The organism is Pseudoxanthomonas daejeonensis (assembly GCF_010093205.1).
GTDB classification, from domain to species: Bacteria; Pseudomonadota; Gammaproteobacteria; order Xanthomonadales; family Xanthomonadaceae; genus Pseudoxanthomonas; species Pseudoxanthomonas daejeonensis.
Map to the genome: position 1 here is coordinate 115,343 of NZ_PDWN01000002.1, position 57,671 is coordinate 173,013.

Below are 57,671 nucleotides of genomic sequence, written 5' to 3' on the forward strand. Positions count from 1 at the left end.
TTCGATCACGTTGATCGCGATCGAGGCACCGCCTGCGAAGCTGCCGCCACCGCCCCCGCCGACCGCCGCCGAACGGATGTGGGCCGCACCGCCGCTCTCGATTTCCAGCGTGCCGTCCAGGGTCAGGCTGGCACCGCTGACTTCGGCCTGGCGCTTGGCCAGGATGATGTTGTTGGCGTTGGCCACGCCGATGGCGACGCTGCCGGCGCCGCTGACCGCACCGCCCAGGCTCCAGATGGTGCGGTCGCCCTCGGCCGCCGACACCTTCAACGAACCGGCATCGATGCTGCCGCCTTCCACGGCCGCGCGTTCGGTGCCCTCGAGGATGTTGCTGGTCGACGAGCCGTTCACCGCGACGTTGCCGGCGCCGCCGCCGGCCACCGCGATCGCATAGATGTCCTGGTCCGCGCCGGCCAGCAGCGAGACGTCGCCGAAACCGGAAATGGTGTTGGCCGCGTCGTTCTGGATGAGAGCGCTGCGGTCGGCACCGATCCGGTTGACCGAGACCGCGCCGCCCACCGCATTGCCGCCGCCGCCTTTGATCGACCCGGTGAGCGAGGCGATCATCAGGCCGTTGCCGGCGCTGGCGTCGAGCTTCAGTTCGCCGTCGGCCTTGGTGGTGCTGATGTCGCTGTCCTCGACCAGCACGGTATCGCTGCCGTCGATGTTGTTGACCACGATCGAGCCGCCCACGCCATTGCCGCTGCCGCCGGTCGCGTCGACCGCGAAGCCCCAGATCTCGCCGTCGAGCGAGGACGCCAGGGTCGCGTCGCCGGTCAGGTTGACCGTGCTGCCGCTGACCTTGGCCGAGCGTTCGGCGTCGATCAGGTTGATCGCGACCGCACCGCCGACCGCGCTGGCGCCGCCGCTGGCGGACAGGTTGAAGGCCAGCGACCAGATCTGCGCGCCCAGGCCGGGCTGGCTCGCGGTCACCGACAGGTTGCGCGCGTCCAAAGTCGCATCGGTCAGCGCTGCGGTGGTGGTGTCGGCGATGCGGTTGAAGGTGCCGGCGCCGCCGATCGCCAGGTCGCTCAGCGACACGCTGCCCGACAGGGCTGCGGTGATGACGTGGCTCTGCTGCGCCGCGCCGATGGTGGCGTCGCCGCCCAGGTCGTAAGTACCGCCCTTGACCTCGGCGCGGGTGCCCTGCTCCATGTCGTTGATGCTGAACGCACCACCGACGGACTTGGCGCCGGCGCTGCCGGTGATGTTGCCGGCCAGCGAGTAGGCGCCGCCGCCCTTGGTGGCGGTAACGTCGAGGTTGTCGGCTTCCAGCGCCTTGCTGCGCCCGGTCATGTCGACCGTGGCGGTAACCGTGCCACGGGCGATGATCGCGGTGATCGACCCGGACGTGGCCGAGTCGCCGTTGCCGATCGCGCCCGACACCGCGGCGGCCAGCGCCTCGGTGCTGTTGAGCGCGTGCACGTCGAGGTCGCCGTCCAGGGTGACGTCGGTGTTGGCGACCGAAGCGGTGTAGTCGCTGCCGGTGTAGATGCCGCCGGCCGACACGCCCACGGCCTTGCCGTTGGACAGCGACAGGCTGCCGGCGATGCCCAGGATCGCCTCGCCGGCGGGGACGCCGTCGAACAGGCTGTGATTGGTGCTGGTGTCGTCGTCGCCGCCGAACAGGCTGTCGTCGGTGGACTGCTCCACCTCGATGCCGGCCACCGTGCTGCTGCCGTCCAGGTCCAGGCCGCTGCTGGACAGGGCCGAGGTGGACGCGCTGTCGAACTGCGCATCCAGCGCGCTGAAGCCGCTGACGCTCTTGGCCAGGACCTCGACGTCGCCGCCCTCGAGCACCGAATGGTCGTTGTCGTCGCTCTTGTCGACCTTGGCGCTGACCTCGTTGTCGACGATCAGCACGAACATCGACCCGGATCCGGCGGTGCTGTCGCTGCCGACCGATACCGCGCCGGCGATCGCACCGGCCAGCACGCGCGTGGCGCTGAACGCGCCGACGCCGAACTGGTCGAAGCCGTGCGCCTCGCTGCCCAGCCACTCGGCCTGGAGCTTGTTGCCCAGGTAGCCGATCACCAGCGAACCGCCGGCGCTGGTGCCGCTGCCCGAGGTGCCGGCAAAGGAACCGCCGCCCAGCAGGACGCGGGCGCGGTCGTAGGCGGAGACCTCGATCGTCTGGGTGCTGCCGGCGTCGTCGCGCTGGTTGACCTCGCTGTCGACCACCGCCGCGCGCGTCGTGTTGGTGATGGCGCCGCCGGACGCGGAGATCGCCACCGCGGTGTTGTTGGTGCCACCGGTGGAGACCGCCAGGCCCAGGCCCATCGCGATCTGGTCGCCGGCACTGGCCGCCTGCACGACCAGCGAATCGCTGTTGTTGAAGGTGACGCCGTCGACCAGCGCCTCGGTCTCGTTGAACAGGTGGTTGTAGGCGATCGCGCCGGCCACGGCCGAGCTGCGGTCCGACTTCGGACCTGAGGCCAGGGTCAGCGCGCCGGCGCCGGCGCCGCTGAACTGGTTGGTCTGGTTGAGCGCGAGCACGGTGACATCGCTGCCCGTGCCCGCGGTGCGCGGATCGAGGGTGATGCCGCTGACGATGGCGCGCGTGTTCTGGCCGGCGACGTTGATCGAGGCCGAGCCTGCACCGGCGATCTGGTTTTCGGGCTTTTGCGCATCCTTGCCGCCTTCCAGCTGGCCGGCCACCTTGTCGGGCGTCGCGGTCAGCGCATCCTTGATCTTGGTGCCGTAGTCGACCGCGGTGGCCAAGCCGTCATACAGGCCCGCCTGGCCGAGCGCGTACTTGCCCAGCACCTTCAGCCCCTCTTCGCTGAGGATGCTCATCGGCCCCTTGTCGCCGCCGCCATCCTCTTCGGTGGCTTCGTCCTGCTTCTGCTGCTCCTGCTCGCTGCGCGCCAGCGCGCCGGCGATGCCAAACGCGCCGTTCTGGCCGGTGCTCTTCGCATCGACCAGCATCTCGTCGACGTTCCAGTTGGCGTTGCCGCCGTTGGCGCCATCGCCCAGCGACTCTGGGCGCCAGAGATTGATGCCATCGTCATCGCGGCCGTTGTTGTCGCCGACCAGCGCTTCCACGTCGCTGGTCAGCACGTTGACTGCCGCGCCAATACCGATACTGGTCTCCTGCGAGACCGCCAGCGCGCCGGCTGCGCTCCACAGGCCGATATCGTGCTGGGCCGACACGCCGACCTGGCCGGCAGTGACCGCGGTGCTCTGGTGGATCGATGCATTGACGTTCGCATCGACCACGCCGACCACCACCGCGCCGTTGCCGGCCGCGCTGGTGCCCTTGCCTGCCGAGGGGCTGATGCCGATGAACAGTTCGTCCTGGTGCGCGGAGACGTCGACCTTCTCCGACTCCACCGTGCCGTTGGCGCCGATGCCGGCCACGCTGCGGTTGGTCGCGACCTGCACGTTGATGCCGCCACCGACCGCCTTGCCGTCGTCGCCATCGGCGCCGACGGTGAACAGCGTCCACCACAGGTTGCCGGCGATCGACAGCTGCTCGACCAGGGTGTCGGCCTGCACCGCCAGCGACGCATCCCAGTCCCACTGCAGGTTGCGCAGCTCCTCGCGAGCCTCTTCCGGATCGCCCTGGTCGTCGTAGAACGGCGCCAGGCCAAGCAGCGGCTTGCTGCTCCAGGCGCTGCCGTCGCTGGCGGTGCTGGTCAGGCTGACGTTGTCGCCGACCCAGGCGGTGGCATCCAGCGCGTGGTAGCTGACCGCGAACGAGCCGGCCATGCCCAGGTCCTGGGCCTCGCTGGTCGAATTGGCGTAAGAGGTGGAGATGCTGCCCGGGATCTCCGGCAGGCCGCCGGCGATCGTCTTCAGGTTGCCGAAGATGTCCGACACCGAGCTCCAGCGGGTGATGTCGCCCAGGTCGAGCAGCTGCTCGTTGCGCGCGCCGACGCCAATGCGCGCGGCGCTCAGGCTGCTGCCGTCGCCGACGATCGCGCGGGTCTGCTGGTTGATCTGGTCGTAGGCCGCGGCGACGCTGATCGAAGTCTTGGAGCCGTCGTCCTTCTCCGCATCGGCATTAACCGTGCTGTCGGCACTGTTGTGCATCGAGGACTGGCGCTGCATCGCCTGCAGGCTCAGGTTGCCGGCGATGTCGATGTCCGGGGCGGTGTTGCCGCTGCCGATGATCGCTTCGGCCTGGTGGTCGGAGATGCCGATCGCCAGCGCCGAGGCCAGGCGGAACTTGCTCTCGGTCGGGGGCTTTTCCTTCTCCGCGCTGGGCTTCATGCCGAACAGCGACTTGACCTTGTTGGTCAGCGCGTCGGTGACGCCCTTGACCTGCGAGCTGCCCATCACCTGCTTCTTGAGGTGGTTGAGCGCGTTCTTGCCCACCTGCACGGCGGCGCTGTTGCTCTGGCTGTGGACCAGGTTGGTCGCCGACACGGCCAGGTCGGTCGCACCGGACAGGTTCGCGTCGAACACCGCGCGGGTCTTGCTGTTGAACAGGGTCAGCGCGATCGCCGGGCCGCCGGTGGCGCCATCGCCGATCGCCTTGAAGTCGGCGCTGTTGGACAGGTTCTGCTCGGTCAGCGCGGCCACGGCCACGTTCCCGTCCACGTCCAGCTCGGCGCCCTTGGCGACCAGCGCTTCGGTGGTGATGTCGCTGTGGGCCATGCTGAAGGCGATGCCCATCGTGGTGAGCGTGTTGCCGGCGGCATCGTGGTTGTTGACCGAGGTGGCCATGACGTCGAGCGTGTCGTTGCTCAGCGCGCGGATGCCCAGGTTGCCGCCGGCATTCAGTTCGGCGCCGCTCTGCACGTCGACCTTGGTCGTACCGTCGATCCGCCCGTAGGCCAGGCCGAAGTTGAACGGCATTTTCTTGTTGACGATCGGCAGCGAGAACGTCGAGGCCTGCACCAGGCGGGTGCTGTCGGCCTGCAGGTCCAGGTTGCGCGAGGCATCGAGCACGGCGGTCGAGCTGACCGTGACATCGGCGTTGGCGCGCGCGATCAGCACCGACACGTACGGCAGCAGGACGGTCAATTCGCTGAAGGTGTTCGGATCCAGGCCGAGCAGGTCCAGGTCGGTGACGCGCTGGTAGTCGACCGACTCCTGCAGGGTTTCGAACAGCTGGGTCCAGGCCGCTTCCTCGCCGATCGAACCCACCAGGTTGCTGACGTCCGACGCCAGGTCGCCGGTGTTGAGCAGGCTGTTGAGGATGCCCGCCGACACATGCGCATCGCTGGCCGCGCGCAGGGTGATGTCGCGGCCGGTGATGCTGCCGTCGACCTTGATCGAACTGGTCGCCTCGGCGAAGCCGGCCATCTGCCGGTCGAAGGCGAACGCCTGCACGCTGACGTCGCCCGCCTCGCCGGTACCGGCACCGGTGTGGCCGGCATCCAGCGCCGCACCGGCGGCGATGACCACTTCCGCCTTGCCCAGCTTGGCCTGCAACAACGGGCTGGCCTGGGTCTTGAGGCTGTCGGCCAGGTCCTCGATGGTCTGGGTGTCGCCGGCATCGCCATTGCAGAAGCTGCAGCTGACGTCGCTGTAGGCGTTGAAGGTGATGTCGCCGGCGCTGCCGTTGCCGCTGGCGCTGGTCACCACGGCGGAGGTTTCCAGCAGCTTGATCGTCGGCGCTTCCAGGGTCACGTCGCCGCCGTCCAGGCCGGCGGTCGCGGCGCGCGTGTCGATGCGGCCGCTGCCCTTCAGCTCGATGCCCTTCGCGGCGGCCACTTGCACCACCGCTCCGGAGTTGTCCTCCATCAGCGCGCGCAACCCGCCACTGATCTCCACCGTGTTGTCGGCGACGATCCTGAGCGTGCCGTCCTTGCGCACCGCGGCACTGACGTCGAGGCTGCCGTCGGTGTTGACCGCCGCGTCGAACACCTTGGCGCCCGCGTTCACCGCACCGGTGGCGGCGACCACGGCCGAAGCGGCGAACAGGTCGACCCGTCCGGCGCTGTTGATGACGCCGTTGACGGTCGCGCCGGCGCTGCCGCCGTCGTACTTGCCGGCCAGCAGGTCCAGCACCAGCTGGTTGTTGTCCACCGTATCGGTGCCGTTGGCGACCTTCAGCAGGTCCTGCATCTTGCTGCTGCTGGGCGTGGTCACCAGCAGGCTGCCGACGTTGATCACGCCGCTGCCGCCGACCACGAAGCCGTGCGAGCTGGCGAAGAAGATGTTGCCGCCGATCTTGCCGCTGGACTCGAGCAGGCCGTTGAGCGTGCCGTTGATCGTCGGCGCGCTGTTGTGGACCAGGTTGACCAGGTTGCTGGCGCCACCGGGCACGTACAGGTTGACCGTGTTGCCGGTGTCGACCTCGAAGTGGCCGAACGAGTTGAAGCCGGTGTTGCCGCGGACCGTGGTGGTCTTGATGTCGGTGACGTTGGGGTTGCCGCCGCGCGGGGTGATCGTGGTGGCGGTGTCGGTGACGCCCGGACTGCGCTCGGTCAGGGTGATGTTGTTGGCGGCCAGGGCCGCGGCGGGCAGCGCCCCCCAGGTCGCCAGCAGGGCCATCGTCAGGCGGTTCGGCTTCAGCGCGTGCGCGGGGGTGTTCGCGCGGTTGCCTTGGCGGGACGTCCGGGAGGGGCCGTTGCTGTTCATGGCATCAATTCCTGTGAGCCGGGCCTAGGCGCCCGACGGTGACGGCACGGCCGATCCGGGCCGTTCGGCAAAACAGAGGGGGTTGGATCAGCAGCTGCGGGCGCGATGGACCGCCAGCGGCCATCGCACCGCCATGCCCTCCGCCTCCCCGGCGGAGGGCACGACGACGGCCAGCCAGGCATGCGCCGGGCCGGCCGTACGGGATGTCGTCAGTGGTGATGCCGCGCATTCCCCTGCGCGGCAGCCCGACGCGAGGCGCCGGCCGGTGCGATGCTGCTGTCCCATGGTTCCCCCTGGAGCGGAACGGACCGAAATGGACCGTCCGCTATTCCACAAACCGCGAAACGCGTCGCAAAACTATCACGGCGCCGGTTTTGGCCCGGCGCGTCCCCAGGGTCGACCTAAAAGCAAAGACCCAAGCAGCTTCAATGACTTGGAGCGCTTTCACAGGAGACCGTCCCGGGATCGATCGCAAGCCCGCGGGCCGCGCCGGCACAGAACCGACGAGCGGTCATTTAATAGCGACGAGCGGTGCCAAGGGCGTCTCAAGCCTGCCCGGCATCGAACCCGCCCCGGGATCACGCAGCAACCGCTGGCGGGCCGCCGCCGCGTCCCCGGGCGCCAGTTCGGCCATGAAGGCCACCTGCCCGGCCACCAGCGACGCCACCGGCATGCCGTCGCGGTAGAGGACACGCGCGCCGGCGATCCGCGGCACCTTGTCGCCGGCGACCACGGTCCCGGCCAGGTTCAGCGGGTCCAGCGCGCTCACGCAGACCAGGGTGCCGTCCTCGGGCTTCTGCCGGGCCTTGCGCAGCAGGCCGATGGCTTCGGGCAGGGCGAACTGCTCGCCGGAAAGACCGGCGATGAAGCGTCCGCCGCGCACCTCGCCGCGCGCCTCCAACCTCCGGTACACGCGCAGCAGTTCGCGCCAGGGGGGCAGCCAGGCGGCTTCGCGTTCGAGCACCCGCCAGCTGACCACGCCATAGCGGCGCAGCAGGACGCGGGCAACATGCTCGACCGCCTCAGGATCCGGTTTCGGTGCGCGCACGACGCGCGCCGGGGAAGCGACGGGAACTGCAGCTTCCGTCTCGGGCGCCACGCGTCGCACCAGCGCCCAGCGGCCGGCATCCTCGATGCCGAGCATCATCGCGCGGCGGCGACCGTGGCCGGGCGTGGGCCGCTTGGAGGCCGGCACCAGCAACGCGCGCAGGCCGGCAAAACTGTCGCAATGCGCGCGCCCGCGGGCGACCAGCTCGGCCAGCGCATCTTCCAGCTCGGTCTGCAGCAGCCGCGTACCGCCCACGATCTCGTCGAAGAACGACGCACCGTGCATCGCGAGGAAATCGGCGACCTTCTGCGCGCGCGACGAGAGCACCGCGTCCTCGGCCTGCGCCTTGCCTGGGGGCGCGCGAACCAGCGCGGTCCAGTGCGGCACGCTGCGGCGCGGCAGCAGCAGGATCGGCGTGGACCGCAGCGAGGGATTGCCGCGCATCGCGCCGGCCTCCGGGTCGGTCGCGCGCAGTCGGGTCCACAGGGTACGGCCGGCGGTGCACAGGTCGTCGAGCCAGGCGATCGAATAGTCGCGCACGCGCGCCGGCAACACGTCGCCTTCCCAGGCCGCGGCGGGTGCTTCGTAACCTTCCAGCTGCGCCAGCACGCCCGCCAGCGCCTCCGGGCCGCTGACCTGCGTGTCCTTCGACACGCGCTGCCAGTCGAACAGGAAGCGCATGAAATCGCGCGGCGCCACCGGCTCGATCTCGCGACGCAAGCGCTTGAGCGTGTAGCGATGGATGCGGGCCAGCAGGTGACGCTCGCACCATTCCTCGCCGACGGCATGCGGCGAGAAGCGGCCCTGCATCGCGTAACCCTGCGACTGCAGTTTCAGCATCGCCATGTCGACCGCCAGCGGGGCGATGCCCAGGCTGTCGGCCAGCGTGGCCGCCGCCACCGGACCCAGGCCGGTCAGGCGCGAACGCAGCAGCGCGACCGCCGCGTCCTCGGCGCTCCAGGCGACGCGCGCGAACTCCTCCGGTACCGCGATCCCCGGCTGCTGCAACGCCGAGGGATGCAGCGCCAGCAACTGCGGCAGGCGCTCGGCCGCGACCCACCACTGCCTGCCGGCGGCGACTATCCGGGTGGCGCGCGCGTCGCGCAGCAGCTTCTCCAACCAGGGCTCCCACGTGGACTCGCCGGCCACTTCCGCCGCGGTGACGAAGCCCAACCCGGTCAGCACCTCGTGCATCTCGTCGGCGTTGCGCGCCTGCGGCCAGGCTTCGCGGCGCACCTGTTCGACCGCATCGCCGTCGAGCCGCCCGAGGTCGGTCGCCGCCTGCGGATCGGCGTAGCGGCGCGTCTGCACGGCCTGGGTGCGTCGCTCCTCCAGCGGTGCGTCGTCGAGGAAAGCATAGGGACGTGCGTTGAGCGCCTCGGCCGCCAGCGGCGACGGCGCGGCCAGGTCACGCGCCTGCACCGTGATCGCACCCGATTCCAGGCCGCGCAGCAGCTCGAGCCAGCCCTCGGTGTCCATCGCCTCGTGCAGGCAATCGTCCAGCGTCTGCGCGACCAGCGGATGGTCGGGCACTTCGCGCTCGCCGACGATGTTCTCCAGGCAGGCCACCTGGTCGGGGAACACCGTGGCCAGCAGGTCCTCGGATTTCATCCGCTGCAATTGCGGCGGCACCTTCTTGCCGCCGACGAAACGCGGCAGGGCCAGCGCGGTGGTCGCGTTCCAGCGCCAGCGCACCGGGAACAGCGGCGCATCCAGCAAAGCCTGCACCAGCACGTCCTGCGCCGACGAGGAATGCAGGTACTTGGCCACCTCGATCAGCGGGAAGCTGTGGCTGGTCGACAGCGACAGCACGATCGCGTCCTCGGTCGCCGCGGCCTGCAGTTCGAAGTTGAACTGGCGGCAGAAGCGCTTGCGCAGGGCCAGGCCCCAGGCGCGGTTGAGGCGGCTGCCGTAGGGGCTGTGGATGACCAGGTGGGTCGAGCCGGTCTCGTCGAAGAAGCGCTCGAACACGATGGTCTGCTGGGTCGGCATCGCCCCCAGCGCGATCGCGGTCGAACCGAGGTAGTCGACCAGCTGGCGCGCGGCGGACTCGTCCAAACCCGCCTCGTCGCACAGCCAGGCCAGCGCGGTATCCGCGCCATCGATGGTGAAGCGCTCTCCGGCTTCGCCACCGCCTGCTGCATCTGCATCGGCCGCGCCATCGACGATGGCCGCTTCGGCCGGCACGCGCACCACCTGGGCGTCAGGCATGCGCGTGGCGATCTCTTCGCGCAGCCGCGACACGCCCTGCGACAGCTCGTCGGTGCGGCCCGGCGCCTCGCCCAGCCAGAACGGAATGCTGGGCGGCATGCCCTGCGCATCCTCCACCCGCACCCGGCCCGCCTCCACGCGCAGGATCCGGTAACTGGCATTGCCCAGCTGGAAGATGTCGCCGGCCATGCTCTCGATCGCGAAATCCTCGTTGACCGAGCCGATGAACGTGGACGACGGCTCCAGCACCACCGCGTAGTCGCCGGTGTCGGGGATGGTGCCGCCGGACATGGTCGCGACCAGGCGCGCGCCCTGGCGCCCGCGCAGGCGGCGATTGACCGCGTCGCGGTGCAGCCAGCCGGCACGCGGGCCGCGCCGGTCGCTGAAGCCGTCGGCGAGCATCTTCACGACCTCGTCGAACCTCGCCCGCTCCAGCCGCGCGTACGGCCAGGCGCGCAGGCACCAGTCGTACAGCGCATCCTCGTCCCATTCGGTCGCGGCGACCTCGGCCACGATCTGCTGGGCCAGCACGTCCAGCGGCGCCGGCGGAATGCGCAACGCGTCCAGCTCACCGCGGCGCACGCAATCGAGCAAGGCCGCGCATTCGACCAGCTCGTCGCGGGTCTGCGGGAACAGCCGCGCCTTCGGCACGCCGCCGACGTGGTGGCCCGAGCGCCCGGCGCGCTGCAGGAACGCGGCGATCGAGCGCGGCGAGCCGAGCTGGCAGACCAGGTCCACGTCGCCGATGTCCAGACCCAGCTCCAGCGAAGCAGTGGCGACCAGCACCTGCAGCTGGCCGGCCTTGAGCTTCTGCTCGGCCTCCAGGCGCAGCTCCTTGGACAGGCTGCCGTGGTGGGTGCCGACGTTCTCGCGCCCGAGCAGTTCGCCCAGGTTGAACGCGGCGCGCTCGGCCATGCGCCGCGTGTTGACGAATACCAGCGTGGTCCGGTGCGCGCGCACCCGTTCGACCAGCTGCGCGTAGACCTGCTCCCACTGCTCGTTGGACATCACCGCCGACAGCGGCGTGGGCGGCAGTTCCAGCGCGAGGTCGCGCTGCTTGGCGTAGCCGATGTCGACCACGGCGCAGTCGGGCACGTCATGCGTGGCGGTGCCGCCGAGCACCGCCTGGCTGCCGGCCAGGGGATCGGGACCGGGCCAGCCGGGCAGCGCGTCGCGCGTGGGATAGACGTTCGCGCCGCCGACCAGGAAGCGCGCGACTTCCTCCACCGGCTTCTGCGTGGCCGACAGCCCGATGCGCACCAGCGGCCGCCCGCACAGCGCTTCCAGCCGTTCCAGCGACAGCGACAGGTGGCTGCCGCGCTTGTCGTCGGCCAGTGCGTGGATCTCGTCGACGATCACGCTGCGCACCGTGGCGAGCATCGCCCGGCCCGAGGCCGAGCCAAGCAGCACGTACAGCGATTCGGGCGTGGTGACGAGGATGTGCGGTGGCTTCTTGCGCACCTGCGCACGCTCGGCCTGCGGCGTGTCGCCGGTGCGCACGGCGGCACGGATCTCCACGTCGGGCAGGCCCAGCTCCAGCAGCGCGTCGCGGATCCCGGCCAGCGGCGCCTCCAGGTTCAGGCGGATGTCGTTGGACAGCGCCTTCAGCGGCGACACATAGAGGACGCTGGTGCGGTCGGCCAGTTCGCCACCCCCGTCCAGGCCCTCGCGCACCAGTGCGTCGATCGCGGCCAGGAACGCGGTCAGGGTCTTGCCCGAACCGGTGGGCGCGGCGACCAGGGTGTTGCGTCCGGCCATGATCGCCGGCCACGCCGCAGCCTGTGCCGCGGTCGGCCCGGGAAATGCCCCGTCGAACCAGCGGGCGACGGCGGGATGGAAGGCGTCGAGGGTCATGTCGGGGATCGCGGCGGGAGCCGCAGCGTGGCGCCGGGGCGTCGCAGCAGGTGAGACGGTGCCGGGGCGCTTTATCGGACCGCGTCGTCGAACCAGGGGGAAATCGAATATGCGCCCGCCCCGGTCGTGCTTCAACCGCGTGCACGCCGCGAAGCCGAACCGGTTCAGTGAAGGCGTGAACGCACGCAAGTCGATGGCACGGATCGAACCGGGCGCGATGCATGCCCGGCGATCACCCGTGCATGGCCGTCGAAGATGAGGCGGGAAAGATGGTGGGCCGTGACGGATTCGAACCGTCGACCAGCGGATTAAAAGTCCGATGCTCTACCGACTGAGCTAACGGCCCACGCGCGCCGGCGCTCGGCCGGGCGGGCATTTTACCTGATCGCGCCGCAGCTGGGTCCGGTCCGTGGCGCCTGCGTGGAGCCGGGCTTTGCCCGGCTGCATCGCGCACGATGGAGGCGCCGGGTCACGATCGCGGGGCATGTCCCGCTCTACGAGGCGTCCATCGAGGCCCTTCGCACGCCGGCCACGGACCCTCGGACTGCGACGCAGCTCAGCCAGCGCCGTCGACGTAGAGCGTGGGGTCGGTCACGCCAGCGGCGTCGAAGCCGGCGGCACGCAGCCGGCAGGCGTCGCAGTGGCCGCAGGCGCGCCCCCCGGCATCGGCGCGATAGCACGACACGGTCTGGGAAAAGTCCACGCCCAGGCGCAGGCCTTCGCGCACGATTTCGTCCTTGCCCATGCGGATCAGCGGCGCATGCACGCGGATCCCGGCGCCTTCCACGCCCGCCTTGGTGGCGAGGTTGGCCAGGCGCTCGAAGGCTTCGACGAATTCCGGCCGGCAGTCCGGATAGCCCGAGTAATCGACCGCATTGACCCCGCAGAAGATGTCGGCCGCACCCAGCACCTCGGCCCAGCCCAGCGCCACCGAAAGCATGATCGTGTTGCGCGCCGGCACGTAGGTGACCGGGATGCCCTCGCCGCCCGCGTCGGGCACCTCGATGTCATCGGTCAGGGCCGAGCCGCCGATCGCACGCAGGTCCACGGTCACGGTCTTGTGCGCCACCGCACCCAGCGCACGCGCGACCCGGTCCGCGGCATCCAGTTCGGAGGTGTGGCGCTGGCCGTAGCGCACGCTGAGTGCATGCACGGCATAGCCCTGTTCCCTGGCCATGGCCAGGACGACGGCCGAATCCATGCCACCGGAGACGAGGACGACGGCGTTCTTCATGGGCGGGGCAGCTGCGTGGATTGGGGGCGCCATTGTAGGTCGCCGTGCGGGAGTTTCAGGCATGGCACCGCTCGGTTGCGCGACCGGTCATCTGCTCTTTGTAGGAGCGGGCATGACCGCGACACCGACGCCTCATGGCGCGGGCGACACCCTCATGGTTCCGACGGCCTCGCGTCGCGGTCATGCCCGCTCCTACAAAAAGCGACAGTCCGCTTCGCGAAAGGCGGCTGGTCTCGGACCGGATCTGTCGCGCGCGACCACCCCCTCGCTCAGCGCCCGGGCTCGTCGTTCCAGAGGAGCTTGTGCAGCTGCATCTGGAAACGCACCGGCAGGCGGTCGGCCACGATCCAGTCGGCCAGCGCGCGCGGCTCGAGCTCGCTCTTGCTCGGCGAGAACAGCACGTCGCAGCGTGCGGCCAGGCCGTGCTCGGCGACCATGTCCCGCGCCCATTCGTAGTCGGCGCGGCCGCACAGCACGAACTTGACCTGGTCGCGGGCGGTGAGCAGCGGGATGTTCTCCAGCCGGTTGCGCGCCATCTCGGCCGAACCGGGCGTCTTCAGGTCCACCACCCGCGACACGCGCGCGTCGACCCCTGCGATGTCGAGCGCGCCGGAGGTTTCCAGCGAGACGTCGTAGCCGGCATCGCACAGGCGCTGCAGCAGGTCCAGGCAGCGCTTCTGAGCCAGCGGCTCGCCGCCGGTCACGCAGACGTGGCGCACGCCCTGGCGGGCAACCTCGGCGAGGATGTCTTCGATCTCCCACCACTGCCCGCCATGGAAGGCGTAGGCGGTGTCGCAGTACTGGCAGCGCAACGGGCAGCCGGTGAGGCGCACGAACACGGTCGGCCATCCCGCGGCGTTGGCTTCGCCCTGCAGCGACAGGAAGATTTCGGTGAGCTTGAGGCGGCTCTGCGGGACGAGAGTATCCATCGGCGGATCGTGGTTCTCAGGCGGACGGGCCGCGGGGGTGATGTAGGAGCGGGCATGACCGCGACACCGAGGGCATCGGAATCGCGATGGCGTCGCCTGTGTCGAAGACGTCGGTGTCGCGGTCATGCCCGCTCCTACACAACCGCGCGGGAGCGGACTTCCATTCCGCGATACAGGCGTCAGGATCCTGGTGACATCGCCTGTTCGAGGGCGTCGGTGTCGCGGCATGACCGCTCATGCGCACAGCCGCGCACGCGGGTCGCACGCAGGCGCGCTCAGCGCAGCTGGCCGATCTCGATCGAATGCAGGCGATCGCTGGCGATGCGCGCCGCATCGGTGCCCGGGTAGAGGTTGACGACCTGCTGCAGGGTGGCCCGGGCCTCGGGCACCTGGCCATCGCCGAACTGGGACAGGCCGCGCTTGAGCAGGGCGCCGGGCGCCTTGTCATGGGTCGGATAGCGGCTGATCAGCGCGTCGAACTGCTGGCCGGCCAGCTTGAAATTCTTGGTGGCGTAATAGCTCTCGCCCAGCCAGTACAGCGCGTTGGGCGCGTAGATGCCGGCGGGCCAGGCGTCGATGAAAGCCTGGAACAGCTGCGCCGACTCGTCGTAGCGACCGGCCTTGAGCGCATCGAAGGCCTGGTTGTAGGCGCCGCGCTCGTCGCCGGACTGGGCCAGCGAACCGGGATCGCCATGCACCCGCGGCGTGGCATCGGCCGGACCGGGCGTGACCGTCCGGGTCGGGGCGACGGCAGGCGCGGCGGCAGCAGGTGCGCCAGTGGCGGCGGGCGGCGGCAAGGCTCCGCCTTCGAGGCGGTTGAGGCGACCGTCCAGGTCCAGGTACTGGTCACGGTTGCGCTGTTGCAGCTGGCCGTTCTCGTTCTGGAGCTGCTCGACCGTCTCGCGCAACGACTGGACTTCCGTGCGCAGCTGGTCGAGCTGGTTCAGGAGGTCCTGGTTGGCCTGGGTGTTGTTGGCCTGCAGTTCCAGCCGGGCGACCCGGTCGGCCAGGCTCAGCTTCTGCGCGTAAGCGGGCGTGGCGGCCACGAGGGCCGCCACGACCAGCATCCGCAAGGGGTGCTTCAAGCGCATGGATCAGCGCGCGCTGTAGACGATCTCGACGCGACGGTTCTGCGCCCAGCAGGCCTCGGTCGACTCGGTGCAGACCGGACGCTCTTCGCCGTAGCTGACCACGGTCAGCTGGGTGGCCGAGGCACCGGCGCCCTGCAGCGCGGACGACACGGCGTTGCCGCGGCGCTCGCCCAGGCCCATGTTGTACTCGCGGCTGCCGCGCTCGTCGGTGTGGCCTTCCAGGTTCTGGCGCGACGACGGACGGTCACGCAGGTACTTGGCGTGGCAGGCGACGACGGCCTGGTACTCCGGCTTCACGGTGTACTGGTCGAAATCGAAGTGGATGACGCGCTGGCGCAGGCAAGCATCGGTGTCCAGGTCTTCCGGACCATAGACGCCGTCGTCGGTGGCGACCGGCGCGGTCGGGGTGGTCGGGGTGGTGTCGGCGACGGGCGCTTCCTTGACCTTCTTGGAGCAGCCGGCCAGGGCGGCCACGGACAGCAGCGAAACCAGCAGGACACGGGTGGAGGTGTTCATATCATTCCTTGGGATGCACTAGGGTGGTGGTAGGACAAACGCAACCGCGTAATCTTACAACTGATTTTTAACGAGCGCTGCGGTAGGGGGACCAGGCCGGCTCGCGCACGTCGCCATCGGCCAGGACCAGGCGCTGGCGCACCCGGCCATCGGCGGAAACGGCGTAAAGCACCCCGCGTCCGCCTTCGCGCGCGGCATACAGGAGCATGCTGGCGTTGGGGGCGAAGCTGGGGGATTCGTCGAGGGAGCCGGTGGAAATGGTGCTCCAGCGCGGCGAACCGAGGCTGGAATCCATGATCGCGATCCGGTAGGTGTTGCCGGCGCCCTGGGCCACCGCGACCTTCTTGCCGTCGTAGGACACGCTGGCGGTGGCGTTGTAGTTGCCCTGGAAGGTGACCCGGCCGGCGCTGCCGCCGCCCGAGGACACCTGGTAGATCTGCGGACGGCCCCCCCGGTCGGAGGTGAAGTAGATGGTGCTGCCATCCGCGCTCCAGGTCGGCTCGGTGTCGATGCCGAAGTGGTTGGTCAGCTGGGTCAGCTGCTTGCTGCCCAGGTCCATGACGTAGATCTCGGGATTGCCGCTGCGCGACAGGGACATGGCCAGCTTGCGCCCGTCCGGCGAGAACGACGGTGCGCCGTTGATGCCACGGAAGCTGGAGACCAGTTCGCGCGCGCCCGAGGAGATGTCCTGCACGTAGATCGCCGAGTTGCCGCGCTCGAAGCTGACATAGGCCAGCTTGCGCCCGTCCGGGCTCCAGGCCGGCGACAGCAGCGGTTCGGCCGAGCGGACCACGGTCTGCGGGTTCCAGCCGTCCGCGTCCGCCACGTTCAGCGCGAAACGCATGTCCTTGCCGCGGCCGCTGGCCGTCACGTAAGCGATGCGGGTCCAGAACGCGCCGCGCACGCCCAGGATCTTCTCGTAGACCGCATCGGCGATCTGGTGCGCCGCGTCGCGCGTCGCGTTGGCCCGGGCGGTGATCGCCAGGCCCAGCAGGCGCTCGCCCCGGGCCACGTCGAACAGTTCGTACTCGATCCGGTAGCCGCCGTCGCCGCCGTCCAGCATCCGGCCGACCACGATGTAGTCCTGCTTGAGCTGCTTCCAGGTCGGGTACTGGATCTCCCCGCCCCGGGTCGGGCGCTCGACGATCTGGGCCTCGGGCAGGGTCCGGAACAGGCCGGAACGGGCCAGGTCGTCACGCACCACCTTGGCCACGTCCGTTTCCGGCGGCGTGCCGCTGCCCTGGTAGGGCATCGGGACCACGGTGATCGGCAGGGCCGAAGCGTTGCCGCCGATGATGTCGATCTCCAGGCCCTGCTGCTGGGCCGAGGCCACGAAGGGCAGGAGTACAAAGGCGATCAGGGCGAACCAGCGCAGGGGAGTTTTCATGGCAGGCGGTCGTCGATCCAGGTCCGGGCAGGAAGGAATAGCAGCGTAGGCGTGAACATTTTCGCAATCATGAACGAAATTGTCGTGAATGCCGGTTCACGAAACAGGGAACGCGCGACCTGGCAGGGTTTGGTGTCGCGGTCGTGCCCGCTCCTACAACGGCGGGGCGCGGGCTCCTGTACGGCGGGTAGCGGGCTCTTGTAGGAGCGGACTTCAGGCCGCGAAGCCGACGCCTCGGCACGGGCGACGCCGTGCAGGTTCTGACGTACCGCAGGTTCCGACGTGCCGCGGAAATCCGACGGCCTCGGTGTCGCGGTCGTGCCCGCTCCTACAACGCGGGGCGCGGGTCCTGTACGGGGCGGGTCGCGGGCTCTTGTAGGAGCGGACTTCAGGCCGCGAAGCCGACGCTTCGGCACGGGCGACGCCGTGCAGGTTCTGAGGTACCGCAGGTTCCGACGTGCCGCGGAAATCCGACGGCCTCGGTGTCGCGGTCGTGCCCACTCCTACCAAGGTGGCGCGCGCGACGGCGCGATATGGCGGCGCTCAGCGGTCCTGCGCTTCGAAATTGAGGGTCAGGTTGCGCTGGAAGGCGGACTCGAAGCCGCGGTACGGCAGCGGCTTGGCGCGCAGCACCGCGGCCTCCAGCGAACGACGCCCGGCCTCGTCGAAGGGACAGCCCGGCTGGATCTCGACATCGATCACCTCCCCGCCCGGGATCTGCCGGATCGACACGCGGCAGCGCTGGCCCAGCGGCACGGTGTCGGGCCGGATCCACTGGTTCAGCACGGCCTGCTGGATCGCCGCGGCGTACTTGGCGGTCAGGTCCTCGCTGGTACCGCCCTGCCCCGGCGTCCCCTGGCTGGGCGGAGTCGGCGGCGCGCTCTGGCGCTGCTGCACCTGTTCGAGCTGGCGCACCTTCTGTTCGGCCAGCGCCACCTGGCGTGCGGCCTGCTCGCGCTGCCGGCGCAGTTCGGCCAGCTTCTTCTGCTTGTCGTCCTCGGCCTGCGCGGCGAGCCGGCGCTGGTTCTCGGCGGCCTTCTGCTTCTCGCGCTCCTCGGTCAGGTCGACCTGCTCCTGGCGGCGGCGCTCTTCCTGTTCCTTCTCGGCCTTTTCCCTGGCGATGGCGTCGCGACGGGCGGCGTCCTGGTCGACCGTGTCGGGTTCGGGAATGAATTCCTGCGCCTGCTGCTGCGGCGCCACCACCGCGTCCTGCGGGCGCGGTTCGGGCACCGGCTGCGGCGGCGGCACGGTTTCCTCGGGTGCGGGCTCGGTGACCGGCTCGGGCAGCGGCTCGGGCTCGGGCTTGGGCGCCTCTTCGGCGCGCCGCTGCGCGGCGGCCACGTCCGCCGGCGACATCACCAGCGAAGCCTCGATCACCGGCGAGCCGGCGGCCGGTTCCACCTGCCGCTGCGGCGACCACCACCAGGCCACCCAGAACAGCAACGCGACCAGCACGTGCAGGCCGATGGCCAGCGCGAGCGGGCCGGCAAGCCCGCCTTCGCGGTCGTCGGGCTGGCGGTAGAACGCGTCAGCGTGCATGTGCGGTCGCGGTCATCGGCGGGCCGGCCCGGCTATGTCGGTCACGTCGCTCACTTCGGTGCGCCGCCCGGCTGGCTCATCAGGCTGACCCGCGGCACGCCGGCGGCCTGGACCAGCACCATCGTGTCCATGACCTTCTGGTATTCGGTCACGCCCGGGGCGGCGACGAACACCGGCACATCCTTGTTCTGGGCGACGAAGGCGCCCAGCCGCGCGCTCAGCTCGGTGGCATCGATGCCCTCGGGCTTGCCGCCCTGCAGGGTCAGGAAATAGCGCCCGTCGGCGTCGACAGTGACGATCACCGGGTCCTTCTTGCTGTCGACCGCGCGCGCCCTGGACTGCGGCAGGTCCACGTCCACGCTCAGGCTCAGCAGGGGCGCGGTGACCATGAAGATGATCAGCAGCACCAGCATCACGTCGATGTAGGGCACGACGTTGATCTCGGACTTGAGCTTGCGGCGCTTGTGGCGTGCGAGTGTGCTCATGGCGTGCTCCCGGCCGGGTGGTCCCGGCTCATTCCTCGCCGCCGGCCTGGCGCTGCAGGATCGAGCTGAACTCGTCGGCGAAGCTCTCGTAGCGCTGCGACAGGCGGTCCACGCGGCTGGTATAGCGGTTGTAGGCCCACACCGCCGGGATCGCCACGAACAGGCCGATCGCCGTGGCGAACAACGCCTCGGAGATGCCCGGCGCCACCGAGGCGATGCCGACCTGCGCGCCCTGGCTGACCATGTCGTGCATGGTCACCATGATCCCGAACACGGTGCCGACCAGGCCGACGTACGGCGCGGTCGAGCCGATGTTGGCCAGCAGCTCCAGGTTGCGCTCGAGCTTGCCGACTTCGCGGGTGTAGGCCACGCGCATCGCGCGCTGCGCGCCTTCCAGCTGGGCGCGGCCGTCATGGCGGCGCTTGTCGCGCAGGCGGGTGAATTCGCGGAAGCCCGCTTCGAAGATCGCCTCCAGGCCGCCGACCGTGCGGTTGCGGTCGGTCGCCGCCGCGTACAGCTTGCCCAGCTCGGCGCCGGACCAGAACCGGTTCTCGAACTCGTCGGCCTCCTGGTCGGCCGCCTTGAAGCTGCGCAACTTGCGGAAAATGATCACCCAGCTGATCACCGATCCGGCCAGCAGCAGCAGCACGATCAGCTTGACCGGCAGGCTGGCCCGCAACATCAGGTCCAGGTAGTTGATGCCGCCGTGCGCCGCGGTGGCGGCGGCACCGGCCGCAGCGGCAGCCGCTTCTTCGGGCAGGGCCTCAACCACGGTGGCCACCAGGGCCAGGGTCGCTCCGATCATGCTTGGGGATTCCTCTTCAACAATGTCGTGTTGCCGTGCGGGGTGCCGTCGCCCGTGCATCCGGGCTGCGGCAGGATCGGGCCCGACCAGCGCCGGGTGGTCAGGATACGGAACGCGCGGGGAGGCCGGATGGGGCTTGCCGCAAGGTTCCTGCTCGCCGGACGGTCATGTCGTGTGACCGGCCTGCATCGATTTCAGTTCCTCGTACAACGATTCTTCCATGGGCGCCGGACGGAAATCGGCGGCACGCAACGAGGCCACCTTCACCTCCGCCGCCAGCAGCAGCTCCTCCCCGCGCAGGATGCGCTGGGTGAAGACCACGCTGGCGCGGCCGACGCGGGCCACCTCCGCGGTCACCTCGAGCAGGTCGTCCAGCCGCGCCGGGCGCAGGAAGTCCAACCGCATCGAATGCACCGCGAACACCAGCCCGGCCTGCTGCAGCGCCTGCTGGCCCCGGCCCATCGCACGCAGCGCATCGCTGCGCGCCCGCTCCAGGAAAGCCACGTACCGCGCGTGGTAGACCACGCCACCGGCGTCGGTATCTTCCCAGTAGACGCGTATCGGAATGCTGAACATCGGCTCGCCGCGGACAATGGAATCCGCAAAGCATGACCGGTGTGGGGGTTCGCGGCCAGCCCGGGGCGTTGTGGCGCGTGCCCTTCCAGCAGGTGCTGGCCGAAGCGCCCGGGCCAGGGCGAACGCGGCCCCTGCTCCTGTAGGAGCGGACTTCAGTCCGCGAAGCCGACGCCTTGGCAGGGGTGACGCCTCCCATGATTTCGACCGCCTGGGAGATACGACCGCCTGGGAGATACGACCGCCTCGGAGATCCGAGCGTCTCGGTGTCGCGGTCATGCCCGCTCCTACGAAGCGCGCGCGATCCGGGCACGGGCTGGGAAACTGTAGGAGCGGACTTCAGTCCGCGAAGCCGACGCCTTGGCAGGGGTGACGCCTCATGATTCCGACCGCCCCCTATATTCCGACCGCCTCGAAGATCCGATCGAGGACACCGGAACCACGACACACCTGTCTCCCGACGCCCCTACAGCGAAGCCCCGTCCAGCCACACGCAGTCCCAGAACGGGTAGTCGCCGATGCGCTCGACCAGCCCCGCTCGCAGCGGATTGGCCACGATGTAGCGCGCAACCGAGCGCAGGTCATCCTCCTGCCGCAGTGCCCTGTCATGGAAGGCCGGCCCCCACAGGGCTCCGGCACGCGCCAGCATCCGGTTGACCTGCACGCCCGTGGCCGCCTTCATCCGCGAGACCACCATCTCCAGCGGCACCCGCGGTCCAAGCTCGATCAGCCAGTGCGCGTGGTCGGGCATCAGCACCCAGGCCAGCAGCCTTGCATCGGCCAGCGCGGCGGGTTGCCGGAACGCCCGAACCGCCTCGCAGCCGACATGGAAGTTGGCGAACCAGGGGTTCCGGTCGCGGGTGGCGACGGTGACGTGGTAGACCTGCCCCGGCAACGACACGCGGCCGCGCCGCAAAGCGCGGTGTCCCCGGAAGCGATCCTCGACGTGCATGTCCATGGACACACGATGCGCGTCCACGAACTACCCGCCCAGCAGCGCACCCCGCACGCCGATGTAGGAATTCGCCGCGCCCGGCCTGCCCCCTGCAACCACCCCACCCTGCGTGGCGTTGCGCGCGCACACAAAAACCCGGCAACCCAAGACCCCACCCGTTGTCCGCTCCTGTAGGAGCGGGCACGACCGCGACACCGAGGCGGTCAGACGCCACGAAGACGCCGCCCGTGCCGAGTCCGTCGGAATCGTGCGGCGTCGCCCGTGCCAAAGACGTCGGCTTCGCGGCCTGAAGTCCGCTCCTACAAACCCGTTGGCCCTGTCCGCATCGCCTTGTAGGAGCGGGCACGACCGCGACACCGAGGCGATCGGACGCCACGAAGACCTCGCCCGTGCCGAGTCCGTCGGAATCGTGCGGCGTCGCCCGTGCCGAAGACGTCGGCTTCGCGGCCTGAAGTCCGCTCCTACAAACCCGTTGGCGCTGTCCGCATCGCCTTGTAGGAGCGGGCACGACCGCGACACCGAGGCGGTCAGGCGCCACGAAGACGCCGCCCGTGCCGAGTCCGCCGGAATCGCGAACGCGTCGCCCGTGCCGAGGCCGCAGGCTTCGCGGCCTGAAGTCCGCTCCTACAAACCCGTGGGCGCTGTCCGCATCGCCTTGTAGGAGCGGGCACGACCGCGACACCGAGGCGGTCAGACGCCACGAAGACGCCGCCCGTGCCGAGTCCGTCGGAATCGTGCGGCGTCGCCCGTGCCAAAGACGTCGACTTCGCGGCCTGAAGTCCGCTCCTACAAACCCCTGGCGCTGTCCGCATCGCCTTGTAGGAGCGGGCACGACCGCGACACCGAGGCGGTCGGACGCCACGAAGACGCCGCCCGTGCCGAGTCCGCCGGAATCACGAACGCGTCGCCCCTGCCGAGGCCGCAGGCTTCGCGGCCTGAAGTCCGCTCCTACAAACCCGTTGGCGCTGTCCGCATCGCCTTGTAGGAGCGGGCACGACCGCGACACCGAGGCGATCGGACGCCACGAAGACCTCGCCCGTGCCGAGTCCGCCGGAATCGCGAACACGTCGCCCCTGCCGAGGCCGCAGGCTTCGCGGCCTGAAGTCCGCTCCTACAAAAAAACTCGCCCGTACAAACCCTGCCGCATCAATCCTTGGTAACGCGATTGATCTCGGCCAGGCTGGTGACGCCACTGCGGCACTTCATCAGCGCCGACTGGCGCAGGTCGCGGATACCGGCCTTCTGTGCCGCTTCGGCGATCTGCATGGCGTTGCCGCCTTCCAGCACGATGGCCTGGATCTCCTCGCTCATCGGCATCACCTGGTAGATGCCGGTACGGCCCTTGTAGCCTTCGGTGCACTCGTCGCAGCCCACCGCTTCGTACAGGGTGAACCCGGCCTTGATCTGCGCCTCGGTGAAGCCTTCGGCCAGCAGCGCGTGCTCCGGCAGCTCGGACGGCTTCTTGCAGCGGCTGCACAGCCGTCGCGCCAGGCGCTGGGCGATCACCAGGGTCACCGACGAGATGATGTTGAACGGCGCGATGCCCATGTTCATCAGGCGCGCGATGGTCTGCGGCGCGTCGTTGGTATGCAGCGTGGACAGCACCATGTGGCCGGTCTGCGCCGCCTTGACGCCGATCTCGGCCGTCTCCAGGTCGCGGATTTCGCCGACCATGATGATGTCCGGATCCTGGCGCAGGAAGCTGCGCAGGGCCGCGGCGAAGGTCATGCCGCGCTTGACGTTCTGCTGCACCTGGTTCACGCCGGGCAGGCGGATTTCCACCGGGTCCTCGACCGTGGAGATGTTGCGCTGGTCGTCGTTGAGGATGCCCAGCGCGGTGTACAGCGACACGGTCTTGCCCGAGCCGGTCGGTCCGGTCACCAGGACCATGCCGTAGGGCTTCTGGATCGCATCCAGGAACAGCTTCTGCTGGTCTTCTTCGTAGCCCAGCTTGTCGATGCCCAGCTTGGCCGCGCTGCCATCGAGGATACGCAGCACCACCTTCTCGCCGAACAGGGTCGGCAGTGTGCTGACGCGGAAGTCGATCTGCTTGGTCTTGGACAGGTTGAGCTTGATGCGTCCGTCCTGCGGGACGCGCTTTTCGGCGATATCCAGCTGCGCCATGACCTTGAGGCGCGCGGCGATACGCGGGCTCAGCTTCACCGGCGCCTTGGCCACCGACTTGAGCAGGCCGTCGATGCGCAGGCGCACCCGGTAGTCGGTTTCGTAGGGCTCGAAGTGGATGTCCGAGGCGCCGCGGCGGATCGCGTCGATCAGCACCTTGTTGACGAACTTGACCACGGGCGTGTCGTCGCCCTTGGCGTCGACGCCGGAATCACCGCCGGCGTCCTCCTCGCCGCCACCGATTTCCAGGTTGTCCAGCCCCTCGTCATCGCCGCCCAGGTCACCGCTGATCTGCCCGCTTGCGTTCTGCCACTGTTCCAGGGTGCGGCGGATCTGGTCCTCGTCGACCAGGATCGCTTCCACCACCAGGTTGGTGTGGAACTGCAGCTCGGCCAGCGAGGCGGTCTGGGTGGGCTGGCTGGTGCCGACGAAGAGCTTGTTGCCGCGCTTGAACAGCGGCAGCACGTGGTGCTTCTGGACCAGCTCCTCGCTGACCAGCTTCAGCGCGTTCTGGCTGGGATCGAACGCGGCGACATCCAGCAGCGGCATTCCGAATTCGACTGCATTGGCCGCGGCCATCTGCGCCGGGGCGACCAGCTTCTTCTCGGCGATCCACTGTGCCAGTGGTAGCTTGGCCTCGGTGGCCTGGGCCATGGCGGCGCGGGCAGCGGCCTCGTCCAGGGCGCCGTCCTGCACCAGCCGGCGCGCGATGCCGGTGATGCCGACGAGGTTAGCGGTCACGACAGCATTCATACGCGGATTCCCGAGACTGGACGGAGAAAGATAACGCAAAGTCCGTGCCGGTCGCGGCCAGGTTGGTGCTTGCCTGCCACCCTCACCCACAGGAGCGACTTCCGTCTATGGCTGTTTAGCGGACACGGTCGACATCTTTTGGCCTCCTTCGCACCATCATCCGCGAACGATTACCACACATCAAAACCTTCCTGACACCTCAACATTCCCAAATGCAGTAGGCCCATCAAGTTGATGGATCTACTATTACTGCAATTGCATTAAGCCAGATGGAAAAACAATCCTAGTTCCCTCATCGGGGAAACTTGTCAGGAACGGCACTCTGCCGGACGGTACTTCTGCGCCAGGCTTCCGCCAGTGCAGCTCCACTCCACACGATCTGAAGGCGGCGTCCCTTCGACGAGCACGGGATCCGGCATGAATATGATCGTGCCGCCACCCGCATTGGCCTTCATCGTCAGTGTGATGCTGCCATCGGCGCCAGCGATCGAGATATTGCCGACACTCTTGGTGGCTGTGGGGAAGGTGAATCCTTGGGCGAATGGTTTGCCCGACGAAGCATTCTCGATGACCGTGGCCTTGGCATCTGCCAGAAGGCTCAAGCCCTCGGTGACACGACTTCGCACCACGTAGTCCTGATAGGCGGGGAACGCTAAGGCCGCCAAGATGGCAACGATCGCCACTACGATCATCAACTCAATCAGCGTAAATCCCCGTACTCGCCGCATGTCCTTCCCCAAGGCTCAGCTGTTAATATCGAAAGCACGCATCTTCCGTGCCAAAAAAAAACAGCCCCGCCGAAGCGAGGCTGTCTCTTTCAAATCAAAGTCCTACAGCAAATTACGAACGGCACTCAGCCGGGCGATACTTCTGCACGAGCGTACCGCCGGTGCAGCTCCAGTCGATGCGGTCAGCCGGCGGAGTTCCGGCAACCAGAGCCGGGGCGGGCGCAAAAATGATCGTGCCGCCGCCGGCAGCACCAGTCGTAGTCGCAGTGATGATGCCCGTATCGCCAATTTCCAGCGAGGTCAGGTTCTTAGTCGCCGCGGGGGCCGAGAAGCCCTGCGCCAGCGGCTTGCCATTGGCAGCATTTTCCGCGACCAAGATCTTGGCTGCCGAAGCCGCAGTCATAGCTTCGGAAACACGCGAACGAACCACGTAGTCTTGATAAGCCGGCAGCGCGATGGCAGCCAGAATCGCGACAATCGCCACGACGATCATCAGTTCAATGAGGGTAAAACCCTGCATGTTCTTCTTCATGAGACATATCCCCTAAAGCGGTTGGTGGTTAGGACACTTTTGCCTTTCGGACCCGTGTCCTTTCCGGAACGCGGGCAATGCGCGGCGGGTAGCCACGTGCGGGATATGCACGCAGGTGTCATGCCAAGTACGGACTCCCCATCGAGCCTGTTCAGTCTACCAACCATTCGCCGCTGGCGACCGGTCATCGGGCACGTTTGAGCCGTGACGGGGGGCACAGGGGTAGATTTGACCTGTTAGGTCAGAAAGTGACGTTCTGCGTCATTCGGCGCGCCGAGGACGGGTGGCGCAGGGTTGCGCGCTGGATATCGGCCAGCAGGAGCGCCTCTGAGGGCTGGCCATGCCGGTCGGTGCCGGCATACCCCGGCTTGCCGGTGCCCGGGTCGCCGGCAAGCCGGGCTCCTACAAAGGCCAAGGCATGGCCGGCAGCGAGGGGCATGGCACAACAGTGGGGAGACCGGCGGGACAAAGCGTGATGGGGGTGGCGTGTCAGGCGGCGGTTTAGCGGCTACCATGCGGCGAGATGCCGGCGTGGGGAATGCCGGCGGGGAGACCAGACGATGTCCGCGACCCGTAGCGCCGTGAAGAAGACCGTGCCTGTCGACCGTGCCACCAGCGTGCTGGTGCCCTTTGTCTGGGAGGGCACCGACAAGCGCGGCATGAAGATGAAGGGCGAGCAGCCGGCCAAGAACGCCAACCTGCTCAAGGCCGAACTGCGCCGCCAGGGCATCACCCCGAGCGTGGTCAAGCCCAAGCCCAAGCCGCTGTTCGGTTCGGCCGGCAAGCCCATCACGCCGAAGGACATCGCCTTCTTCAGCCGGCAGATGGCCACAATGATGAAGTCCGGCGTGCCGATCGTGTCCGCACTGGAAATCATCGGCGGCGGACACAAGAATCCGCGGATGAAGGGCATGATCGACCAAGTCCGCACCGACATCGAGGGCGGCTCCTCGATGTACGAGGCGATCGCCAAGCATCCGGTCCAGTTCGACGAGCTGTTCCGCAACCTCGTCCGCGCCGGCGAAGGCGCCGGTGTGCTGGAGACGGTGCTGGACACCATCGCCAGCTACAAGGAAAACATCGAGGCACTGAAGGGCAAGATCAAAAAGGCTTTGTTCTACCCGGCAATGACCATTGCGGTTGCGATTATCGTCAGTGCAATCCTGCTGGTTTTCGTAGTGCCGCAGTTCGAGCAAGTATTCCGTGACTTTGGCGCCGACCTGCCCGCCTTCACCATGTTGATCGTTGGAGCATCCAACTTCATGGTGTCGTACTGGTGGTTGATCCTGCTCATCTTCGTCGGTGCTTTCTTCGGCTTCTTCTTCTTCTACAAGCGCTCGCCTCCCTTCCAGCACTTCCTGGACAAGGTGATCCTGAAAGTGCCGGTACTCGGCCAGATCATTCACAACAGCGCCATCGCCCGCTTCGCCCGAACCACCGCGGTGACCTTCAAGGCCGGTGTGCCCTTGGTCGAGGCCTTGGAATCAGTGGCTGGCGCCACCGGCAACAGCGTCTACGAGAAGGCGGTGTACCGCATCCGCGATGACGTGGCGGTGGGCTACCCGGTCAACCTGGCGATGAAGCAGACCCATCTGTTCCCGCACATGGTCATCCAGATGACCGCCATCGGCGAAGAGGCCGGCGCTCTGGACACCATGCTGTTCAAGGTCGCCGAGTACTACGAGCAGGAAGTGAACAACTCGGTCGATGCGCTGGCCAGCCTGATCGAACCGATGATCATGGTGGTGCTGGGCGTGCTGATCGGCGGCATGGTGATCGGCATGTACCTGCCCATCTTCAAGCTCGGCGCGGCGATCTAAGAACAAGAACAAGCAAAGCATGGCGTTCCTCGACACCCAGCCCCTCCTGGGCTACCCGCTCGCGGCCGCCGTCGGCCTGGCCGTCGGCAGCTTCCTCAACGTGGTCATCCTGCGCCTGCCCAGGCGGCTGGAATGGGAGTGGAAGCGCGACGCGCGCGAGATCCTGGAGCTGCCGGAGCTGTACGACCCGCCGCCGCCGGGGATCGTGGTGGAGCCTTCGCACGACCCGGCCACCGGCGACAAGCTGAAGTGGTGGGAGAACATCCCGGTCTTCAGCTGGCTGGCGCTGCGCGGACGCTCGCGCTACAGCGGCCAGCGCATTTCGGCCCAGTACCCGCTGGTGGAACTGCTGACCGGCGTGCTGACGGTGTTCTGCGCCTGGCGCTTCGGCTTCGGCTGGCAGGGCTTCGGCGCGATGGTGCTGACCTGGTACCTGATCGCGCTGTCGGGCATCGATTTACGCACGCGGCTGCTGCCCGACAACCTGACCCTGCCGCTGATGTGGCTGGGACTGATCGCCAGCCTGGACAACCTGTTCATCCCGGCCAAGCCGGCACTGCTGGGCGCCATCGCCGGCTACGTGTCGCTGTGGAGCGTGTGGTGGCTGTTCAAGCAGATCACCGGCAAGGAAGGCATGGGCCATGGCGACTTCAAGCTGCTGGCCGCGCTGGGTGCTTGGGTCGGCCTGAAGGGAATCCTGCCGATCATCCTGCTGTCGTCGGTGGTCGGTGCCGTGATCGGTTCGGTGTGGCTGGCCTACAAGGGCCGCGACCGCGCTACGCCGATTCCGTTCGGGCCCTACCTGGCGATCGCCGGCTGGATCGTGTTCTTCTGGGGCGAGCAGATGGTGGGCGCGTACATGCGCTTCGCCGGGCTGCGCTGACCGGGCTCTTGTAGGAGCGGACTTCAGGCCGCGAAGCCGACGGCCTCGGCACGGGCGATGCCCTCGTGGCTCCGAACCCCACCCGGCACGGGCGATGCCCTCGCGATTCCGGCCGCCTCGGTGTCGCGGTCGTGCCCGCTCCTACAACAGCGCGGCCTGGGCTCTTGTAGGAGCGGACTTCAGGCCGCGAAGCCGACGCCGTCGGCCCGGGCGACGCCCTCGACCTCCCATGGCCTCGGTGTCGCGGTCGTGCCCGCTCCTGCAACAGCGGGGCCCGGGCTTTTGTAGGAGCGGACTTCAGTCCGCGAAGCCGGCGCCGTCGGCAGGGGCGGCTTCCCGGCACGGGTGGCACCGTCGGGGCGCACGACGCCCGACAGGTTCCGACAGCGGCGGGCACTGCCCCGCGCTCATGTCGCGGACACGCCCGCCTACAATGGCCGCATGAGCGATTTCATCATCGGCCTGACCGGGGGAGTGGCCTCGGGCAAGAGCGAGGTCACCCGGCGCTTCGAAGCCCTGGGCGTGCACGTCGCCGATGCCGACGTGATCGCCCGGGCAGTGGTGGAGCCCGGGCAGCCGGCGCTGGCGGAGATCGCGGCGCGGCTGGGCAGCGAGATGCTGCAGGACGACGGCTCGCTGGATCGGCGCCGGTTGCGCGAACGCATCTTCGCCGACCCGCAGGCGCGGGCCACGCTCGAGGCCATCACCCATCCACTGATCCGCGCGACGCTCGCCCGTGAATGCCGGGCCGCCGCCGGGCCGTATGCGATTGCCGCGGTCCCGTTGCTGGCCGAAGCCGGCGGGCGCGCCGCATACCCCTGGCTGGACCGCATCCTCGTGGTCGATGCGCCGGTGGAACTGCAGCACGCGCGACTGATGCGTCGCGATGGCGTGGACGAAGCGTTGGCCATGCGCATGATCGGCGTGCAGGCCACGCGCGAAGCACGTTTGGCGATCGCCGATGATGTGCTGGTCAACGACGGCCACCCGGAACACCTGGACGCGCCCGTCTCCGCGCTGGATGCGCGCTACCGCGCGCTGGCCGCCGCTTCGTCCTAGGGCGCACACCAATCGGTGCGCAAGCAGGCCGATATCGTTGTAGGAGCGGGCATGACCGCGACACCGAGGCCGCTGGACCCACAGGGCGTCGCCCGTGCCGAAGGCGTCGCCTTCGCGGACTGAAGTCCGCTCCTACAAAAGCCCAGGCCCCGCTGCTGTAGGAGCGGGCATGACCGCGACACCGAGGCCATGGGAGGTCGAGGGCGTCGCCCGTGCCGAAGGCGTCGGCTTCGCGGACTGAAGTCCGCTCCTACACAAGCCCCCTACGCATCGTGCCGTTGTAGGAGCGGGCATGACCGCGACACCGAGGCCATGGGAGGTCGAGGGCGTCGCCCGTGCCGAAGGCGTCGGCTTCGCGGACTGAAGTCCGCTCCTACACAAGCCCCCTACGCATCGTGCCGTTGTAGGAGCGGGCATGACCGCGACACCGAGGCCATGGGAGGTCGAGGGCGTCGCCCGTGCCGAAGGCGTCGGCTTCGCGGACTGAAGTCCGCTCCTACACAAGCCCCCTACGCATCGTGCCGTTGTAGGAGCGGGCATGACCGCGACACCGAGGCCGCTGGACCCACAAGGGCGTCGCCCGGGCCGAAGGCGTCGGCTTCGCGGACTGAAGGCCGCTCCTACACAAGCCCCCTACGCATCATGCCGTTGTAGGAGCGGGCACGACCGCGACACCGAGGCCGCTGGACCCACAAGGGCGTCGCCCGGGCCGAAGGCGTCGGCTTCGCGGACTGAAGTCCGCTCCTACACAAGCCCCCTACGCATCGTGCCGTTGTAGGAGCGGGCATGACCGCGACACCGAGACCATGAGAGGTTCGAGGGCGTCGCCCGTGCCGAAGGCGTCGCCTTCGCGGACTGAAGTCCGCTCCTACAGGAGCAATTGCGCCTCTATCGTGGCGCTACGGCCAGAGGCTCCGGATCGCGGCAATACCTTGCGCGCCGTGGCTGCGCGCGGTCTGCAGGTCGGCCACCGTGAGGCCGCCGATGGCGTAGATCGGCAGCGCGACCTGCTCGCGCAGCGCGACGAATCCTTCCCAGCCCAGGGTCGGCGCGCCGGGATGGGTGGCGGTTTCGCGGACCGGGCCGAGCACGGCGAAATCGCAACCCAGGTTCTGCGCCTGGCGCAGGTCATCCAGGTCATGGCACGAGGCGCCGACCGTTTGCCCTTCCGGCAGCGGACGCTCCTGCAGCCCGCCCAGCTGCTCGCTGCCCAGCTGTACGCCGACGCCCAGTTCGGTCGCCAGCACGATGTCGCGGTTGAGCAGGAGTTCGACCCCGGTCCGGCGGCACTCGTCGGCGACATCACGGGCAAGCGCGGCGTAGGCCTCGGCCGGCAGGCTGCGCGCCCGCAACTGCACGCGCTCGATGCCCGCTTCCAGCGCCCGCCGCAGTGACTGGCGCCACGCCTCCAGGTCCGCTCCGGGTTCGGGCGTGACCAGGTAACGGTCGGTCTGGCGCAATGCGCCGACCACCGGCACGTCGGCCGACGGCATCGAGTAGCGGGACAGGCGATCGGGTGCGACCCAGGTCAGGGCCTGGCCTTCGCGTCCACGCGGGGTGCCCTTCCAGCTTCGGATGGCACGCACTTCCAGGCGCAGGCGCTTGCCGGGATATTCCTGCGGGACTTCGATCAGGGTCTCGCCGACTTCGGCGTCGATGCCCAGTTCCTCGTGCAGTTCGCGGATCAGCGCGGCTTCGGAGGTTTCGCCGGCTTCGCGCTTGCCGCCGGGAAACTCCCACAGGCCGGCCAGGTCGCTGTCCTCGCCGCGGCGGGCCAGCAACACGCGGCCGCGCACGTCGGTGATGACGCCGGCCACGACATGGATCGAACGCAGGGGGGCTTCCATGGGTCCAGCTTACCGGGATGGATGGGGGAACCGGAATCAGGGGCGCTGGAGGACGAGGTCGGGCCGCGGAAACGGGCGTGCCGGGAGGTTGGGTGCACCGGTTATCCGACACCCTCGGTGTCGCGGTCGTGCCCGCTCCTACAACGGCGGGGGGTGGTCGGGGCTTGGGCTTGTGCAGGAGCGGACTTCAGGCCGCGAAGCCGACGGCGTTGGCACGGGCGATACCAGCCCGGGCCTTAGCAAGGCACCACAGGCCTGGGCCACGCCAAGGCAATTCCGACGCTCTCGGTGTCGCGGTCGTGCCCGCTCCTACAACGGCGGGGGTGGTCGGGGCTTGTGTAGGAGCGGACTTCAGGCCGCGAAGCCGACGGCGTTGGCACGGGCGACGCGTTGCGATTCCGACGCTCTCGGTGTCGCGGTCGTGCCCGCTCCTGCAACGGCGGGTCGATCCTCCAGAAAAAAAGGCGCCGGAGATCCGGCGCCTTTTCTGGTTACCGCAGCGAGCAATGGATCAGGCCAGCTGGCCGTGGCAGTGCTTGTACTTCTTGCCGCTGCCGCAGGGGCATGGATCGTTGCGGCCGACCTTCGGCGCCTCGCGTACGACGGTGCCGGCGGCCGCGGTGCCCATCACGCTGGCGTGGCGTTCGCGCTCGATCGCGGCAACCTCGTCCTCGGTGTCGTAGCCGGCGGCGGCGGCGTGCTGGAACTGGGCCTGCTTCAGCTGCGCTTCGACCTGGGCGCGCTCCTGCGCTTCCAGTTCGGCCACTTCCTCCTCGCTGCGGATGCGCACGCGCGCCAGCAGCGTCACGACCTGGCGCTTGACGTTCTCCAGCATCTCCGAGAACAGCTCGAAGGCTTCTTTCTTGTACTCCTGCTTGGGCTGCTTCTGCGCATAGCCGCGCAGGTGGATGCCCTGGCGCAGGTAGTCCATGCGCGCCAGGTGCTCCTTCCAGCCTTGGTCGAGCACGTTGAGCATGATGTGCTTCTCCAGCGCGCGCGCGGTGTCGGTGCCCAGCTGGGCCTCCTTCTGCACGAACAACGCCTCGACCGCACCCTGCACGTGGCGCTCGATCGCCTCCGCGTCGAGCTCCTCGGTCTGCTTGGCCAGGCCCTGCAGGTCCAGGTCCAGGCCCAGCTCGCCGACCAGCGCCGCTTCCAGGCCCGGCAGGTCCCACTGCTCGTCCACCGACTCGGGCGGCACGAAGCGGCCGACCAGCTCGTTGATCACGTCGCCGCGGATGCCCTCGACGTTGTCCTTCACCGACTCGGCGTCCAGCAGCTCGTCGCGCTGGGCGTAGATCACCTTGCGCTGGTCGTTGTTGACGTCGTCGAAGTCGAGCAGGTTCTTGCGGATGTCGAAGTTGTGCGCCTCGACCTTGCGCTGCGCCTTCTCGATCTGCCGGCTGACCAGCTTGTCCTCGATGACGTCGTCTTCCTTCATGCCCATCATGCGCATCGCCTTCTGCACCCAGTCGGAGGCGAAGATGCGCATCAGGTTGTCTTCCAGCGACAGGTAGAAGCGGGACGAGCCCGGATCGCCCTGGCGACCGGAACGGCCTCGCAGCTGGTTGTCGATGCGGCGCGATTCGTGGCGTTCGGTGCCGACGATGTGCAGGCCACCGGCTTCCTTGACCTGGTCGTGGCGCTTCTGCCACTCGCGCTTGACCTTGACCTTGTCCAGCGCGCTGACCTCTTCGCCCAGTTCGTGCAGCTCGGCTTCCAGCGAGCCGCCCAGCACGATGTCGGTGCCGCGGCCGGCCATGTTGGTGGCGATGGTCACCGCGCCCGGGCGGCCGGCGTTGGCGACGATCTGCGCCTCGCGCTCGTGCTGCTTGGCGTTGAGCACTTCGTGCACGACGCCGGCCTTGCGCAGGTAGTCGGAAAGCATCTCCGAGGTCTCGATCGAGGTGGTGCCGACCAGTACCGGCTGGCCTCGCTTGAAGCAGTCCTCGATGTCGGCCAGCACCGCGCGGAACTTGCCTTCGCGGTTGAGGAACACCTGGTCGGGATGGTCCTTGCGCTGGACCGGCTTGTGGGTCGGGATCACGATCACTTCCAGGCCGTAGATGCTCTGGAATTCGTAGGCCTCGGTATCCGCCGTGCCGGTCATGCCGGACAGCTTCTTGTACATGCGGAACAGGTTCTGGAAGGTGATGCTGGCCAAGGTCTGATTCTCGCGCTGGACCGGCACGCCCTCCTTCGCCTCGACTGCCTGGTGCAGGCCGTCGGACCAGCGGCGCCCGGCCAGGGTGCGGCCGGTGAATTCGTCGACGATCACCACTTCGCCGTCGCGCACGATGTAGTCCACGTCGCGCTGGTAGATCGCGTGCGCACGCATGGCGGCGTTGAGGTGGTGGACCACGGAAAGATTGTTGGCCCCGTACAGGCCGTCATCCTCGGACAGGATGCCGGCGCGGCGCAGCAGCGACTCGGCGTGCTCCATGCCCGCCTCGGACAGGTGCACCTGCTTGCCCTTCTCGTCGACCCAGAAGTCGCCTTCGCCGTCCTCGGTTTCCTGCTTCTTGAGCTGCGGCACGATCCGGTTGACCCGGATGTACAGCTCCGGCGACTCGTCGGCCGGACCGGAAATGATCAGCGGGGTGCGTGCCTCGTCGATCAGGATCGAGTCGACCTCGTCGACGATGGCGTAGTGCAGGCCGCGCTGGAAGCGGTCGGCCCGCGACAGCGCCATGTTGTCGCGCAGGTAGTCGAAGCCGAATTCGTTGTTGGTGCCGTAGGTGATGTCGGCGTTGTAGGCGGCCTTCTTGTCGCCGTGCGGCATGCCCGGGTAGACCACGCCCACGCTCAGGCCCAGCCAGTCGTAGAGCTTGCCCATCCAGGCCGCATCGCGCCGTGCCAGGTAGTCGTTCACGGTGACCACGTGCACGCCCTTGCCCTCGAGTGCGTTGAGGTACACCGGCAGGGTGCCGACCAGGGTCTTGCCCTCGCCGGTGCGCATCTCGGCGATCTTGCCCAGGTGCAGGACCATGCCGCCGATCAGCTGCACGTCGTAATGGCGCATGCCCAGCACGCGCTGGCTGGCCTCGCGGCACACCGCGAAGGCTTCGGGGAGGATCTTGTCGAGCGGCTCGCCACCGGCGATGCGCTGCTGGAATTCCGGGGTCTTGGCCTTCAGGGCATCGTCGGAGAGTTTCTGCATCTCCGGTTCGAGCGCATTGACCTTGGCAACGATGCGGTCCATCTGGCGCAGGAGCCGTTCGTTGCGGCTGCCGAAGACACGGGTAAGCAGTTTGTTGATCATCGATGGGACCGGTTGGGAATGAACGCCGGGGCCGCCGCCAGCGGGCGGCCCGTGCGGACGGCGCGCAATGCGACCGCCCGAGGCAACATGACATTGTAGCTTGGGACGCCGGGCGGCGATCTCAAGGCAGACCGGCCCCTTTCAAGGCAGGCCGGAGCCCTCGCCGGCTCCACCACCGCCTCGCGCCATGCCGTTGTAGGAGCGGGCGTGACCGCGACACCGAGACTGCCGGAACCGCAGCGGCGTCGCCTGTGCCAATGGCATCGGCTTCGCGGCCTGAAGTCCGCTCCTACATGGGCCTTGGATGGCGGGGGCCGGAAACGTAAAGGCCCGCCCCCTTCCGGGGACGGGCCTCATGCGGGCGCTGCGGCGAGGCTCAGCCGCGGCTGCGCTTGGCTACCGGTGCGCGGCCATCGCTGAGGAACTTGCGCGGATTGACCACGTTGCCGTTCTCCCACACCTCGAAATGCACGTGGGCGCCGGTGGAACGACCGGTCGAACCGGCCTTGGCCACCTGCTCGCCGGCGCGGACCAGGTCGCCGGCCTTCACGCTCAGGCGCGAGTTGTGCGCGTAGCGGGTGACATAGCCGTTGCCGTGGTCGACCTCGATCGTGTTGCCGTAGCCGCTGCGGCTTCCCGCAAAGCTGACCACGCCGTCGGCCACCGACAGGACCGCATCGCCGACGTTGGCGTCGAAATCGATGCCCTTGTGGAACTGGCCACCACGGCCGAACGGATCGGCGCGCTTGCCGAAACCGGAGGTGATGTAGCTGCGACGCACCGGCGAACGCGACGGCACCGCATTGCTCTCGAGCTGGCGGTCAAACAGCAGCGACTCCATTACCGACAGCTGCCGGCCGGAAGCATCGAACTGCTGCTGCACCTCGTCCAGGCCGGCGGTCAGGTCCGACATCGGCATGTCCAGGGCGACACCGGCGCCACCCTGGCCGGGCGTGCCGTGGAAATCGAATTCGCCGTCTTCCAGCTGGCCGGCTTCGGTCAGCCGCTCGCCCAGGGCGTTGAGGCGATTGGCCTGGGCCTGCAGCTCGCCCAGGCGCGCAGCCAATGCGTTGATTTCCTGCTGCGACTGGCGTCGCACCTGCTCCAGCTCGTTCTGCTGGCTGGCCAGCTGCGACTGCGTGTTCTGCGCGCCGGCCATCCCGATCGCGACCCCGGCGCCGGTTCCCAGGAGGACACCGGTAGCCAGTACTGCCGCGAATGCAACGCCTGGACGCTGCGAGACCAGGCCCCGAAGGCGTCCGGCCATGCTGTTCGCGTGGCTGTCACGCGGGTTTCTTACGATGAATTTATAGCTCATGCTTTTAGGTATGCCTGATTTGAAGCCAAACGCCCGCAAGGCGACCGTCCCACGTCCCGCAGCCGAAGCCGCGTTGGCGGATGAAACTGGCGCCACCTTGCGCCGAGCCCTCTGGCTCGATGCGCTGGACCAGCAGTTGCGTCCCCTGCTGCCCCCCGGTTTCGCCGCCCATTGCAGGTTGGCGAACGTGTCCGGCGAGCAACTCGTTTTTGTCACCGATTCCCCGGTCTGGCGGGCGCGGGTGCGCCTGGCAGAGGCCGAACTCCTCGATGCGGCCCGCTCCGTCGGGCTGAATCCCACCGCAGTCATCGTTAAAACGACTACCGGTCCGTTGCGTCCGCCTGTCCCGGCCGGTGCAACGACCCCCCTGGTTTCAGCGACCGCCCGGCAAGCTCTGAGCGACGCATTGGCATCCCTGCGGGAATCCGATCCATCGGATCCCCAAGATTCCGGAGCTCCTGCCCCGGGGTCTGAGACCGACCCCGCAACGTAGTTTTCGACGTCGGAGGACAACCTGCGGGGCATCCTATCGTCACGATTCGCTCACGTCGTTAGCGAATCATTAAAGTTTCGTTACGTCGGATACGGATCCCGCGTCGGGTTCACGCTTCGTGAAAGTCCATGAAGACCTGAAAACGCTTTCAAGACTGGAGGCCCTGTTCAGGTTTGGAGGGCAGCAGGTCAGCCGCGCCGACCCGCAGGCGTGGTCCGTCGGCAAACAGGATGGAAGACGGACAGCCTTCCGCAGGCAGCCACCCAAGGGCAGGCCGCCGCTGAAAATGGTGTGAAGCGGGGGATGCCGGGCGGGCTGTAAGCCGCGGCGGCTCGATCAGGCCAGCGCGGGCGTGCCGTAGGCCAAGGGCGCCTGCGAAGCGACGTTCTCGAAAGTGACCCGCTCCCACGCGCTGGCATCGGCCAGCAGGGCGCGGGCGAGCTTGTTGTTGAGCGCATGCCCGGACTTGTAGCCCTCGTACGCGCCCAGGATAGGAGCGCCGACCAGGTAAAGGTCGCCGATCGCATCGAGGATCTTGTGGCGCACGAACTCGTCGGCGTAGCGCAGGCCGTCCTCGTTGAGGACGCGGAACTCGTCGAGCACGATGGCGTTGTCCATCGAGCCGCCCAGGCCGAGGTTGAGTTCGCGCATGTATTCCAGGTCGCGCATGAAGCCGAAGGTGCGGGCGCGGGAGATTTCCTGGATGTACGCGGCAGTGGAGAACTCCAGCCGGTGATGCGACTGCTTGGCCGGGATCATCGGGTGGTCGAACTGGATGGTGAAGTCCAGCCGGTAGCCGTCGTACGGCGTGAAGCGTGCGACCTTGTCGCCCTCGCGCACTTCCACGTCCTTGAGGATGCGGATGAAGCGCTTGGGCGCGTCCTGCTCGGCCACGCCGGCGGACTGCAGCAGGAACACGAACGGGCCCGACGAGCCGTCCATGATCGGCAGCTCGGCCGAGGACAGTTCGACGATCAGGTTGTCGATGCCCAGGCCGGCCGCGGCCGACATCAGGTGCTCGACGGTCTGGATCTTCGCCTCGCCACAGGTCAGTCCGGTGCACAGCGTGGTCTCGGTGACCAGGCTTGCGGCCGCGGGGACTTCCACCACCGGCTCCAGATCGGTGCGGCGGAACACGACGCCGTGGTCAGCCGCCGCCGGGCGCAGGGTCATGTAGACCTTGTTGCCGCTGTGCAGGCCGACGCCGGTGGCGCGGATCGTGTTCTTGATGGTGCGCTGCCGGGTCATGGGGTCACCGTGCGACGGGGGAGACTGTGCTGCGGTGTCGCGTGAAGGCGCTGAGAATATCACGCGTTTAGCTGAATCTTAACGGACTGTTTCCGCGCGACGCCCTGAAGCCCGACGCCGGTAACGCGATGCACCGCCTGCGGCCATCGCTGTGACGTGGCGTCCCGGTTTCACGGAGCGAAGCCCGCTGCCGCAGGGAAAATCACGCCCGCCGACGGACGCTAAAACCTGCCGGGCCTGATCGGCCCGGCAGCAAGGGACTACGGACACACCGGAACCGCGCTTTGGGCGCGTTCCCGGGTTACCACTGCTGCCAGGGTGATGGCGCACCCACGGCAGGGTTTTTTCCAACGCTCATCCATGGCCGGCATCGCAGCCGGCCAGTGGCTCAGTCGGCCTGGCGGCGCAGGAACGCCGGGATATCCAGGTAATCGTTGGGCAGGTCGGCAGCCGCCGGGGCCGGCGCGGATGCGGTAGCGGCACCGCTTGCGCCGCCGCGACGCAGGCCGAGCCCACCCACCGCGTTGGCGACCGGGTCGCTGGCGAAGCCATCGTCGATCGGCAGGCCGGTGGTGGCGTCGCGGACCAGGCGGACCGGTGCGCGCATCGGCTCGCGCGCGGCGAACTCGGCGCGGCCGCCGGCGAACTCGCGCTCGCGCACCGGCTGGCGGGCGACGGCACGGTTGAGGCCGGTGGCGACCACGGTCACGCGCACTTCGTCCTGCATCTCCGGATCGAGCACGGTGCCCACGACCACGGTCGCATCCTCGGAGGCGAAGCCCTCGACGGTGCGGCCGATCTCGTCGAACTCGGCCATGGTGAAATCCGGGCCGGCAGTGATGTTGACCAGGATGCCGTTGGCGCCGGCCAGGTTGACGTCGTCCAGCAGCGGGTTCTGGATCGCCGACTCGGCCGCAGCCTGCGCGCGGTCATCGCCGCGGGCAGTGCCGGTGCCCATCATCGCCAGGCCCATCTCGGACATGACGGTGCGCACGTCGGCGAAGTCGACGTTGATCAGGCCCGGGCGAACGATCAGGTCGGCGATGCCCTGCACCGCGCCCTGCAGCACGTCGTTGGCGGCGCGGAACGCCTGCACCATCGTCGCGTTGCGGCCGAGCACGGTGATCAGCTTCTCGTTCGGGATGGTGATCAGCGAGTCGCAATGGGTCGAAAGTTCCTCGATGCCCTTGAGCGCGACCTGCATGCGCCGGCGGCCCTCGAACGGGAACGGCTTGGTGACCACGGCCACGGTCAGGATGCCCATTTCCTTGGCCAGCTGCGCCACCACCGGCGCCGCGCCGGTACCGGTGCCGCCGCCCATGCCGGCGGTAATGAACACCATGTCCGCGCCATCGAGCGCGGCGATGATCTGCTCGCGATCCTCCAGCGCGGCCTGGCGGCCGACTTCCGGATTGGCACCCGCGCCCAGGCCCTTGGTGACGTTGCCGCCGAGCTGGAGCTGCATCTTCGCGCCGCAGTTCTTGATCGCCTGCGAGTCGGTGTTGGCGGTGATGAACTCGACGCCATCGACGCTGCTGTTGACCATGTGCGCCACGGCATTACCGCCGCCGCCGCCCACGCCGATGACCTTGATCACCGCGTTCGGAGCCATCTTCTCGATCAGTTCGAAATGTGCCATGTCCGTTGTCCTCGTTATTAAGTGCCGGCTTTCTGTGCTCCGGCGTTAGTTGTCGTTACCCGTTCCACAGCAGGCGGGGCCTGCCCGCTGTTGCTGCCACCTCTGCCACCCTGTCGCCGGCAAGCCGGCGCCTACAACAACCGCCTACAACAACCGCTTCCAACCACCCTCGTCCGCACCCGCACTCGCCCGCGGCTCAGAACTCGCCGCCGTACCACTTGAAGATCTTCTTGAAGAAGTTGCCGGCGCGGCCGCTGGGCAATGCCGGCCGGCGCGGATGCTCGATCTGGCTGCCCATCAGCAGCAGGCCCACGCCACTGGCATGCACCGGGTTGCCCACCACCTCGCCCAGCCCGCTCACGTGCTGGGGGATGCCGATGCGCACGGGCATCTGAAGCATCTCCTCGGCCAGCTCGACCACGCCTTCCATCTTCGAGGCGCCGCCGGTCAGGACCATGCCTGCGCGGACCATCTCCTCGAAACCGGAGCGGCGCAGCTCGGCCTGGACCATTTCGAAGATTTCCTCGTAACGACCCTGCACTGCCTGCGCCAGCGAAGCGCGCGGCATGCGCCGCGGCGGCCGGTCGCCGACGCTGGGCACCTGGATGCTCTCCTCGGCGGTGGCCAGCTGCGCCAGCGCGCAGGCGTAGCGCACCTTGATCTGCTCGGCTTCCGGCGTCGGGGTGCGCAGCATGTGCGCGATGTCGTTGGTGACGTGGTCGCCGGCGATCGGCAGCGAGGCGGTGTGGCAGATCGCGCCCTGGATGAACACCGCGATGTCGGTGGTGCCGGCGCCCATGTCCACAAGGACCACGCCCAGTTCGCGCTCGTCGGCGGTCAGCACCGCGACGCTCGAGGCCAGCGAAGACAGGATCAGGTCGTCGACCTGCAGGCCGCAGCGCTGCACGCACTTGGTGATGTTCTGCGCCGCCGACTGCGCGCAGGTGACCAGGTGAGCATGCACCTCCAGGCGCACGCCGGTCATGCCGACCGGGTTGCGGATGCCTTCCTGCGAGTCGTCGAGCACGTACTCGCGCGGGATCGCGTGCAGGATGCGCTGGTCGGCCGGGATGGCCACCGCCTTGGCCGCATCGAGCACCCGGTCCAGGTCGGCCCAGGTCACCTCGCCGTCGCGGATCGGGACGATGCCCGGCGAGTTCTTGCACTGCACGTGGTTGCCGGAGATCGACGCATACACCGAGCGGATCTCGCAGCCGGCCATCAGCTCGGCCTCCTCCACCGCGCGCTGGATCGACTGCACGGTCGACTCGATATCCACCACCACGCCGCGCTTGAGGCCGCGCGATTCGTGCGAGCCGATCCCGATCACCTCGATCGGATTGCCCGGCGAATACTCGCCCACCAGCGCCACCACCTTGGAGGTGCCGATATCGAGGCCCACGATGAGGGACTTGTCGCCTTTGCGGTTCATGTACTGCTCGCCTGCTGTGATTGCGTCCGCGCGGTGCCGGTCGGCGCCTGCGGTGAAGGGGAAGAAGGTGCGGAGGCCGCGGGCGTACCCCAGGCCAGGGTGAATCCGTTGGTGTAACGCAGGTCGGCACGCGCGATCGGGCGCGCCTGTTGCACCAGCAACTGCGGAAGCACGCGGGCGAAGCGCTGCAGGCGTGCGCGCGCATCGTCGCGACCGACCACCACCTCGATGCCGTTATCCAGGGTCATCGACCAGCTGCCCCGTGCATCCATGCCCAGTTGCGCGACGCCGTAACCCAGCGGCGCGAACAAGCCTCGCGCTTCGTTGTAGAGCTCGACCACCTCGGCGCTGCGCGCCGGCGGTCCGCCCAGCCGCGGCAGGCGTTCGCTGGCCAGGTCCTGCGGCAGCGGGAACAGCTGGCCACGCTCGGACAGCAGCTTGTCGTCGTCCCAGAAGGCGAACGGCACGTGCTCGACGACCTGGATCTCGAGGACGTCGGGCCATTGCTTGCGCACCTGTGCGTGCTCGATCCAGGGCAGCCTCTCCACCGCGCGTTGCGCCGCGTCGAGGTCGGCGGCGAAGAAGCCGCGACTGGCGTAAGGCGCCACCGCCGCACGCAGCTGCTCGGCCTGGACCCGCTCGAACTGGCCGGTCACGCGCAGGCGCGACAACGGCCAGCGCTCGGCGCCGACCCAGCCGTTGAGCACAGCCACCACCGGCAACGCGACCAGCGTCACCGCGAGCAGCCAGGCCAGGATGCGCAGCAGCGCGTTCACGCAGCGGCACCTCCCTCGGTATCGGCCACGGTCTGCTCGAGGATCCGCCAGCACAGCTCTTCGAATTCGACGCCGACCTGGCGCGCGGCCTTGGGCACCAGCGAATGACTGGTCATGCCCGGCGCGGTGTTCACTTCGAGCAGGTAGGGCGCACCGGTGGTGCGCGAACGCATCACGTCCACACGACCCCAGCCACTGCAGCCGGCGGCGCGGAATGCGGCCAGCGCCAGCTCGCCCAGGCGCAGTTCGTCCTCGCCGGCCAGGCCGGGGCACAGGTACTGGGTGTCCTCGGCGATGTACTTGGCGTTGTAGTCGTACCACTCGCCCTTGGGCACGATCCGGATCGATGGCAGCGCCACGTCGCCGAGGATGCCGACGGTCAGCTCGTCGCCGACCACCATCTGTTCCATCAGCAGTTCGCCCGGATAGCGCGCGGCCAGCTCGACCGCGTCATCCAGGCCAGCTTCGTCCAGCACGCGCGACACGCCCACGCTGGAGCCTTCGGAGGACGGCTTGACGATGACCGGCAGACCCAGCGAGCGCGCCGCGGCATGCACGGAGGAAGCGTCGGCGCCGCGCGCGATGCGCACGTAGCGCGGCGTCGGCAGGCCCAGCGACAGCCACACCTGCTTGGTCCGGATCTTGTCCATCGCCAGCGCCGAACCGAGCACGTCCGAACCGGTGTACGGAACACCCAGCGCGTCCATCAGGCCCTGCACGACGCCGTCCTCGCCCCCGCCGCGCTGGCCGTGCAGGATGTTGAAGACGCGATCGAATTTCCTCGCCAGGAGGGCCTCGGCCAGTGCCGGGATGCCATCGACCGCATGCGCGTCCACGCCGTGCGCGCGCAGCGCGTCGAGCACGTTGCGGCCCGAATCCAGCGACACCTCGCGTTCGGAGCTGGTGCCGCCCATCAGCACGGCGACCCGGCCGAACACGGTCGGATCGGTGAAACGCGGCGGCGACAGCAGGTTCGTGCTCATGCCGGGGCTCCGCTGCCGAAGCCGTCGGTGGCGATCTGGTGGGCCACGTAGCCGATGTCGCCCGCGCCCATCATCAGCAACAGGTCGCCGTCCTGGAGCACGTCGGGCAGCACGGTGACCAGGTCGGCGACCTGCCCCACCACCACCGGCTCGCTGCGTCCGCGGGCGCGGATCGCCCGGGCCAGGGAACGCGCATCGGCACCGGGGATCGGCGCCTCGCCGGCCGGATAGACCTCGCTCAGGACCAGCGCGTCGGCTTCCGACAGGACCGAGGCGAACGCATCGAACTGGTCGCGGGTGCGGCTGTAGCGGTGCGGCTGGAAGGCCACGACCAGGCGACGCTCCGGCCAGCCACCGCGCGCGGCGGCGAACACCGCTGCCAGTTCCTTGGGATGGTGGCCGTAGTCGTCGACCACGCGCACCTTCGCGCCCGATGCTGTGGCCACTTCGCCCAGGTCGTTGAAGCGCCGGCCGATACCGGCGAACTTCTCCAGCGCCGAAGCGATGTTCGCCGGCGACACGCCCAGCTGCCAGGCCACGGCGGCGGCAGCCAGCGCGTTGAGCACGTTGTGCCGGCCCGGCAGGGCCAGGGTCACCGGCACCGTCGCGCCTTCGGGCAGGCGCAGGGTGAAGCGCATGCGCGGGCCATCCTGGACGATGTCGTCGGCGCGCACGTCAGCGTTCTCGGCCGTGCCGTAGGTCATCACGTGGCGCGGGGTGTGCGCGGCGAGCGCGGCCACTTCCGGGTCGTCGATGCACAGCACCGCCAGCCCGTAGAACGGCAGGCGCTGCAGGAACTCGGCGAACGCCGACTGCAGCCGCGAGAAATCGTTGCCGTAGTTCTCGAGGTGGTCGGCATCGATGTTGGTGATCACCGCGACCAGCGGGTTCAGGCGCAGGAAGCTGCCATCGCTCTCGTCGGCCTCGGCCACCAGCCACTGGCCGCCGCCGAGCTTGGCGTTGGCGCCGGCCGCGAGCAGCTGCCCGCCGATGACGAAGGTCGGATCCAGCCCGCCTTCGCTGAGCACCGCGGCGGTGAGGCTGGTGGTGGTGGTCTTGCCGTGGGTGCCGGCCACGGCAATACCGCGGCGGAAACGCATCAGTTCGGCCAGCATCGCCGCGCGCGGCACGATCGGGATGCGCTGGCTGCGCGCCTCCATCAGTTCCGGGTTGTCGTCGCGGATCGCGCTGGATACCACCACGCAATCGGTCCCCAGCACGTTGGCGGCGGAATGACCGCGCACGACGCGCGCACCCAGTCGCGCCAGGCGGCGGGTGGCGGCGTTGTCGGCGCTGTCGGAGCCGGAGACCTCGTAGCCGAGCGTCAGCATCACTTCCGCGATGCCGCTCATGCCGGTGCCGCCAATGCCGACGAAATGCACGCGGGGAAAGGCGCGCACGAGGTCGTCGGTGTCGTTGAGGCGGCGGATCATGCGGAAACTCCAGGGGTTGCGTCGGGCGAAGCGGATTCTTCGAGGATGATGTCGGCGATGCGCTCGGCCGCGTCAGGCCGCGCCAGCGTGCGCGCGGCGCTGGCCATGGCCAGGCGGCGGGACGGATCGGCGGCAAGCGAACGCAACACGGGCTGCAGGTTCGCGGCCAGCTGCGCGTCCTGCTTCAGCAACACGGCCGCGTCGTGCTCGACCAGGTATTCGGCGTTGCGGGTCTGGTGGTCGTCGACCGCGGCGGCGAACGGCACCAGCACGCTGCCGACGCCGGCGGCGCAGAGCTCGGCCAGGGTGGATGCCCCTGCACGGCACACCACCAGGTCGGCCCAGGCGTAGGCCGCGGCCATGTCGTCGATGAAGGCCTCCACGCGTGCCGGCACGCCGGCATCGGCGTAGGCGCGCTCGGCTTCGGCGCGCAGCTTTTCGCCGCACTGGTGGCGCACATCGATCGCGATGTCGGCCAGCACAGCCAATGCGGCCGGCAGTGCGTCATTGAGCGCGCGTGCGCCCTGGCTGCCGCCCAGCACCAGCAGGCGCAGCGGGCCGGTGCGGCCGGCCAGGCGCTGCTCCGGCGCCGGCAGCGCGGCGATCGCCGCGCGCACCGGATTGCCCGCGACTTCCTCGCGGGCGAAGCTGCCCGGGAAGCCGCTCAGCGTGCGCCGAGCCAGCTTCGACAGCACGCGGTTGGTCATGCCCGGCGCGCGGTTCTGTTCGTGCACCAGCAACGGCAGGCCGGACAGCCATGCCGCCAGGCCACCGGGGCCGGAAGCGAAACCGCCGAATCCGATCACCGCGCGGGGACGCCGCCGGCGCAGCACCGCGCGCGCGGCGCTGACGGCGCGCAGCAGTTTCGCCGGGGCCGCGATCAGGGCCAGCTTGCCCTTGCCGCGCACGCCGGCGACCGGAAGCGTGTCGATCTCGATCCCGTGCTGCGGCACCAGCCGCGTTTCCATCGCGCCACTCGCGCCCAGCCAGACCACGGGCACGCCGCGATCGCGCAGCACCTGCGCCACCGCCAATGCCGGGAAAATGTGGCCACCGGTACCCCCGGCCATGACCATCACCGGACGCACCGGCTTCTGTGCGGGAGTCGCATGCATGTCCGCGCTCACGAGAAGCCCCCGAACGTCGGCTCGACCCGCGAGGTCCCGCGGCCACGCAGCCCGGTGGCCGCCGGATGCGCGTGCACGACCGGCGGCGGCGCCGGGCGCGACGTGCGTGCCGGCACGGCCGCGGGCTCGGCTTCCGTGGCATCGGCAACACCGGTCGCCGGCGCGCCTTCCTGCCGCAGCGCACGCTGGCGCTCGGCGCGATCGAGTTCATAGGACACGCGCAGCAGCAGGCCGATGGCCACGCAGGTCATCATCACGCTCGAACCACCGGAGGAAACCAGCGGCAGGGTGAGGCCCTTGGTCGGCAGCATGCCCAGGTTCACGCCGACCGATACGAAGCTCTGCATGCCGATCCACAGCGCCACGCCGAAGGCGATGTAGCCTGCGAAGTGGCGGCGCATTTCCACGCACTTCAGGCCCAGGTGCAGGGCGCGGCCGACCAGCAGTGCGTACAGGCCGATCACCAGGCACACGCCGGCAAAGCCCAGCTCCTCGGCGATGACCGAGAAAATGAAGTCGGTATGCGCCTCCGGCAGATAGTTGAGCTTCTGCACCGATGCGCCCAGGCCCACGCCGAACCATTCGCCACGGCCGATCGCCATCAGCGCGTTGCTGAGCTGGTAGCCGGAGCCGAGCTGGTCGGCCCACGGGTCCAGGAACGAGGTGACGCGGCGCATACGGTACGGCTCGAACACCACCAGCGCGACCATCGCCGGCAGCGCGATCACCACCGGGGCGGACATGCGTGGCAGGTTCACCCCGCCAAGCACCAGCATGCCTGCGGTGATGCCCAGCAGCAGCGTCGCCGAACCGAAGTCGGGCTGCGCCAGGAGCATGACGATCAGCACGGCCGCCACGCCCAGCGGCTTGAGCATGGCCGGCCAGGTGGCGTTGACTTCGTCGCGGAAGCGGACCAGATAGCTGGCCATCCACACGATGTAGATGATCTTCACCGCCTCGACCACCTGGAAGCGCGACACGCCCAGGTTGATCCAGCGGCGCGCGCCGTTGACGCTCACGCCCAGGCCCGGCAGCCACGGCATCAGCAGCAGGATGAAGCAGCCCAGCAGCAGCAGCTGGTTGTACTTTTCAACCGTCTTCAGCTCGGTGCGCATGGCAACCGCGGCCAGGGCGATGCCCACGCCCAGGAACAGCACGTGCCGGACCAGGTAGTGGAACGGGCCCACGCCCAGGTTCTCGCCGATCGCCACCGAAGCCGAACCGACCATCACCACGCCCAGGCACGCCAGCGCGAGCGCGGCACCTGTCAGCCACGGGTCGAAGCGGCCGCCGATGGCCTCCAACCGGGTCGCCTGGCGCGAAAGGTCGTTCATCAGCGCACCTTCAACGTGGCCAGGCCGACCAGCACCAGGATCACCGAGATGATCCAGAAGCGGACGATCACGCGTGGCTCCGGCCAGCCCTTCAGCTCGAAGTGATGGTGGATGGGCGCCATCCGGAACACGCGTTTCCCGGTGAGCTTGAACGAGGCCACCTGGATCATCACCGACAGTGTTTCGATGACGAAGATGCCGCCCATGATCACCAGCACCAGCTCCTGGCGGACGATCACCGCGATCGTGCCCAGCACCGCGCCCAGCGCCAGCGCGCCGATGTCGCCCATGAACACCATCGCCGGATAGGTGTTGAACCAGAGGAAGCCCAGCCCCGCGCCGGCGATCGCCGCGCAGATGATGATCAGCTCGCCCGCGCCGGGTACCTGCGGGATCTGCAGGTAGCTGGAGAACACCGCATTGCCCGAGGCGTAGGCGAACACGCCCAGCGCGCAGGCGACCAGCACGGTCGGCATGATCGCCAACCCGTCCAGGCCGTCGGTCAGGTTGACCGCATTGGAAAAGCCGACGATCCAGAAGTAGGCGATGCCGACAAAGCCAATACCGGCGAGCGGCAACGCGATCGACTTGAAGAACGGCACGTAGAAGGTGGTCGCGGCGGGCACGTCGGCGTACAGCCACAGGTACAGGCCGGCGGCCAGGCCGAAGATCGACTGCAGCAGGTACTTCCAGCGCGACTTCAGTCCGTTGGGATCGCGCCTGACGATCTTGATCCAGTCGTCGTACCAGCCGATCGCGCCGAAGGCCAGCATCACCAGCAGCACGGTCCACACGTACTTGTTGCGCAGGTCGCCCCAGAGCAGGACCGACAGCAGGACGGTAAGCAGGATCAGCGCGCCGCCCATGGTCGGCGTGCCGGCCTTGGAGAAGTGCGACTGCGGGCCGTCCTTGCGGATCGGCTGGCCGCCCTTGAGCTGGCCGAGCCTGCGGATCACCGCCGGCCCCAGCCACAAGGACAGGAAAAGTGCCGTGAGGGCAGCCAGGATCCCGCGGAAAGTCAGGTAGCCGAACAGGCCGAAGAAGTTCTCCAGCCCCTGCAGCCAGCGCGCGAGTTCAAGCAGCATCCGTAGCGTCCCCTTGCGCCAGCAGCGCGGTCACGATCCTGTCCATCGCGCTGCCGCGCGAACCCTTCACCAGCACGCGCAGGGCATGGCCCGCGGTACCGGCCAGCGACACGGGCGCACGCGCACCCAGATCGGCCTGCAGTGCAGCGGCCAGCGATTCGTGCGTATTGAAATGACGACCGCGGTCGCCGAACGCACGCGCTGCGGCGGCGCTGAGCGGGCCGAGCGCGTACAAGCGCGCGATGCCGGCCTCGCGGGCCCGCGTCCCGGCATCGGCATGCAGCGACTCGGCCTCCGAACCCAGTTCGCGCATGTCGCCGAGCACCAGCCAGGCCTCGTCGCCCGACGCAGCCAGGGCGTCGATGGCGGCGGCGAGCGAACCGGGGTTGGCGTTGTAGCTGTCGTCGATGAGGAGCGCGCCGCCCGGCAGCGTGTGCGCCACCTGGCGACCGGGCACGGGCCGCGCATCGGCGAGCCCGGCGGCGATGTCGGCCAGCGGCACCTCGCAGGCCAGGGCGATGGCGGCGGCGGCCAGCGCGTTGCAGACGTTGTGCCGGCCCGGCAACGCGAGGACGACGTCGACCTCGCCCTGCGGCGCCACCAGCACGAAACGGCTGCCCTGCCCGGTCGCGACCACGTCGCGCGCGGTGACGTCGGCACTGGCCTCCAGGCCGAAGCGCAGGACCTGGCGCCCGCTGTCGGCGGCGCGGATGACCTGCTGCTCGAACCAGGTGCCGAAGGCGTCGTCGGCATTGACCACCGCCACGCCGCCGTCGCCCAGGGCCGCGTAGATCGCGCCCTTGGTCTCGGCCACGCCCAGCAGGCTGCCCATCCGTTCCAGGTGCGCGGCGGCGACGTTGTTGACCAGGGCCACGTCCGGCGCGGCGATCGCGGTCAGGTAGGCGATATCGCCGGGCTTGCCCGCGCCCATCTCGTAGATGGCGAAGTCGGCATCCTCGGGCGCGTCGATCACCGCCAGCGGCAGCCCGATTTCGTTGTTGCGGTTGCCCGGGTTGGCATAGGCATGCCCGGCGCGCTGCAGGATCTCCAGCACCAGCGTCTTGACGCTGGTCTTGCCGTTGCTGCCGGTGATGGCGACCACCCTGGCGCGGCGATCGCGCTGGATGCCCGCTGCGATCCGCGCGAGCGCGCGCTCGCTGTCCTCGACCAGCACCTGCGGCAATGACGGCTCCAGCTCCAGCAGCCGCTCGACCAGCAGTGCAGCCGCACCGCGCATCACCGCATCGGCCGCGAAGTCGTGGCCATCGAAGCGCTCGCCGCGCAGGGCCACGTACAGGCTGCCCGGCCCGAGCTGGCGGGTGTCATGGCTGACCGACTCGATCACCGTGTCGTCGCCATGCAGTTCGCCACCAGCCCAGTGCGCGATCAGCGAGAGCGGCAGCCGGTTCATGCCCGCGCCTCCAGCGCGCGACGCGCGACATCGGTGTCGTCGAACGGGAAGCGCACCCCGGCCACTTCCTGGTAGGGCTCGTGGCCCTTCCCGGCCACCAGCACGATGTCGTCCGGACCGGCCTGTCCGATCGCATCGAGGATGGCGCGGGCACGGTCGCGCTCCACCCGGGCGGCGCCGGATACGCTGAAGCCGGCGATGATGTCGGCGACGATCGCGTCGCCATCCTCGCCGCGCGGATTGTCGTCGGTGACGATCACCACGTCGGCCTCGGCCTCGGCGATCTGCGCCATCTGCGGGCGCTTGCCGCGATCGCGCTCCCCGCCGCAACCGAATACGCAGACCAGCCTGGCCGCGGCATGCGCGCGCAGGCTGGTCAGGGCCTGGGCCAGCGCATCGGGCGTGTGCGCGTAGTCGACCACCACCAGCGGCAGCGTGCCATCGCCGCCGAGGCGGTTCATCCGCCCGACCACCGGCTGCAGCCGGCCCAGGATCGCGGCGATCGTCGCCGGACTGTCGCCGAGCGCGTGCAGCACGCCGGCCACAGCGAGCAGGTTGTCGACGTTGAATCGACCCAGCAGGGGCGAGCGCACCGGATGCGACTCGCCGGCGACGACCAGATCGAAACCGATGCCGCCGTTGTCGAACTGCAGCGCCTGCGCCTGCAGCGTCGCGCCGGCCTGGCCGCGCGAACTGACGCCCACCACCTGCAGTTCCGGAGCCAGGCTCCCATGCAGGGTGCGGCCGAAGGCATCGTCCAGGTTCAGCACCGCGGCCTTGAGACCGGCGCGCGTGAACAGCCGCGCCTTGGCGGCGCCGTAGCTGGTCATGTCGCCGTGGTAATCGAGGTGGTCGCGGGTGAGATTGGTGAACACCGCGACGTCGTAGTGCACGCCATCCACGCGCCCCTGGTCGAGCGCATGCGAGCTCACCTCCATCGCCACCGCCTGCACGCCCGTGTCGCGCAGGTCGCCGAGCAGTGCATGCATGCGCAGCACCAGCGGCGTGGTGAAACCGGTCGGCTGGATCTGGCCGTAGCGGCCCGCGCCCAGGGTGCCGATGCTGCCGCTGTCGATCCCTCGCAGGTGCCAGGCCTGGGCCAGCAGCTGCACGGTCGAAGTCTTGCCGTTGGTGCCGGTGACGCCGACCATCGTCATCGCGTGCGAGGGATGGCCATGGAACAGGTCGCCCATGGCGCCCAGCCGCGATCGCAGCCCCGGCACCGCGATCGCCTCGGCCGGCGCGGGATATTCATCGGGCGCGGGCGGCTCGAACAGGATCGCCGAAGCGCCCGCTTCCTGCGCCTGGGCGACGAAAGCCAGTCCATGCGTACCGAATCCGGCGATCGCGACGAATGCATCGCCGCGACGGATCTCGCGGCTGTCCATCACCAGCCCGGAAACGTCGATGTCGCGCGGCAGCGCGACGTCGGGCAGCAAGCGGGAGAGCGGCATCGCACGGATCATCGGTGCCCTCCGCCTGCCGCACCGGCGGCCATGCCGGCAGCGGCTTCGGCTTCGGACATCGCCGGAGGGATGGTCAGGTCTTCTTCGTAGACGTCCTCGAGCGCCGCGGGCATCCGTGGCAACGAGGCCTGGCGCTTGGCTTCGCCCTTGGCCTGCGCCGCGAGCCAGGTGTCGATGTCGTCCGGCGGCACGTCCATCAGCCGCAGGGAGTCCTCCATGACGCTGCGGAAGACCGGCGCCGACACCAGGCCGGCGAAGTAGGAGCCGGCCTGCGGATCGTTGATCACCACCACGGTGGCGAAGCGGGGATTGGTCGAGGGCACCAGTCCGGCGAAGGTGGTGGTGTAGCGGCGCGCGTAGCCGCCGCCGGAGGCCTGGCGCGCGGTACCGGTCTTGCCGGCGACGTGGTAGCCCAGGATCGCGGCCTGGGTCGCGGTGCCGCCCGGCTCGGTCACCGTCTGCATCATCTTCAGGACCTGGTCCGCGACTTCGGGCCTGACCGCCTGCCGCGACTCGTTGATCTGGCCCTTGACGAAGGTTGGGGTGATCAGCCGGCCATGGTTGCCCATCGCCGCGTAGGCCTGGGCGATCTGCAAGGGCGTCGCCGACAGGCCGTAGCCGTATGCCATGGTCGACTTGGTCAGGCCATCCCAGCGCGCCGGCTCGCGCAGTGAGCCGATCGCCTCGCCCGGGAAGCCGCTGTGCGGCGCGCTTCCGTAACCGAAGCCCTTGATGAACTCGTAGAAGTACTGGTTCGGCAGCGGCTCGGCCAGCTTCACCGCGCCCAGGTTCGAGCTCTTGGTGATGATGCCGGTGACGTCGAGCACGCCGTAGTTGTGGTGGTCGCGGATCGTGTACTTGCCCAGCGCCATGTAGCCGGGATTGGTGTCGTAGCGGTTGGCCGCGGTGATCTTGCCGGCGTTGAGCGCGGCGGCCGCGGTGATCGGCTTCATCGTCGAGCCGGGCTCGACCAGGTCGGTGACCGCGCGGTTGCGGTGCGTGTCCTGGCCACCGCCGGTGACCGCGTTGGGGTTGTAGCTGGGCAGGTTGACCATCGCCAGCACTTCGCCGGTGGCCACGTCCAGCACCACGACCGATCCGCTGCTGGCCTTGTGGGCGACCAGCGCGTTGCGCAGTTCGCGGTAGGCCAGGAACTGGATGCGCCGGTCGATGCTGAGGGTCAGGTCCTTGCCAGGCTCGGCGGCGCGGACCAGGTCGATGTTCTCGACGATGCGGCCGTGGCGGTCGCGGATCACGCGCTTGCTGCCGGGCTTGCCGCGCAGCCATTCGTCGAACGCCAGCTCGAGCCCTTCCTGGCCGCGGTCGTCGATATTGGTGAAGCCCAGCACGTGCGCCATCGCTTCGCCCTGGGGGTAGAAGCGGCGGAATTCGCGCTGCGAGGAGACGCCGGGCACGTTGAGGGCGAGGATCGCCTTGGCCTGGTCGGGATTGATCCGGCGCTTGAGGTAGACGAACTCCTTGTCGGCCCGCTGCGACAGCCGGCTGGTCAATTCGTCGGCCGGCACGCCCAGCGCCCGCGCCAGTTCCGGCAGGCGCTCGGGATGGCGCATCAGTTCCTGCGGATTGCCCCAGACCGATTCCACCGGCGTGGAGACCGCCACCGGCTCGCCATTGCGGTCGGTGACCATCCCGCGGGAGGTCGGGATCGGGATCTCGCGGACGAAGCGGGCCTCGCCTTGGCGCTGGTAGAAATCGGCGTTGACCAGCTGCACGTAGGCCGCCCGGCCCACCAGTGCGAACGAACAGACGCCCAGCGCCACGCCCACCAGCAGCATGCGGCCGCGCAGGTTGAAGGCGCTGCGGTTGCGGTTGGGGCGCACGGGGGAGGCGTTCACGGGCGCACCACCACGATGTCCTCGGCCTCGGGGAACTTCATCCCCAGCCGCTCGCGCGCGACCTGGTCGATGCGGTTGGCCTGCGCCCAGGTCGCCTGCTCCAGCTGCAGGCGGCCGAACTCGATGTTCAGTTCGTCGCGTTCGCGCTCCAACCCGGTCAGCTCCACGAACAGCTGGCGGTGGTGGTAGCGCTCGTACACGACGGCGATCGCGGTGCCGACGATGGCCAGCAGCAGGATGGCGAGCAGCACGCGGCTCATGCGGCTTCCCCTTCCAGCTTCTGGGCCACGCGCAGCACCGCGCTGCGCGAGCGCGGATTGGCGGAGAGCTCGTCGTCGGCGGCGCGGATCGCGCCACCGCCCACGTCGGCCAGCACCGGCACGAACGCCTGCGCCTGCGGCAGGCGGCGATTGGCCGGGGGCGCCTTGGCATGGCGGGCGATGAACTGCTTGACGATGCGGTCTTCCAGCGAGTGGAAGCTGATCACGGCCAGGCGGCCGCCGGGCCGCAGCGCAGCCAGCGCCGCGTCCAGGCCGGTTTCCAGGTCGGCCAGTTCGCGGTTGATGTGGATGCGGATGGCCTGGAAGCTGCGCGTCGCCGGATGGATGCGGTCCTTGCCGCGCGGCATGACCGAGGCGATCAGCTCTGCCAGCTGCGCGGTACGCTCGAGCGGCTGCTGGGCGCGATGGGCCACGATCGTGCGCGCGATGCGCCGGCTCATTTTCTCCTCGCCGTACTTCCACAGCACATCGGCGATCTCGCGCTCCTCGGCGCGGGCCAGCCACTGCGCCGCGCTTTCGCCGGCATCGGGATCCATGCGCATGTCCAGCGGGCCGTCCTTACCGAACGAGAAACCGCGCGCGGCCACGTCCAGCTGCGGCGAGGACACGCCCAGGTCGAACAGCACGCCATCCAGTTCACGCGCCTGGTCCCAGCTGCCGAGTGCAGCGAAACTGCCGCGCCGGATCGACACGCGCGCATCGCCGCCGAAACTCCTTTCGGCTTCCGCGATCGCTTCCGGGTCCTTGTCCATCAGCAGCAGCCGGCCTCCAGGGCCGAGTTGTTCCAGCACTCCACGCGCATGCCCGCCGCGCCCGAAGGTGCCGTCCAGGTAGCGTCCGTCCTCGACCACACGCAACCCGTCCATGACCTGCGCGTACAGCACCGGCAGGTGCGCCGCCGGCGCCGACGGATCAGCGGGGTGGCCGGCCTGCGCGCCTTTGCGCATCCGGTCCCCCGCCGTCACAACTTCAGGTCGAGCATGTGCTCGCTCAGATCGTCGTCGGACAGGGTCCGGCGGATCTGCGCGTGATGCGCCTGCTCGCTCCAGAGTTCGAACTTGTCGCCCATGCCCAGCAGCACGGCCTTCTTCTCGATGCCCACCGCGCTGCGATGGCTGGCCGGGATGCTGATCCGGCCATTGCCGTCCAGCTCGACCGGAGTCGCGGCGCCGACCAGCTTCAACTGCAGGCTGCGGTGGGCGGCACGGGTGGTGGGCAGCGCGTTGACTGCATCGCGCACCCGCTCCCATTCCTTGAACGGGTACAGGTACAGCGAACCGGCCTCGAACGGGTTGTAGGCGATCACCAGGCGGTTGCCGCAGTCGCGCGCGACGAGGTCGCGATAGGCCGTGGGGATGGCCACGCGCCCCTTGTCGTCCACTGTGATGGCGGTCTCACCCTGGAACACGTTCGCTGCTGCCCGACCCTGCTTTGGGATGCCATTCAATCACGGAAAACCACAGAAATCCCGGTTTCCCCACGAATGTCCACCTTAGGAGTCACCAACAGGGTTGTCAACAGGATTCGAAGGAAAAAATCACCTGTCCGGTCAATGAGTTGCAGCGATGTTCACAGACAAGTTCAAGGGTTTTCCACAAGTCGCTGTTTAGTCTCAAATTTTGAGATTCCGTACTTGTGAAGGCCATGTGAGTTGCGCGAAACAGGAGCCGCACGACGGGTGCTGCGTCGCGTCACGACTGCATCGGAACGCACCCATGCACGAGCCTCCCCCGGCTGAAGCTCCGGAAGAGGCGGGTGCAGGAAAAGTGGCGGAGCCGGCCGGTAAGCCGGGTTCTGTCGTGGACAGTCATTCCTCTAGGCGCAACGTCACCGTTACGCTCGAGCAGCCTACCCGGACCCGACGCGGGCAACGTCATGAGGTCCCTATTTGGCCTTGCTCCCGGTGGGGTTTGCCGTGCCGGCCTGTTACCAGGCTCGCGGTGCGCTCTTACCGCACCATTTCACCCTTGCCCGCATCCCGAAGGACCGCTGGCGGTATCTTTCTGTTGCACTTTCCGTCGGCTCGCGCCGCCCAGGCGTTACCTGGCACCGTGCCCTGTGGAGCCCGGACTTTCCTCGGCATCGTTTCCGATGACGCGACTGTCTGGCCGACTCCGCCGGGGAGGGATTCTACGGCTTCGCCGATGAATCCCCCAAAATTCGCTTGAGCGAATTTCGGGCCCCGCTCCGATTCCCCCATCCCCTGCCGCTGCCGCGGCGCCCCTTACCAAGGGGGCTATCACGAACTGATCGCCTGCCGGCACGGGAATCAATGCCTTGGCCACTCTGGCATGGCCCAATCCGCCCGGACTGAGGGAGGCGGGTGGTGCTGATCGAGTGCTCGTTCAGCGCAGCCGCGCTGCGAGAGGAAGCCGCCGGTCGAAGCCACGACCTGGTAGCGCGTGAAGACGCGGCGGGCCGAGGGTATTGCGGCAGTGGCCATGGATGGCCACGTCGGCGAGTCGGCACAGGGATGTGCCGTCGAGTCGACCGCAATGCCCTCGGCTCGCCGCGGCTCCGTCCGAAGCGACGCGGTACCGGTCGCGCTGGCGAGCGTGATCGTCACCGCGGGCTCCCACCGGGCTCAATCGTCCGAGCCAGCCCCGTACAGTGCCTTGCGCGGCGCGCCGGTGATCTCGGCAGCGAGCTTGGCGGCCGCCGAGGGCGGCAGCTGCCTGGCCAGGATCGCGTGCACGCGACGGCCTTCGGCCAGGATCGCGTCGGCGTCTTCGCCCACGCCCTGCACCACCAGCACGAACTCGCCCTTGCGCTGGTCGGCATCGGCCAACACCCGCGCGTGAAGGTCGGCCAGGCTGCCGTCGAGGACGGTCTCGAACAGCTTGGTCAGCTCGCGGCCCAACACCGCCGGACGCCCGTCGCCGAACGCAGCGCACAGGTCCGCCAGCGATTCGTCGATGCGGTGCGAAGACTCATAGAACACCAGCGTGCGTGTCTCGCCGGCCAACTCCGCCAGCCTCTCGCGCCGGGCCGAAGCCTTGGCCGGCAGGAAGCCCTCGAAGGCGAACCGGTCGCTGGGCAGGCCCGCCACGCTGAGTGCGGCCACCAGCGCCGACGGCCCGGGCACCGGGCTCACCCTCACTCCCGCCGCACGTGCGGCCCGGACCAGCCGGTAGCCGGGATCGCTGACCAGCGGGGTTCCCGCGTCGCTGACCAGGGCCAGCGATTCGCCCGCCAGCAGCCTCGCCACCAGCCGCTCGGCCAACTGCTGTTCGTTGTGCTCGTGCAGAGCCAGCAAAGGCGTGCCGATGCCGAAATGGGCCAGCAACTGGCCGCTGCGCCGGGTGTCCTCGGCACAGACCGCGTCCACCTCGCGCAGTACCTGCTGGGCGCGCGGGGACAGGTCACCGAGGTTGCCGATGGGAGTGGCGACGACGTGGAGCGTTGCGACGGGCATGCAGGTCCGGTGGACTGAGGGAAAGGTAGAATCCTAAGCCCTTTCCCCCGACAGGCCCGGCCCGACGGATGGACATGCCGAAGAACGTGCGCCACGCGATGCCCCTCCACCGCCTGCGCTGGCTGGCGCCGGGCCTGGTCCTGCTGCTCGCGACGGGCTGCGCGAGCGTCGCCACCACGCCGACCGCGGCACCCGAGCATGCCGCCGCACTGGTGCAGCTGGAACAGGGACAGGCGCGCGAAGCCGCGCAACGCCTGGAAGCACTCGCCAATGCGACCAAGGGCAGCCAGCGCAACGCGCTGCTGGCCGACGCCGCGTTCGCCTGGCACGAAGCCGGCGACGACGCGCGCGCCCGCACCCTGGTCGCCCAGTTGGACCCACGCAATGTCGGCGGTGCCAGCCGCGCGCGGCTGTCGCTGCTGCAGGCCGAACTCGCCTTGGCCGCACAACAGCCGGCCGCCGTCCAGGCGGCGCTGGTCGGCGATCCCGCGACCCTGCCCGCGCCGTTGCAGGCCCGTTGGCACCTGGCATCGGGCAAGGGCCTGGAGGCGACCGGCGACACGTTCGGCGCAGCGGCCGCGCGCGCGCGCGCCGATGCCGGGTTGGCGGGTGAAGCCCGCGACGGCAATCGCCGGGAGATCGAACGCCTGCTGTCCAAGCTGGACGACGCGACCCTGTCCTCGCGCGCCGCGGCCCTGCCGGCCGGCGATCCGCTTTACAACTTCGCCGGTCGCGCGCTGGTGCGCCGCGGCCTGCCGCTGCCGCGCCCGTTCGAACGTGGCGAGAACTGGGACTTCGCCCAGCGCGCACCTGCCGCCGCCGATGGCTACCGCCCGCCGCGCAAGCTCGCGGTCCTGCTGCCGTTGTCCGGCCAGCTCGCCACCGCCGCCGGTCCCGTGCGCGACGGCCTGCTCGCCGGCTATTACGCCGAGAGCCGTGCGCGGCCGCCGATCACCTTCTATGACACCACGGGCACCCCGGCCGGTGCGCTGGCCGCCTACGCCAAGGCGGTCGCCGACGGCAACGATTTCGTGATCGGCCCGCTGGGCCGCGACGACGTGGGCGCGGTATTCGCACAGCCTGAGGTGCGCGTCTCCACCCTGGCGCTGAATCGCGGCAACGTCGCGCCGCCGCCGGGCAACATCGCCTTCTCGCTGGCACCCGAGGATGACGGTATCGCCGCGGCCGACTACCTGCTGGCACGCGAGCACCGCAACGTCCTGGTGATCGGCGGCAGCGACGAGAACGGGCGCCGCGCGGTGGATGCGTTCCGCGAGCGGCTCGGTGAACGCGGCGGCAAGGTCGCCAGCGTGGTCAGCGTGGGCGAACAACCCGGCGATGTTTCGGCGCAGCTGGCCCAGGCCGCCGCGGCCGGTGCCGATTCGGTCTTCCTGGCCGTGCGCGGACCGCAGGCGCGCGCACTGGTACCGCAACTGGCGATGGCCGGCTTCGCCTCGCGCACCCGCGTGGCGGGTTCGCAGCTTGTCTCCGGCACCGGCAAGGCCAGCGAGGACGTGGTGCTGGACGGCATCGTGTTCCCCGGCGAGGCCTGGGCCGCACGTGGCGTGGCCGGACTGCCATCGCACAGCCAGGCCGCGGAAATGCTGCCGACCGCACGCGGCGGCGCGGCGCGCCTGTTCGCCTTCGGCCACGACGCATGGCTGATCACCGCGTTCCTGGAACGCCTGGTCACCCGCACCGACGGTGAACTCGCCGGCGCCACCGGCACGCTGCGCCTGGATGGTTTCGGCAACGTGGTCCGTCAGCCGCAGTGGTCGATCTTCAGCGGCGGCGTGGCCGTTCCGCTGGCAGGCAGTGGCCACTGATCGCGAGCTGGATCGCCGCGCCCGCGGCGCCCGCGTCGAAAAGGCCGCGCGCGCCGAACTCGAGCGCGCCGGCCTGCGCCTGGAGGCGGCCAATGTCGGCTACCGCGGCGGCGAGCTGGACCTGGTGATGCTGGAGCCCGGCCGCGACGGCGGGACGCTGGTCTTCGTGGAAGTGCGCTACCGCGCCGCGTCTTCCTTCGGCGGCGGCTTCGCCTCGGTCGACCATGGCAAGCGGCGCAAGCTGGTGCGCGCCGCGCAGCTGTACCTGGGTTCGCACGCCCGGCTGGCGCAGCTGCCGTGCCGCTTCGACGTGGTCGAAGCCAGCGGCGACCCGGACACGCCGGAGATCCGCTGGTTGAAGGATGCGTTCCGGCTCGAC

At 68.9% G+C, this 57,671-nt stretch carries 41 protein-coding genes, 1 tRNA gene and 1 other RNA gene (2 of these 43 running past the window's edge); 6 read left to right on the forward strand and 37 right to left on the reverse strand.

What is annotated here, in order from left to right; all coding sequences use genetic code 11:
* From CSC65_RS02110 to CSC65_RS02190, 17 genes are all read right to left on the reverse strand, one after another.
* Positions 1 to 6,534 carry the beginning of a leukotoxin LktA family filamentous adhesin gene (locus CSC65_RS02110; RefSeq protein WP_162408327.1) on the reverse strand. Its footprint begins 12,555 nt before the window's first position, so the window shows 6,534 of its 19,089 coding nt (coding positions 1–6,534); its start codon is at positions 6,532 to 6,534; its stop codon lies off the left edge, out of view.
* A gap of 511 nt (positions 6,535 to 7,045) precedes the next feature.
* Positions 7,046 to 11,647, reverse strand: a complete 4,602-nt coding sequence (locus CSC65_RS02115; protein WP_162408328.1) for a DEAD/DEAH box helicase — start codon at positions 11,645 to 11,647, stop codon at positions 7,046 to 7,048.
* 270 nt (positions 11,648 to 11,917) lie between these two features.
* A tRNA-Lys gene (locus CSC65_RS02120) sits at positions 11,918 to 11,993 on the reverse strand.
* 210 nt (positions 11,994 to 12,203) lie between these two features.
* Positions 12,204 to 12,881, reverse strand: coding sequence for a 7-cyano-7-deazaguanine synthase QueC (gene queC / locus CSC65_RS02125; protein ID WP_162408329.1), 678 nt, complete (start codon positions 12,879 to 12,881; stop codon positions 12,204 to 12,206).
* 269 nt (positions 12,882 to 13,150) lie between these two features.
* Positions 13,151 to 13,810 (reverse strand): 7-carboxy-7-deazaguanine synthase QueE, encoded by a 660-nt coding sequence (gene queE / locus CSC65_RS02130; protein WP_162408330.1) that lies wholly within the window; start codon positions 13,808 to 13,810, stop codon positions 13,151 to 13,153.
* Positions 13,811 to 14,085: 275 nt separating this feature from the next.
* Positions 14,086 to 14,901, reverse strand: coding sequence for a tol-pal system protein YbgF (gene ybgF / locus CSC65_RS02135; protein WP_202922815.1), 816 nt, complete (start codon positions 14,899 to 14,901; stop codon positions 14,086 to 14,088).
* Positions 14,902 to 14,904: 3 nt separating this feature from the next.
* Entirely contained in the window at positions 14,905 to 15,417 is a 513-nt protein-coding gene (gene pal / locus CSC65_RS02140; RefSeq protein WP_162408331.1) for a peptidoglycan-associated lipoprotein Pal, read from the reverse strand.
* Between the two features lie 67 nt (positions 15,418 to 15,484).
* Entirely contained in the window at positions 15,485 to 16,804 is a 1,320-nt protein-coding gene (gene tolB / locus CSC65_RS02145; protein ID WP_162408332.1) for a Tol-Pal system beta propeller repeat protein TolB, read from the reverse strand.
* A gap of 543 nt (positions 16,805 to 17,347) precedes the next feature.
* Positions 17,348 to 18,343 carry a cell envelope integrity protein TolA gene (gene tolA / locus CSC65_RS02150; RefSeq protein ID WP_162408333.1) on the reverse strand — a complete coding sequence of 332 codons (996 nt, stop codon included), beginning with the start codon at positions 18,341 to 18,343 and terminating at the stop codon, positions 17,348 to 17,350.
* A gap of 50 nt (positions 18,344 to 18,393) precedes the next feature.
* Positions 18,394 to 18,828 carry a protein TolR gene (gene tolR / locus CSC65_RS02155; RefSeq protein ID WP_162408334.1) on the reverse strand — a complete coding sequence of 145 codons (435 nt, stop codon included), beginning with the start codon at positions 18,826 to 18,828 and terminating at the stop codon, positions 18,394 to 18,396.
* Positions 18,829 to 18,856: 28 nt separating this feature from the next.
* Positions 18,857 to 19,633 (reverse strand): protein TolQ, encoded by a 777-nt coding sequence (tolQ, locus tag CSC65_RS02160; RefSeq protein ID WP_162408335.1) that lies wholly within the window; start codon positions 19,631 to 19,633, stop codon positions 18,857 to 18,859.
* Between the two features lie 165 nt (positions 19,634 to 19,798).
* Positions 19,799 to 20,209, reverse strand: coding sequence for a tol-pal system-associated acyl-CoA thioesterase (gene ybgC, locus CSC65_RS02165; RefSeq protein WP_162408336.1), 411 nt, complete (start codon positions 20,207 to 20,209; stop codon positions 19,799 to 19,801).
* Positions 20,210 to 20,672: 463 nt separating this feature from the next.
* Positions 20,673 to 21,164, reverse strand: a complete 492-nt coding sequence (locus CSC65_RS02170; RefSeq protein ID WP_238390243.1) for an REP-associated tyrosine transposase — start codon at positions 21,162 to 21,164, stop codon at positions 20,673 to 20,675.
* Positions 21,165 to 22,307: 1,143 nt separating this feature from the next.
* Positions 22,308 to 24,038, reverse strand: a complete 1,731-nt coding sequence (gene pilB / locus CSC65_RS02175) for a type IV-A pilus assembly ATPase PilB (RefSeq protein ID WP_162408337.1) — start codon at positions 24,036 to 24,038, stop codon at positions 22,308 to 22,310.
* Positions 24,039 to 24,346: 308 nt separating this feature from the next.
* Positions 24,347 to 24,766, reverse strand: coding sequence for a pilin (locus CSC65_RS02180; RefSeq protein WP_162408338.1), 420 nt, complete (start codon positions 24,764 to 24,766; stop codon positions 24,347 to 24,349).
* A gap of 112 nt (positions 24,767 to 24,878) precedes the next feature.
* On the reverse strand, positions 24,879 to 25,298 hold the full coding sequence (locus CSC65_RS02185; RefSeq protein WP_162408339.1) for a pilin: 420 nt from the start codon (positions 25,296 to 25,298) through the stop codon (positions 24,879 to 24,881).
* 241 nt (positions 25,299 to 25,539) lie between these two features.
* Positions 25,540 to 25,737 (reverse strand): hypothetical protein, encoded by a 198-nt coding sequence (locus CSC65_RS02190; RefSeq protein WP_162408340.1) that lies wholly within the window; start codon positions 25,735 to 25,737, stop codon positions 25,540 to 25,542.
* Positions 25,738 to 25,858: 121 nt separating this feature from the next.
* Between CSC65_RS02190 and CSC65_RS02195 the strand changes: the two genes are divergently transcribed.
* The 3 genes from CSC65_RS02195 to coaE all read left to right on the forward strand — a co-directional run bounded on the left by CSC65_RS02195 (position 25,859) and on the right by coaE (position 29,060).
* On the forward strand, positions 25,859 to 27,118 hold the full coding sequence (locus CSC65_RS02195) for a type II secretion system F family protein (RefSeq protein ID WP_162408341.1): 1,260 nt from the start codon (positions 25,859 to 25,861) through the stop codon (positions 27,116 to 27,118).
* 19 nt (positions 27,119 to 27,137) lie between these two features.
* Positions 27,138 to 28,001, forward strand: a complete 864-nt coding sequence (locus tag CSC65_RS02200) for a prepilin peptidase (RefSeq protein ID WP_162408342.1) — start codon at positions 27,138 to 27,140, stop codon at positions 27,999 to 28,001.
* A 441-nt stretch (positions 28,002 to 28,442) separates the two neighbouring features.
* Positions 28,443 to 29,060: a dephospho-CoA kinase gene (coaE, locus tag CSC65_RS02205; RefSeq protein WP_162408343.1), complete on the forward strand. Its 618-nt coding sequence runs from the start codon at positions 28,443 to 28,445 to the stop codon at positions 29,058 to 29,060.
* An 899-nt stretch (positions 29,061 to 29,959) separates the two neighbouring features.
* Here the strand turns inward: coaE and CSC65_RS02210 are convergent.
* The 3 genes from CSC65_RS02210 to CSC65_RS02220 form a co-directional block, all read right to left on the reverse strand.
* Positions 29,960 to 30,907: a Nudix family hydrolase gene (locus CSC65_RS02210; RefSeq protein ID WP_162408344.1), complete on the reverse strand. Its 948-nt coding sequence runs from the start codon at positions 30,905 to 30,907 to the stop codon at positions 29,960 to 29,962.
* 511 nt (positions 30,908 to 31,418) lie between these two features.
* Positions 31,419 to 34,169, reverse strand: coding sequence for a preprotein translocase subunit SecA (gene secA / locus CSC65_RS02215; protein ID WP_162408345.1), 2,751 nt, complete (start codon positions 34,167 to 34,169; stop codon positions 31,419 to 31,421).
* Between the two features lie 376 nt (positions 34,170 to 34,545).
* Positions 34,546 to 35,487, reverse strand: coding sequence for a M23 family metallopeptidase (locus tag CSC65_RS02220; protein WP_162408346.1), 942 nt, complete (start codon positions 35,485 to 35,487; stop codon positions 34,546 to 34,548).
* A gap of 10 nt (positions 35,488 to 35,497) precedes the next feature.
* Between CSC65_RS02220 and CSC65_RS02225 the strand changes: the two genes are divergently transcribed.
* Positions 35,498 to 35,980, forward strand: a complete 483-nt coding sequence (locus CSC65_RS02225; protein WP_162408347.1) for a DciA family protein — start codon at positions 35,498 to 35,500, stop codon at positions 35,978 to 35,980.
* A gap of 336 nt (positions 35,981 to 36,316) precedes the next feature.
* Here the strand turns inward: CSC65_RS02225 and lpxC are convergent, their stop codons facing one another.
* The 17 genes from lpxC to rsmI form a co-directional block, all read right to left on the reverse strand.
* Positions 36,317 to 37,228: a UDP-3-O-acyl-N-acetylglucosamine deacetylase gene (gene lpxC / locus CSC65_RS02230; protein WP_162408348.1), complete on the reverse strand. Its 912-nt coding sequence runs from the start codon at positions 37,226 to 37,228 to the stop codon at positions 36,317 to 36,319.
* Positions 37,229 to 37,616: 388 nt separating this feature from the next.
* The gene (gene ftsZ / locus CSC65_RS02235) at positions 37,617 to 38,867 is read right to left on the reverse strand and encodes a cell division protein FtsZ (protein WP_162408349.1); all 1,251 of its coding nucleotides are present in this window, start codon (positions 38,865 to 38,867) and stop codon (positions 37,617 to 37,619) included.
* A 196-nt stretch (positions 38,868 to 39,063) separates the two neighbouring features.
* Complete coding sequence (gene ftsA / locus CSC65_RS02240; protein ID WP_162408350.1) at positions 39,064 to 40,299, reverse strand: cell division protein FtsA; 1,236 nt, start codon at positions 40,297 to 40,299, stop codon at positions 39,064 to 39,066.
* Positions 40,296 to 41,075 carry a cell division protein FtsQ/DivIB gene (locus CSC65_RS02245; RefSeq protein WP_162408351.1) on the reverse strand — a complete coding sequence of 260 codons (780 nt, stop codon included), beginning with the start codon at positions 41,073 to 41,075 and terminating at the stop codon, positions 40,296 to 40,298. The genes ftsA and CSC65_RS02245 overlap by 4 nt, the downstream gene beginning before the upstream one ends.
* Complete coding sequence (locus tag CSC65_RS02250; protein ID WP_162408352.1) at positions 41,072 to 42,058, reverse strand: D-alanine--D-alanine ligase; 987 nt, start codon at positions 42,056 to 42,058, stop codon at positions 41,072 to 41,074. Before CSC65_RS02250 ends, CSC65_RS02245 begins: the two co-directional genes overlap by 4 nt.
* Positions 42,055 to 43,491: a UDP-N-acetylmuramate--L-alanine ligase gene (gene murC, locus CSC65_RS02255; protein WP_162408353.1), complete on the reverse strand. Its 1,437-nt coding sequence runs from the start codon at positions 43,489 to 43,491 to the stop codon at positions 42,055 to 42,057. Before murC ends, CSC65_RS02250 begins: the two co-directional genes overlap by 4 nt.
* Entirely contained in the window at positions 43,488 to 44,606 is a 1,119-nt protein-coding gene (gene murG, locus CSC65_RS02260) for an undecaprenyldiphospho-muramoylpentapeptide beta-N-acetylglucosaminyltransferase (protein ID WP_162408354.1), read from the reverse strand. The genes murC and murG overlap by 4 nt, the downstream gene beginning before the upstream one ends.
* 8 nt (positions 44,607 to 44,614) lie before the next feature.
* On the reverse strand, positions 44,615 to 45,952 hold the full coding sequence (gene ftsW, locus CSC65_RS02265; protein ID WP_162408355.1) for a putative lipid II flippase FtsW: 1,338 nt from the start codon (positions 45,950 to 45,952) through the stop codon (positions 44,615 to 44,617).
* Positions 45,952 to 47,037, reverse strand: coding sequence for a phospho-N-acetylmuramoyl-pentapeptide-transferase (mraY, locus tag CSC65_RS02270; protein ID WP_162408356.1), 1,086 nt, complete (start codon positions 47,035 to 47,037; stop codon positions 45,952 to 45,954). The genes ftsW and mraY overlap by 1 nt, the downstream gene beginning before the upstream one ends.
* The gene (locus CSC65_RS02275; RefSeq protein ID WP_162408357.1) at positions 47,027 to 48,448 is read right to left on the reverse strand and encodes a UDP-N-acetylmuramoyl-tripeptide--D-alanyl-D-alanine ligase; all 1,422 of its coding nucleotides are present in this window, start codon (positions 48,446 to 48,448) and stop codon (positions 47,027 to 47,029) included. The genes mraY and CSC65_RS02275 overlap by 11 nt, the downstream gene beginning before the upstream one ends.
* The gene (locus tag CSC65_RS02280) at positions 48,445 to 49,914 is read right to left on the reverse strand and encodes a UDP-N-acetylmuramoyl-L-alanyl-D-glutamate--2,6-diaminopimelate ligase (protein ID WP_162408358.1); all 1,470 of its coding nucleotides are present in this window, start codon (positions 49,912 to 49,914) and stop codon (positions 48,445 to 48,447) included. The genes CSC65_RS02275 and CSC65_RS02280 overlap by 4 nt, the downstream gene beginning before the upstream one ends.
* Positions 49,911 to 51,710: a peptidoglycan D,D-transpeptidase FtsI family protein gene (locus CSC65_RS02285; RefSeq protein ID WP_162408535.1), complete on the reverse strand. Its 1,800-nt coding sequence runs from the start codon at positions 51,708 to 51,710 to the stop codon at positions 49,911 to 49,913. The genes CSC65_RS02280 and CSC65_RS02285 overlap by 4 nt, the downstream gene beginning before the upstream one ends.
* A 56-nt stretch (positions 51,711 to 51,766) precedes the next feature.
* Positions 51,767 to 52,030 (reverse strand): cell division protein FtsL, encoded by a 264-nt coding sequence (gene ftsL / locus CSC65_RS02290; protein WP_162408359.1) that lies wholly within the window; start codon positions 52,028 to 52,030, stop codon positions 51,767 to 51,769.
* On the reverse strand, positions 52,027 to 52,998 hold the full coding sequence (gene rsmH / locus CSC65_RS02295) for a 16S rRNA (cytosine(1402)-N(4))-methyltransferase RsmH (protein WP_162408360.1): 972 nt from the start codon (positions 52,996 to 52,998) through the stop codon (positions 52,027 to 52,029). Before rsmH ends, ftsL begins: the two co-directional genes overlap by 4 nt.
* Before the next feature lie 14 nt (positions 52,999 to 53,012).
* Positions 53,013 to 53,459, reverse strand: coding sequence for a division/cell wall cluster transcriptional repressor MraZ (mraZ, locus tag CSC65_RS02300; RefSeq protein ID WP_162408361.1), 447 nt, complete (start codon positions 53,457 to 53,459; stop codon positions 53,013 to 53,015).
* A 359-nt stretch (positions 53,460 to 53,818) separates the two neighbouring features.
* Positions 53,819 to 54,167, reverse strand: an RNA gene (gene rnpB / locus CSC65_RS02305) — RNase P RNA component class A.
* Positions 54,168 to 54,635: 468 nt separating this feature from the next.
* The gene (gene rsmI, locus CSC65_RS02310) at positions 54,636 to 55,466 is read right to left on the reverse strand and encodes a 16S rRNA (cytidine(1402)-2'-O)-methyltransferase (protein WP_162408362.1); all 831 of its coding nucleotides are present in this window, start codon (positions 55,464 to 55,466) and stop codon (positions 54,636 to 54,638) included.
* 98 nt (positions 55,467 to 55,564) lie between these two features.
* Between rsmI and CSC65_RS02315 the strand changes: the two genes are divergently transcribed.
* Together CSC65_RS02315 and CSC65_RS02320 are read left to right on the forward strand one after the other, a co-directional pair.
* The gene (locus tag CSC65_RS02315; protein ID WP_162408536.1) at positions 55,565 to 57,292 is read left to right on the forward strand and encodes a penicillin-binding protein activator; all 1,728 of its coding nucleotides are present in this window, start codon (positions 55,565 to 55,567) and stop codon (positions 57,290 to 57,292) included.
* Between the two features lie 7 nt (positions 57,293 to 57,299).
* Positions 57,300 to 57,671, forward strand: the 5' portion of a protein-coding gene (locus CSC65_RS02320; RefSeq protein ID WP_238390258.1) for a YraN family protein. The gene runs 9 nt beyond the window's last position; the window shows 372 of its 381 coding nt (coding positions 1–372); its start codon is at positions 57,300 to 57,302; its stop codon lies off the right edge, out of view.

What these genes read in the sequence shown, in the direction of transcription:
- CSC65_RS02115 (WP_162408328.1), bottom strand. Translation starts at nt 11,647, where the DNA reads ATGACCCTCGACGCCTTCCATCCCGCCGTCGCCCGCTGGTTCGACGGG.
- queC (WP_162408329.1), bottom strand. Translation starts at nt 12,881, where the DNA reads ATGAAGAACGCCGTCGTCCTCGTCTCCGGTGGCATGGATTCGGCCGTC.
- queE (WP_162408330.1), bottom strand. Translation starts at nt 13,810, where the DNA reads ATGGATACTCTCGTCCCGCAGAGCCGCCTCAAGCTCACCGAAATCTTC.
- ybgF (WP_202922815.1), bottom strand. Translation starts at nt 14,901, where the DNA reads ATGCGCTTGAAGCACCCCTTGCGGATGCTGGTCGTGGCGGCCCTCGTG.
- pal (WP_162408331.1), bottom strand. Translation starts at nt 15,417, where the DNA reads ATGAACACCTCCACCCGTGTCCTGCTGGTTTCGCTGCTGTCCGTGGCC.
- tolB (WP_162408332.1), bottom strand. Translation starts at nt 16,804, where the DNA reads ATGAAAACTCCCCTGCGCTGGTTCGCCCTGATCGCCTTTGTACTCCTG.
- tolA (WP_162408333.1), bottom strand. Translation starts at nt 18,343, where the DNA reads ATGCACGCTGACGCGTTCTACCGCCAGCCCGACGACCGCGAAGGCGGG.
- tolR (WP_162408334.1), bottom strand. Translation starts at nt 18,828, where the DNA reads ATGAGCACACTCGCACGCCACAAGCGCCGCAAGCTCAAGTCCGAGATC.
- tolQ (WP_162408335.1), bottom strand. Translation starts at nt 19,633, where the DNA reads ATGATCGGAGCGACCCTGGCCCTGGTGGCCACCGTGGTTGAGGCCCTG.
- ybgC (WP_162408336.1), bottom strand. Translation starts at nt 20,209, where the DNA reads ATGTTCAGCATTCCGATACGCGTCTACTGGGAAGATACCGACGCCGGT.
- CSC65_RS02170 (WP_238390243.1), bottom strand. Translation starts at nt 21,164, where the DNA reads ATGGACATGCACGTCGAGGATCGCTTCCGGGGACACCGCGCTTTGCGG.
- pilB (WP_162408337.1), bottom strand. Translation starts at nt 24,038, where the DNA reads ATGAATGCTGTCGTGACCGCTAACCTCGTCGGCATCACCGGCATCGCG.
- CSC65_RS02180 (WP_162408338.1), bottom strand. Translation starts at nt 24,766, where the DNA reads ATGCGGCGAGTACGGGGATTTACGCTGATTGAGTTGATGATCGTAGTG.
- CSC65_RS02185 (WP_162408339.1), bottom strand. Translation starts at nt 25,298, where the DNA reads ATGAAGAAGAACATGCAGGGTTTTACCCTCATTGAACTGATGATCGTC.
- CSC65_RS02190 (WP_162408340.1), bottom strand. Translation starts at nt 25,737, where the DNA reads ATGCCCCTCGCTGCCGGCCATGCCTTGGCCTTTGTAGGAGCCCGGCTT.
- CSC65_RS02195 (WP_162408341.1), top strand. Translation starts at nt 25,859, where the DNA reads ATGTCCGCGACCCGTAGCGCCGTGAAGAAGACCGTGCCTGTCGACCGT.
- CSC65_RS02200 (WP_162408342.1), top strand. Translation starts at nt 27,138, where the DNA reads ATGGCGTTCCTCGACACCCAGCCCCTCCTGGGCTACCCGCTCGCGGCC.
- coaE (WP_162408343.1), top strand. Translation starts at nt 28,443, where the DNA reads ATGAGCGATTTCATCATCGGCCTGACCGGGGGAGTGGCCTCGGGCAAG.
- CSC65_RS02210 (WP_162408344.1), bottom strand. Translation starts at nt 30,907, where the DNA reads ATGGAAGCCCCCCTGCGTTCGATCCATGTCGTGGCCGGCGTCATCACC.
- secA (WP_162408345.1), bottom strand. Translation starts at nt 34,169, where the DNA reads ATGATCAACAAACTGCTTACCCGTGTCTTCGGCAGCCGCAACGAACGG.
- CSC65_RS02220 (WP_162408346.1), bottom strand. Translation starts at nt 35,487, where the DNA reads ATGAGCTATAAATTCATCGTAAGAAACCCGCGTGACAGCCACGCGAAC.
- CSC65_RS02225 (WP_162408347.1), top strand. Translation starts at nt 35,498, where the DNA reads ATGCCTGATTTGAAGCCAAACGCCCGCAAGGCGACCGTCCCACGTCCC.
- lpxC (WP_162408348.1), bottom strand. Translation starts at nt 37,228, where the DNA reads ATGACCCGGCAGCGCACCATCAAGAACACGATCCGCGCCACCGGCGTC.
- ftsZ (WP_162408349.1), bottom strand. Translation starts at nt 38,867, where the DNA reads ATGGCACATTTCGAACTGATCGAGAAGATGGCTCCGAACGCGGTGATC.
- ftsA (WP_162408350.1), bottom strand. Translation starts at nt 40,299, where the DNA reads ATGAACCGCAAAGGCGACAAGTCCCTCATCGTGGGCCTCGATATCGGC.
- CSC65_RS02250 (WP_162408352.1), bottom strand. Translation starts at nt 42,058, where the DNA reads ATGAGCACGAACCTGCTGTCGCCGCCGCGTTTCACCGATCCGACCGTG.
- murC (WP_162408353.1), bottom strand. Translation starts at nt 43,491, where the DNA reads ATGATCCGCCGCCTCAACGACACCGACGACCTCGTGCGCGCCTTTCCC.
- murG (WP_162408354.1), bottom strand. Translation starts at nt 44,606, where the DNA reads ATGCATGCGACTCCCGCACAGAAGCCGGTGCGTCCGGTGATGGTCATG.
- ftsW (WP_162408355.1), bottom strand. Translation starts at nt 45,952, where the DNA reads ATGAACGACCTTTCGCGCCAGGCGACCCGGTTGGAGGCCATCGGCGGC.
- mraY (WP_162408356.1), bottom strand. Translation starts at nt 47,037, where the DNA reads ATGCTGCTTGAACTCGCGCGCTGGCTGCAGGGGCTGGAGAACTTCTTC.
- CSC65_RS02275 (WP_162408357.1), bottom strand. Translation starts at nt 48,448, where the DNA reads ATGAACCGGCTGCCGCTCTCGCTGATCGCGCACTGGGCTGGTGGCGAA.
- CSC65_RS02280 (WP_162408358.1), bottom strand. Translation starts at nt 49,914, where the DNA reads ATGATCCGTGCGATGCCGCTCTCCCGCTTGCTGCCCGACGTCGCGCTG.
- CSC65_RS02285 (WP_162408535.1), bottom strand. Translation starts at nt 51,710, where the DNA reads ATGCTGCTGGTGGGCGTGGCGCTGGGCGTCTGTTCGTTCGCACTGGTG.
- ftsL (WP_162408359.1), bottom strand. Translation starts at nt 52,030, where the DNA reads ATGAGCCGCGTGCTGCTCGCCATCCTGCTGCTGGCCATCGTCGGCACC.
- rsmH (WP_162408360.1), bottom strand. Translation starts at nt 52,998, where the DNA reads ATGCGCAAAGGCGCGCAGGCCGGCCACCCCGCTGATCCGTCGGCGCCG.
- rsmI (WP_162408362.1), bottom strand. Translation starts at nt 55,466, where the DNA reads ATGCCCGTCGCAACGCTCCACGTCGTCGCCACTCCCATCGGCAACCTC.
- CSC65_RS02315 (WP_162408536.1), top strand. Translation starts at nt 55,565, where the DNA reads ATGCCCCTCCACCGCCTGCGCTGGCTGGCGCCGGGCCTGGTCCTGCTG.